The organism is Pseudomonas sp. MWU12-2020 (assembly GCF_023100605.1).
In the GTDB taxonomy this organism is placed as follows: domain Bacteria; phylum Pseudomonadota; class Gammaproteobacteria; order Pseudomonadales; family Pseudomonadaceae; genus Aquipseudomonas; species Aquipseudomonas fluorescens_H.
Genome location: NZ_JALMEX010000007.1, coordinates 285,056 through 342,726, shown reverse-complemented (window position 1 = coordinate 342,726; position 57,671 = coordinate 285,056). Strand labels below are relative to the sequence as shown.

Genomic DNA, 57,671 nt, shown 5'->3' with positions numbered 1-57,671 from the left:
ATATGTTCCTGCCGTCCTACAACACCTACAGCGCGCCGCTGGAAACCCTGTTTGCCCGGGAAACCCCCGAGGACATCGCCGCCGCTGTACAGCGCCACAGCGAAGATCTGCTGGTGGCGACCGTCACCCATCATCTGGCGCAGCGCGGTAGCGCCAACCTGTGCCTGGCCGGCGGCGTGTTTGGCAACGTCAAACTCAACCAGCGCCTGCGCGAGATTCCGGGCGTGAAAGACGTCTACGTGCTGCCGTGCATGGGCGATGGCGGCCTGGCACTGGCTGCGGCAGTCGGTGTCGCGTACCTGGAAAACGGCACCCGCTTCAAGAATCCGTCGATGATGCTTGGCCCGGAATCGCGCAACGTTTCGCAGAACATCAACCTGATCAATCGCGACTACCCTGAGCTCGGTTATCACACGCCGTCGAACATCATCGACGTGCTGATCGAGGCCCTGACGGAAAATCAGGTGCTGGGCATGTTCAAGGGCAAGATGGAGTTCGGCCCGCGTTCGCTGTGCAATCGCAGCATCGTCTATCACGCCCAGGATGCCGAGGTGAACGACTGGCTCAACAAACGCATGCATCGCACCGAGTTCATGCCCTTCGGCCCGGTCACCGCCATCGAGCAGGCGCCGGCCTGCTACGTCGGTTGGGACGAGGAGCAAGTGGCCGCCGACACCATGACCATGACCTACGACTGTCATCCGCAATTCAGCGAGGCGAGTCCGGCGGTGGTGCACATCGATGGCACCGCGCGCCCGCAGATCATTCGCCCGCAGAGCGACCCGTTCATGCATCGCCTGCTGACGGCCTGGCACCAGAAAACCGGTCAGGCAGCCTTGATCAACACCTCGTTCAATCGTCACGAAGAACCGATCGTGTGCTCTTCCCAGGACGCACTGGATGCGCTGAAGGAAGGCATGGTCGATCTGGTGGTCATGAGTGAATCGCTGATCGTCTGGCGCAAGGGCAAAAACAGCTTCACCCAGCAACGCTTCGAATAATGGATGGTATTCAGGGCTCCCCGGGGAGCCCTGTTTCTGGAGTGTCAGGCGCATGGTTGACGAATGTATTTAATCTTTTTCGGGTTCTTTGCGGCGGAAGGGATCATCTATCCGTTCTGGCCGACCTGGCTGGATTCCCTGGGCTTCAGTGCCAGTGAAATCGGCTTGCTGATCGCCGCGGCGTATTGGCCGCAGGTGGTGACCGGGGTGCTGATCACCTATGTGGCCGACTGGCGCGTGGATCAGTTGCGGCTCGCCGCTGTGCTGAGCGTTACCGCCGCGATGTGTACGTTGCTGTTCTACTTCATCCCGGCGCACCTGTGGATGTTCGTGTGCCTGAGTGTGCTGTTTGGCGGGCTGTGGATGGTGGTCTTGCCGTTGTCCGAGTCTTACCTGCTCAAGCGCGACAAACTGGCCCTGCAGAATTACGGCTGGGTGCGGGCGGTAGGCTCTTCGGCGTTTATCCTGACCTCGACCCTCGGCGGCTTTCTGTTTGCGCAGTACAGCCAGTCGTGGGTACCGCTGGTGATCGCGGCGAGCATGTTGCTCACCGCCGTGGCGTGTCTGCGCCTGAAGCGCCAGGTGTCGCGGGCGCATCTGGCGCCGCCCGGCCCGGCGCGCAAACGGCCGGACTGGAAAGCGCTGTTGGCACACAAGAGCCTGCTGATCGCGATTGCTGCCGCCAGCTTCATTCAGCTCAGCCACACCCTGTACTTTTCCACGGCTTCGATCGGTTGGGGGGTGAAGGGCTTCTCTTCCTCGGCGATTGGCATGTTCTGGGCGGTGGCCGTGATTGCGGAAATCACCTGGTTCGCGCTCTCCAACAAGGTCCTGGCGTTTTGCGCACCATTGTCCCTGGTGATGTTTTCCAGTGTCTGTGCGGCGCTGCGCTGGGCGCTGTTTTCCAACAGCGACGCGGTGTCGCTGATCCTGCTGGGGCAGTGCCTGCACGCGCTGAGCTTTGCCGCCTACCACGCGGCGATCATGCGCTTTATTCGCGACCAGGCACCGCAGGATATTCAGGTCTTTACTCAAGGGGTTTATTACTCCCTGGCGGTGGCGTTGCCCATGGGCCTGGCCACACCTTTCGCCGGCTACCTGTACCAGACCCGGCCGCAGTGGTCCTACTACGTGATGGCGCTGTTCGCGTTGGTCGGAACGGTGCTGGCGTTCATTGCTCATCAGAAAATGCGAAGTGCAACTCATGGCTCAACAAACGTTTACAGCCGTCTGCTTTGATATGGACGGCGTGCTCATTCAGTCGCGCGAGGTGATTGAACACGCCTGGACCACCGTGGCGCGCGAGTACGGGATCAGCGTCGATCAAGCGTTCATTGACGAGCACATCCACGGCCGTCCCGGTGGTTACACCCTCAAGACCTTGTTTGCCGAGTTCGACGAAGCACAGCGGGTGGCGATCAAGCGTGAAGTCGACGCCATCGAGCAGGTGACGAATTGTGCGCTGGTGCCGGGCGTCGCGACGTTGATCGCCCGACTCCGGGAGCACGGCGTGCCCCTGGCGCTGGTCACCAGCAGTTGGCGGGCGCGGGTCGAGCACGTGTTGCAGCAACACGACCTGACTTCGGCGTTCGACAGCATCATCTGCCGCGACGACGTGCGCAGCGGCAAACCGGCGCCCGATCCCTATCGCCTGGCCGCAGCACAACTGAGCCGGCAAAGTGATGAGTGCCTAGTGTTCGAAGACTCTGTCAGCGGTGTGCAGTCGGCGATCAGCAGCGGTGCGCTGTGTATCGGCATTGGCGACGACCCGACGCTGACCGCGCATGGCGCTGCAGGCGTGTATGCCGATTTCACCCGGCTTGCGCTTAGGCTGAACGGTGTGGGCGCGCACGGTTATGCCGATGGAGCGCTGTCCATCAACGCGCACCCGACCCGGAGGTTTGCCCGCTCATGACATTGACGTTGCAGCACGCCAGCGTGCTCTGGAAATTCCTCGGTGCGGGGCGCCAACACAGCGCCAGTGAATTGATCGTAGTCTGCGGCTCCTACGACCTGCGGGTCTGCGATTACGCCTGCCAACTCCTGAAAGACGGCGTGGCCCCCCACCTGTTGTTCACCGGCAATACCGGCAACTGGACCCGACATTTGTGGGAACGCACCGAAGCCGATATTTTTGCCCAACACGCCCTGGCGCAAGGGGTGAGGGCAGAGCAGTTCACCCTGGAGACCCGCGCGACCAATTTTGCCGAAAACATTGCGTTTGCCCGGGCGATGTTTCCCGACGTGCGTCGCGCGACCTTTCTGACCAAGCCCAATTCGATCCGGCGCGTGGCGTTGACTCTGCCCGTGCAATGGCCCGGCCTGGAAGCCTTTGTGGATGCGCCGTCGTTCCGATTTCCCGATGACGTCAGCAATCTGATCGGGGTCTTGGGCCTGATCGACGAAATGGTCGGCGATGTGCACCGCATCATGGTTTACCCTTCGTTGGGTTTTCAGGTCGAGCAGGTCATCCCCGAAGAGGTTCAGGTAGCCTGGCGGTATCTGGTGGAGCAAGGCTTCGATCACCATTTGATCAAGGGCAGGAGTTGACGCTGACTCCCGCCGGGAGACAGACATGCAATACGACACGCTGATCCGCAACGCCACCGTCATCGATGGCAGCAACACGCCCGGCTACCGCGCCGATGTGGCGATTCTCAACGGGCGCATCGAACGTATCGGCGACTTGCACGATGCTCGCGCCACGGAAGAAATCGACGCCGCCGGCCGCGTGCTCGCCCCGGGTTTCATCGACGTGCACACCCACGACGACACCGTGGTCATCCGCCAGCCGCAGATGCTGCCCAAGCTCAGCCAGGGCGTGACCACGGTGATCGTCGGCAACTGCGGGATCAGCGCCTCGCCGGTCAGTTTGAAAGGCAATCCGCCGGACCCGATGAACCTGCTCGGCAGCGCAGCGGCGTTCGTCTATCCGCACTTCAGCGATTACCGCGCCGCCGTCGAAGCGGCGAACACCACGCTGAACGTCGCTGCACTGGTCGGCCACACGGCACTGCGCAGCAATCACCTCGAAGACTTGTTCCGTACCGCCACGCCAGATGAAATCGCCGCGATGCGCGAGCAATTGCGTGAAAGCCTTGAAGCCGGCGCGCTCGGTTTATCCACAGGCCTGGCCTACGCCAGTGCCTACAACGCCTCCACTGACGAAGTGAAACAACTGACCGAAGAGCTGACGGCATTCGGCGCGGTGTACACCACCCATTTGCGCAGTGAATTCGAACCGGTGCTGGAGGCGATGGAAGAAGCGTTCAGCATTGGCCGTCACTCGCGGTCACCGGTGATCATCTCCCACCTCAAATGCGCCGGTGTCGGTAATTGGGGGCGCAGTCCGCAGTTGCTCGCGGCGTTGGAGGAAGCAGCGAAAACCCAGCACGTGGGCTGCGATTGTTATCCCTACGCGGCGAGCTCTTCGACGCTGGATCTGAAGCAAGTCACCGACGCCCACCGCATCACCATCACCTGGTCGACGCCGCACCCCGAAGTCAGCGGTCGCGACCTGATCGACATCGCCGCCGAATGGAAGGTGCCACTGCTCGACGCTGCCAAACGCCTGCAACCGGCGGGCGCGGTGTACTACGGCATGGACGAGGCCGATGTACGAAAAATCCTCGCGCATCCACTGTCGATGGTCGGGTCTGACGGACTGCCGGAAGACCCGTTTCCGCATCCACGCCTGTGGGGCGCTTTCCCACGGGTACTCGGACATTTCAGTCGCGATGTCGGGCTGTTTCCGCTGCACACCGCCGTGCACAAGATGACCGGCCTGTCGGCGGCGCGGTTTGGCTTGAAAGAGCGCGGCGAGATTCGTGAAGGGCACTGGGCGGATCTGGTGTTGTTTGATCCGGCGACCGTGCGGGATGTGGCGGACTTCGCTGATCCGCAGCGAGCGGCGCAGGGAATTGATGGGGTGTGGGTCAATGGGGTGTTGAGTTATCGCGATGGGCAGGCGAATGGGCAAAGAGCAGGACGGTTTTTGGCGAGAGTGGATGATTTTCGAAAGTTTGCCACAGCGGCATATTAAGAGGCAGCGTTGTGGGCGCCAGCTTGATGAGTCAAAACACTTGATGAAACTTTAGCGTTGGGAGTTTTAAAGTTGTAATCAAGCGAAGTTTGAAAACGGCTGAACACAGGTTGTCGAGCAAGGCTTAATTGTCCGTGCTCCGAGTCTCCTGCGGTTAGCCGTTATTTTATTCGCAAGGCAGTGGACTAAAGTTTTCTGAATGAAATTTTAGTCGGTACCGCCGAGCCCTCGAACTTCATGGTCTGGATGTTACGGTGTATGAGATAAATTGTGATTGCCGGGGCGGAACTTCGAGGTCCTTCAGGTATACCGCACGAGCTGGCCCTTTAAGACCAAGAAAGTCCTCTACAGGCAGCGCAATCACTACATCGCGGTCATCTCCTGTGTGAGTGAACGCATAAGCGCGGCCTGTGTTGCCAGCACCTATCAGCTGAAAGTGGATGTGACCCGCCATGTTTTCAAATTTTGGGATTTTGAAATGTAACCCTTTTTCGAGTGCTTCCCACGGGATGACGTGTTTGACAGCCTCTAGTATTTCAGGGTCGGGTAGAAAGTCTTGAGTGACTTTGATGTCGTTTTCTTTTATTTCAGGCGTTGACTCTATTTTCATTTGTCTACAAATACATTCCGCTTGCAATGCTTCTGAGTGTGGTCGCGAATGTTTCGCTTTCACAGTATAGAACTGCAAACTTTCAGTATTTCTCCTTGATTGGTTTGTATGGATTTCATGGAGGCTTACAGGTGATTCTTTCCTGATTGCAGCACTCAATGAGTGCTTAAGCCCATTTGGAACCCTTTGCACAAATTGCGCACCTGTCAGATCTGACAGGTGCCGACGAACGGCATCTTTGTGGGACGTCAAAAACATCACAACCAGCGGCACATGCGCGAGGATATTTCTTGGTCTGCCCTTGGTGATGGCACATTGCAATTAAAGAAAGCCATCGCCAAGCCGAATTGCTGACATCCAGCCCAGCTAAACTCTTGGGCCAACCAGTCAGGGAGCACCCCATGAGCTTCGGCAAAACCACTCCGATCCTGCGGATCTTCGATGAAGCCAAGGCGTTGGAATTCTACGTCGACTTCCTCGGTTTCAAGATCGATTGGCAGCATCGCTTCGAAGCGAACTTCCCGTTGTATCTGCAGGTGTCCCGTGGCGAGTGCGTGCTGCATCTGTCCGAGCATCATGGCGATGCGACGCCGGGTTCGGCGCTGCGCATCGAGACCGATGAGCTGGAGGCGTTCCAGCAGCAACTGGTGGCCAAGGACTACAAGTTTTCGCACCCACAGATTCAGGCGATGCCGTGGGGCAGTCAGGACATGACGATTGCTGATCCGTTTGGTAATCGGTTGGTGTTTACCAACGCGATCAGTGTTTGAGCTGAGAAGAGCCCCTCACCCTAACCCTCTCCCGGAGGGAGAGGGGACTGACCCTGGGATATTCGAGTAATACGCCGACCTGAACCTCCTTTACCGAATCCATAATCGACTCGGTCATTCAGGTCGATGTACGACGCCAGACACCTCGATCGGCCCCCTCTCCCTCCGGGAGAGGGTTGGGGTGAGGGAAAAAGATTCACGCCATACAAAAAAGCCCGCTGCCAAACCACTAAGGTTTTGCCGCGGGCTTTTTCGTTACTCGGTTGGCACTAACTGATCCAGCACGCGATTGACGGCGATTTCCGCCACCATCACCACTTGTGCGATGCCTTGCAGGGTCTTGCGGTGCGAGCCTTCAAGCAGGCCGGCAAAGTCGTTGAGCATCACGGTGGCCGAGCCCAGGGTTTCGCTGGCGTCGGCCAGCAACGGTTCGGTGCCGCTGGCCGGGTTGGCCATGTAGAGACGATTGGGCTGGTACGGGGTGGCCATGATGGCGGGCGTCGGTGGGCCGAGGTAATGGTCGAGGGCGCGCTCGGCGGCTTCGTGGAATTTCTTTGATTCGGGGGATTCGTAGGGGGAGGCCGGACCGGTGTCCGGTGGGTTTGGCGTAACTTTGAACATGATTTTGGGTCCTGAAGTAGGAGCCATCACCGCTTCTCTACTAATAAGAAGAGGTGGCAGCTGTGCGCAGGTTAGTAGACCGGGGACCCAGGGAACCGGCGCGCTCGAAAGCGCCCTGCGCACAGCCACCATAGAGCGCAGGCGGAAAATACCTGACTGTTTGATGTGCAATGCACCCTGGAAGAACCTCGGGCTACTAAACCCGATCACTGGAAATCAGTGACGGACTCAAGTTACCGACGGGCTCCAAGGCGCACAAGCCAGCGGATTCTGGCGTAGCCGTAGGCAGCGGCGCAAGGATTTGTAGGCAGTAGGGCGTAACACTGAGTGTCTTTAAACACAGGGGCTGCAGTGGGTTTATCGGACGGCTGAAATTGAGGAATTGTCTGTCGGGTTTTTGGTGTGGCCACTGGCGCCATCGCTGGCAAGCCAGCTCCCACAGGGTTATGTGCGAGCCGCAGATTTTGTTTACGACCCGGTCACTGTGGGAGCTGGCTTGCCAGCGATGAGGCCAGAATAATCACCCCCGATGCATCTGCCGAAACTCCCCCGGCGGCATCCCGCGCCGGCTCTTGAACGTACGATGAAACGACCTCGGCTCGGTAAACCCCAGATACTGCGCAATGTCCTGAATTGGCAACGTGCTGTTGAGCAAATAATGCTCAGCCAGCTCCTGACGCAAATCATCCAGAATCTGCTGATACGACGTCCCCGCCTGATGCAACTGGCGTTGCAACGTGCGTACCGACACCGCGAGCTGCTCGGCCACCTGTTCCTTGCGCGGCAAGCCTTCCTTGAGCAACTGACGCAGGATGCTTTTGACCCGCTGCTCCAGCGATGCATCCTCCAGCGTCGCCATCAAGCCCATCGCGTGTTCTTCCAGCGTACGCAGCAATTGCGCATCGGCCTGGCGCAGCGGTAATTGCAGATACGCCAGCGGCACGATCAGCGCCGAATACGCCTGTTCGAACAGCACCGGGCAATCGAAGAATGCTTCGTACTGCGCCTGGGTGGCGTCTGGCGGGCACGGATGTTCCAGCCACACGGCGGCGGGCGACATCTGCGTGTCGGCGATCCAGCGTGCATATTGCAGCCAGGAGCCGAGGACGTTTTCCACCAGATGCCGGCGAATCCGCGGACGCTCGTAGCGGCAAGTCCAGATCAGGTGTACATGACCGTCCTGCACTTCGGCGCGGCTGACGCCCATGTCGCCCACCAGTTTTTCGAACGGCATGATCCGGCTCATGGCATCGCCCAGAGTCGCGCAGTTCATGGTGATGTAACCGAGCACGCTCCAGGAATTGGGCAGGACGAAATTGGCCGCGTTGAGACCAAACAGCGGATCGCCCGAGTGCTCGCAGAAATAATCGAGCAGGCGCTCATGGGTTTCGCCCGGCAGGCGCAGGCTGTTGTCGCTCAGTTGCTGTGCCTGCAATCCGGCTGCCGCCAACGCCGGCTCGATGGCCATGCCCAGTTGCTCGGCATGGCGCACGTATTTGAGCAGCGGCGGAACCGAGGTGAAGCCGAGCGATTGCATGATCCGAATTCCTTGATCAAGGCCTGCGTGAGCGAATGAATGCCTGAAAGGTAATTTGAAACCCCGACTAAAGTAAATGGCTGGCACTTGCGCGACGTTTGACTCAATTGGCTACTCGAACTGGCCGGATGCGACCGTGACACTTTTTGGTCGCTGACTAGTATGGAGGCCTGCCACATCACTGATCAGACTGCATAAGAAGGACACACGCATGCGACGCTGGAACGGCTGGGGAGAGGCAACAACGGTGGTCGAACTGCCGGCCCAGGGCGCGAGTTTTCTCCATGAACGACTGGGAGCCGGGCGCGCGTTGCCCGATGCCACGCTGGAGTCGGCATTGGCGCGGGTGCCGCTCTCACGATTGGCGGCGCACACCTTGTACAGCGTCGATGCCCATGACCGTCTGCTGCACGCCCGGGGCCAGAGCCTGCCGGACTGGCTGGCGCTGCGCGAGGGTGCGCTGGGCAACTATCCGGATGCGGTGGCGTTCCCGGAAACCGCCGAGCAGATCCGTCAATTGCTGGCGCTCGCCCATGAGCAGGACCTGTGCCTGATTCCCTACGGCGGCGGCACCTCGGTGGCCGGGCACATCAATCCGCCGGATTCGACGCGGCCGGTGGTGACCGTGTCGCTGGCACGGATGAATCGCCTGATCGACCTCGACGAGCAGAGCCAGTTGGCAACGTTCGGCCCCGGTGCCAGTGGCCCGCAGGTGGAAAGTCAGCTGCGCGCTCGCGGCTACACGCTGGGACATTTCCCGCAGTCGTGGGAGTTGTCGACGCTGGGCGGTTGGGTCGCCAGTCGCTCCAGCGGTCAGCAGTCGTTGCGCTATGGGCGTATCGAGCAATTGTTCGCCGGCGGCACCCTGGAAACTTTTGCCGGGCCTTTGGAAATTCCGACCTTTCCAGCCTCGGCAGCGGGGCCTGATCTGCGCGAAGTGGTGCTCGGGTGCGAGGGCCGTTTCGGGATCATCTCCGAAGTCAAAGTGCGGGTCAGTCCGCTGCCTGTCGATGAGCGTTTTTACGGGGTGTTCCTGCCCAGTTGGAGCAAGGCGCTGCAAGCGATCCGCCAATTGGCGCAGGCGCGGGTGCCGTTGTCGATGCTGCGCTTGTCGAACGCGGTGGAGACCGAAACCCAACTGGCGCTGGCCGGGCATCCGCAGCAGATCGCCTGGCTGGAGAAGTACCTGAACCTGCGCGGTGCCGGTGAAGGCAAATGCCTGCTGACCTTCGGCGTGACCGGCAACCGTCGGCAAAACGCGCTGTCGCTGAGCCAGGCGAGGCAGCATCTGAAAGCCTTCGGTGGCGTGTTCACCGGCACCTTGCTCGGCAAGAAGTGGGCGCAGAACCGCTTCCGTTTCCCCTACCTGCGCGAGAACCTGTGGAACGCCGGTTACGTGGTCGACACCCTGGAAACCGCCACCGACTGGAGCAACGTCGACCACCTGCTCAACCTGATCGAAAACAGCCTGCGCGATGCCTTGGCAGCGCAAGGCGAGCGGGTGCATGTGTTCACCCATCTGTCCCACGTCTACGGCGAAGGCTCGAGCATCTACACCACTTACGTGTTTCGCCCGGCGGCGGATTATCCGGCGACGCTGGCGCGCTGGCAGGCACTCAAGCACGCGGCCAGCCAGACCATCGTGGACAACCACGGCACCATCAGCCACCAGCACGGCGTCGGCAAGGATCACGCGCCGTATCTGCCGCGCGAGAAAGGCGCACTGGCGATGGACACCTTGCAGGCGCTGAGCAAGCACTTCGATCCGGCCGGGCGCCTCAACCCCGGCACGCTGTTGCAGGAGTGACGATCATGCACCCGGACTGGAACGCCGCGTGGCGCCAGCAAACCTTGCCGACATTGGCCGACGAAATCTGGGATCTGATCGTCATCGGCGGCGGCATCAGCGGTGCCGGCATCCTGCGCGCGGCGGCGCGGCGGGGCTGGCGTTGTCTGCTGCTGGAGCAACGGGATTTTGCCTGGGGCACCTCCAGCCGATCGTCGAAAATGGTCCACGGCGGTTTGCGTTACATCGCCAAGGGCCAGTGGCGCCTGACCCGCGATTCAGTGCGCGAGCGCCAGCGTCTGCTCGACGAAGCGCCGGGGCTGGTGGAGCCGATGAGTTTCATGATGCCGCACTATCGCGGCGGCTTTCCCGGGCCGCGTGTGTTCGGTGGCTTGTTGTCGGTGTACGACGCGTTGGCGGGACGCCGCAGCCATCGTTTTCATGACGCGCAGCAACTGCGTTTTCTGGCGCCGGGGGTGAAGCAAAACCACCTGCTCGGTGGTACCTGTTTTGTCGATGCGCTGACCGATGACGCGCGGCTGGTGATGCGCGTGTTGCGCGAAGCGCGGGCCGATGGTGCGGCGGTGTTCAACGGGGTGCGCGTCGAACATTTGCTGCGCGAAAACGGTCGGGTGTGCGGGGTTCAGGTCGAAGATTGCGAAGCGGGCGGGTCGCTGCAATTGCGTTGCGGCGTGCTGGCGGTGGCGACCGGGGCGTGGGCTGAGCGCCTGCGTTTGCCCGAGGCTCCGCGACAGTTGCGGCCATTGCGCGGCAGCCATCTGCTGCTGCCGGGCTGGCGCTTGCCAGTGGCGCAGGCCTTCACTTTTTTGCATGCGCGCGACCGTCGGCCAGTGTTCGTTTTTCCGTGGGAAGGGGCGACGGTGGTCGGCACCACCGACCTCGATCATCGCGAGAATCTGGACCAGAGCGCGAGCATCAGCGCCGACGAACTCGACTATCTGCTGGCGGCCTGCACGCAACAATTTCCAGGTGCCGAAGTGACGGCGAGCGATGTGCTGTCGACCTGGTCCGGCGTGCGTCCGGTGGTCGGCAGCGCGGCGGGTGAACAGCAAGGCAAGCCGTCGAATGAAACCCGTGAACATGTGCTGTGGCAGGAGCCGGGTTGCGTCACCCTGGCCGGCGGCAAACTGACGACGTTTCGCCCGCAAGCCATCGAAGTGCTCAAGGCCTGCGCCGACATGCTTGGCCGCGATTTCGAAGATGATGCCGCGCCGGTGTTCGCAGCGGTGCCGCCACTGCCGATCCCCGGACTCACCCCGCAACAGTGGCGACGTCTGGCCGGACGCCACGGTCGTGACCTGCCGCGACTGGCGCAGCTGATCACCGAGTTGGGCCACGAAACGGTCGGCAACACCGACACCTTGTGGGCAGAGCTGGCCTTTGCCTGCGAGGCGGAAATGGTGCTGCACCTCGATGATCTGTTGCTGCGCCGCACCCGACTGGGCCTGTTGCTGGCGCGCGGTGGCGAAGAACATTTCGCTGCCATCCGCCAACTCTGCCAGCCACGCCTGGGCTGGGACGATGCACACTGGCAGCAAGAGCTGCAACGTTACCGGGCGTTGTGGCAACGCCATCACGGTCTGCCGGATGCCACGCCTTGAGGCCCCTTGAAGAGAGCGCCATGGATAACCACCCGAACACGCGTTACCTGCTGGCGATCGACAACGGCACCCAGAGCGTGCGCGCATTGCTCTTCGATTTGCAGGGCAATCTGCTCGGTAAAGGCAAGGTCGAGTTGCAGGCGTATTACTCGACGCAACCGGGCTGGGCCGAGCAGGACCCGGAATATTATTGGGCAAAACTCGGCGAGGCCTGTCAGCAGGTATGGACGCAAACCGGGATTGATCGCTCGCAGATTGCCGGGGTGTCGCTGACCACTCAGCGCGGCACGGTGATCAATGTCGATGCTCAGGGCAAGCCGCTGCGCCCGGCCATTCTGTGGCTCGATCAGCGCCAGAGCGAAGTCGAGGGCGGGATCAAGGGGCCGTGGGGCTGGCTGTTCAAACTGGTCGGCGCGCAGGCCACCGTGGATTATTTTCGCGCTCAGGCCGAGGCCAACTGGATCGCCCGACATCAACCGGAAATCTGGGCGGCGACCGACAAGTTTTTGCTGCTCTCCGGGTTTCTCACTCATCGTTTGTGTGGGCGCTTTGTCGACTCGGTGGGTTGTTGCGTCGGCTATTTGCCGTTCGACTTCAAACGCCTGAAATGGGCCGCACCCAGCGACTGGAAATGGCAGGCGCTGGCGGTGCGTCCGGAGCAATTGCCGACCTTGCACAAACCCGGCGAAACCCTTGGCTACATCAGCGCCGAAGCGAGCCGCCACACGGGGATTCCGGAGGGCTTGCCGCTGATTGCTGCGGGCGCTGACAAGGCCTGCGAAGTGCTCGGTTCCGGCGTGGTCGATGCGAGCACGGTGTGCCTGTCCTACGGCACCACGGCGACGATCACCAGCACTCGCTCGCGCTACCTGGAAATCGTTCCGCTGATCCCGCCGTACCCCTCGGCGGTGCCGGATCAGTACAACTGCGAGGTGATGATTTATCGCGGTTACTGGATGGTCAGCTGGTTCAAGAACGAGTTCGGCCTGCGCGAGATGCAGCAGGCGCAAGAGCAGGGCATTGAACCCGAGCAACTGTTCGATGCGCTGGTGAATGCGGTGCCGCCGGGATCGATGGGGCTGATGCTGCAACCCTACTGGTCGCCGGGGATTCGAGAGCCGGGTGTCGAAGCCAAAGGCGCGATGATCGGCTTCGGCGACGTGCACACCCGCGCGCACATTTACCGGGCGATTCTGGAAGGGCTGGCGTATGCGCTGCGCCAGGGGCTGGAGAACATCGAGAAGCGCTCGAAGGTGTCGATCAAGCGCCTGCGAGTGGCCGGTGGCGGTTCGCAGAGTGATGCGGCGATGCAGCTGACGGCGAATATTTTTGGTCTGCCGGCGGAGCGTCCGCATGTGTATGAAGCGTCCGGGCTGGGCGCGGCGATCTGCTGTGCGGTGGGGTTGGGCTTGTATGCGGATTTCCCCACGGCAATCGCCGCGATGACGCGGGTGGGCGCGGTGTTCACACCGCAGCCCGAGGCGCAGCAGGTCTATGAGCGTTTGTACAAAGAGGTGTACCTGCGCATGTACCGCCAGCTCAAACCGTTGTACCAGAGCATCCGCAAAATCACCGGTTACCCCGCTTAGCTGACCACCACCGTCCCCTGTGGGAGCGAGCTTGCTCGCGAATGCGGAGTGTCAGTCACTATTGTCTTGTCTGACCCACCGCTTTCGCGAGCAAGCTCGCTCCCACAAGGTTATGCGGTGGAATCGGAACCTCTTATGTGGCGCTATCGGAGACTTTTTCTGGTGAGATCGGACAGTGTCAGCGCCGGGGGCGGTTGTTAGGCTCAACCCCCACGGCACCTCCAATAAGAATTAAAAGCAATGAAGCTGACATTTCTCCTGTTGCTGCTTTGTGCAATGGCCCCGACGGCGTGGGGCTGGTCGAACCACACGGTGGGCAGCTATCTGGCGTTGCAGGAATTGCCAACGCTGCGCGATGCGCCGCCGGTTGAGGTCGAGCCGCTGGAGCGTTTTCTCGCCGAGCAATATCCGGCCGTGGTCGCGCTGCTGGAGCAACAGGAAAACTTCGCCCGTGAACACTTCACCCAATACCCGCCGCGCCCCGACAATCTGAAGCTGCCCGCGGTGCCGGGCGACAATCTGCGCCACGATTTTCTCACTGCGTTGCGGCTCAATCCGCGCATTCATCTGGCGATGGTCATTCAGCCGCTGCCGGGCCAAGACCTGCCCGAACGCGAACACCTCAGTGCCGATCAGGTGATGGTCGAGCAGACGCTTTCGCCATGGAATCGTCAGCGTTTCATTCGCGTGGCGGACGGCGAGAAAGTCGCGGCGCTGGCGGTATTGGCGACCGCTGCTGATGAGCCGGATTACGGTCACGACATCAATCTGTTCAGCGATAACCCCAGCGAGGTCGGCGCGCTGTATGGCTTCGGCCCGCAGCCGTTCGGCGATGCGCGTTTTCAGTACAGCTCGCAGGCGCCTTTCCACATGGGCTTCTTTCATGAAAGCCCGGTGGTGTATGCCGCTGCCGGATTTCTTCAGCGCAGTTGGCCGGACTGGCGCGCCTATCAGTACCTGGGGCTGGCGCGTTTGGCGTTCGCCACTGGCCATTCTTACTGGGGCTACCGCTTTCTCGGATGGGGCGCGCACCACGTGCAGGACCTGACCCAGCCGTATCACGCCAAGCCGTTGCCCGGGGTCGAACTGCCGAGTCTGTTGCTGCTGGAAGGCAAGGCGCTGGCCGGTTTTGCCGATGATAAAAAAGCCTCGATCGAGCGCGTCGCCACCCGCCATATGGAAATCGAAAAGTATCAATCGACCTGGCTGCGCCGTGTGCTACGCGCCGGTCAGGCGCATCCGATGCTCGCGGCCTACGCCGATGTCGCTCAAGACCAACAGTATCCGCCGTACTCGGTGGACTACTTGCGCGAAGTGGTCAGCGCCGAGTCGGTCGAGGACTCGGCGGCGTTCGATGAAGCCATCGGCCAGTGGTTGGAAACGGCGCCGGTGACCAGTGATTTCAGCAGCGGCAATCAGTTGCAGCGCGAGACATTCGAGCATCCGGCACTCAATCAGCAGCTGTTCAAACTGCTCGGGCATTTCGGCGCGCACAGCCGGATTTATGTCCGTGCGGGACTGGCACCGTAGCCATCGCGGCCACGTAAAAAAACAATAAGAACAAGGAAGGAGGAACCCATGATCAACACTCGATTGCGCCTCACCGGCATGGCACTTCCCGGTGTCGGCCTGGCAGGGCTGCTGCAACTCTGCGCGGTGGATGCGCTGCAGGCTGCCGAGTTCAGCGTGCTGGACAATCAAGTCACCGGCTCGATCGACACGACCCTGTCCTATGGGCGTTTGTGGCGGGTGCAGGGCCGCGACAAGAATAACGATGACGTCAATACCAACGACGGCAATCGCAACTTCGACACCGGACTGGTTTCCGAGGTGTACAAGATCACTTCGGAGCTGGAGGCCAACTACCAGAACTACGGGATGTTCCTGCGCGGCACGGCGTTCTACGACACCCAGTTGATGGACAAGCGCAACGATTACTACCGCAACAACAACCCGGCGCAGCCGAGTCAGAGCTACCCGCAGGACGACCGCTTCACCAGCCAGACCCGCGACATCGCCGGCAGCCGGATCGAGATGCTCGACGCCTATGTCTACGGCAACTGGGACGTGGCGCAGATGCCGGTCACCGCGCGGGTCGGTCGTCAGGTGTTCAACTGGGGCGAGGGGATTTTCTATCGCGGCGGGATCAACACCACCAACCCGGTGGACGCGGCGAAATACCGTTTGCCGGGGGCCGAGGTCAAGGAAGTGCTGATGCCGGTGGAGGCCGTGAGCTTCAACATCGGCCTCAGCGATTCGCTGACCCTGGAGAGCTTCTACCAGACCAACTGGAAGGAAACCCGCATCGACCCGGTCGGCACTTTCTACTCGCAGACCGACCTGTTCGCCGATGGCGGCAACACCGGTTACAACAACTTCAGCGGCACCGCGCTCGATACCCCGGTGCCGGGCTTCGGCAACGTCATCGGTCTGTACAGCGCACTGGGCAACAACCCGTTGCTCGGCCCGGCGCTGAAAAGCACCGGCCTGTACGCCAACGGTGTGACCCCGGCCTACGGCAACACGCTGAAAGTGGCGTCGATCGGCAAGGACTACAACGCGCGCAACGACGGCCAGTTCGGCTTCGCCTTCCGCTACATCGCCGAGGAGCTCAACAGCACTGAGTTCGGCCTGTACCTGGTCAATTACCACGCCAAGGAGCCGACCATCGCCGCTGATCTGGGGGGCTACAAGGGCATCGACATGAATGCCCTGACCAACATGCTGTCCAGCGTGGCCGGCAGTCAGGCCGGGGCACTGGCCAACGGTCTGGCGACGGCTGATGTGATGGGTAACATCCAGGCGCATCGGCGTTATGCCGAAGACATCCGCATGTATGGTTTCAGCTTCAACACCACTTTGGGCCAGGCCTCGGTGTTCGGTGAGATTGCCTACCGGCCGAACCTGCCGATCGGCATCGCCGCGACTAACGACTTGATCGGCGATCTGGCCAACGGTGCCGCTGTGGCGGTGACCGGCAAGGCGATCAACGTCGGCGGGCAGATGGTCACCCTCGACAGCGAGATCAACAACGCCGAGCGCGTGGAGGCGTTCAATACCTCGCTGGGCAGCATCTACAACTTCGGCCCGACGCTGTCGTTCGACTCGATGTTCGGCATCTTCGAACTGGCCTCTGAACACCTGCGCGGCAGCAGCCTGCAGTACACCGCCTACGACGGCAGCACGCGTTATTACGCCGGTACCGGCAACACCTCTTATGTATCCGGCGGTGATCGTGACGATCAGGTCAACCGCAACTCCTACAGCTACACGGTGATGTTCAACGGCACCTGGAACGATGTGTACGCCGGGGTCAACGTCTCGCCTTACGTCGTCTACAAGGACGACTTCAAGGGCAACAGCTATCAGGCCGGCAACACCATCGACGGGCGCAAGGCCTACACCCTGGGGATCAAGGCCAACTACCAGAACAAGCTCGAAGCCGAGGTGCAATACACCAACTTCTGGGGCGGCGGACAGAACAACGGGATTCGCGACCGCGACAACGTCGGGTTCAACCTCAAGTATTTCCTTTAAGGACTAGACGCAGATCCATTGTGGGAGCGGGCTTGCTCGCGAATACGGTGTGTCATTGAAGTGGTTGGTGACTGACACACCGCCTTCGCGAGCAAGCCCGCTCCCACAGGGGAACTGCGGTGTCCTGCAGACCTCACACGGAGATCGATCATGTTTTACACATCACGATTCAGCAAAACCACGCTGGCGCTGGTTCTGGGCCTCACCGCCGGCAGCGTCCTCGCCGCCATTACCCCGCAACAAGCCGAACAACTGAAAACCACCCTCACGCCCATGGGCGCCGAGCGCGCCGGCAACGCCGCCGGCACCATTCCGGCCTGGACCGGTGGCATCACCCAGGCGCCCGCCGGCTACAAACCGGGCCAACATCACCCGGACCCATATGCGGCGGACAAGCCGTTGTTCACCATTACCAAGGCCAATCTCGACCAGTACAAGGCCCACCTCAGCCCCGGTCAGATTGCGCTGTTCAACAGCTACCCGGACACGTTCCAGATGCCGGTCTACCCGTCGCGTCGCTCGGGTTCGGCGCCGCAGTGGCTGTATGACAACACCCTGAAGAATGCGACCTCAGCCAAGCTGCTGGAGGGCGGCAGCGGATTCGCCGATGCCTACGGTGGTGTACCGTTCCCGGTGCCCAAGGACGGCATCGAAGTGCTGTGGAACCACATCACCCGTTATCGCGGGATTTACGTGGTGCGTCGCGCGTCCGAAGCCCCGGTGCAGCGCAACGGCAGCTTTGCGCTGGTGACTTCGCAGCAGGAAGCGCTGTTCAATTTTTACCGTCCGGGCGGGCAGTACGCCGACCTGAAAAACATCCTGTTCTACTACCTCGCCTTCGTGAAAAGTCCGGCGCGGCTGGCCGGTGGTGCGGCGTTGGTGCACGAGATGCTCGATCAGCTCAAGGACCCGCGCCAGGCCTGGGTCTACGACGCCGGCCAACGCCGCGTGCGCCGCGCGCCGAACCTGGCATATGACACGCCGATCGCCTCGTCCGATGGCCTGCGCACGGCGGACGATACCGACCTGTTCAACGGCTCGCCGGATCGCTACGACTGGAAGCTCAAGGGCAAGCAGGAAATCTACATTCCCTACAACAACTACAAGGTCGGCAGCCCCGACGTGAAGTACGCACAACTGCTGACCCCGGGCCACCTCAACCCGCAATTCACCCGCTATGAGCTGCACCGTGTGTGGGTGGTCGAAGGCAACCTCAAGCCGGGCGCGCGGCATATCTATTCCAAGCGCGTGCTGTTTCTCGACGAGGACAGCTGGGGCGCGGCGCTGGTTGATCAATACGATGGGCGAGGGGAGTTGTGGCGGGTGTCGATGGCCTACCTGAAAAACTTCTACGACCTGCCGACCACCTGGAGTGCACTGGACGTGTTCCACGACCTGCAGGCCCGGCGTTACTACGTGCAGAACCTCGACAACGAAGAAGCCTCCACCGTGGACTTCTCGCAACCGGTGCCGGAAGACGCGTATTTCATGCCGTCGGCGTTGCGCCAGCGCGGGACGCGCTAAGGGGCACCGGACTGCTGATCGAACGCAATCCCTGTAGATACCGTCTTGACCCTTACCGGGCAAGTGCCAATTTCGGGTCAAATGGCTGACCATCTGCTGCAGCTGGAGCCCAGGCGTGCCAGTTGAAGAGAGAATGGCCGTTCGGAAGATTGCGAGGTTTCAGCAAGAAAGGATGTGCTAGCCTGCAATCAATGATTTCATTGATTGCAGGAGGCGTCATGGCCAGCATCACCATTCGAAACCTTGACGAGAAGCTCAAGGAACAGTTGCGTATCACCGCTGCTCATAACGGACATTCCATGGAAGAAGAGGCCCGCCTGATTCTTGGTCGAGCCTTGGCAACGGTGGATCGTGCCGGTGGACTTGGAAGCCGGATACGCAACAGATTCAGTGCTCTCGGCGGAGCAGAACTTGATCTGCCAGCGCGCTCAGAGAAAGCCACCGGGGTGGATTTCTCTGAATGATAGTGCTCGATACCAACGTGCTTTCAGAGTTTATGCGTATCGAACCTGAAGCCAGAGTGCTGGCCTGGGTTGATGCGCAGCCCGCCATGGATCTGGCCATCAGTGCGATAACGGTGGCAGAGATACTCCACGGCATCGCCCGACTTCCCTCAGGCAAGCGCAAACAGAATCTCCAAGCCCATGCGATGGCAATGTTCGAGGAGGACTTCGCTGGACGCATTTTGCCATTCGATGCGCATGCCGCCGTCGAGTACGCGTCACTCGTAACAGATTGCGAGGCAAAGGGGCGAGCGGCGTCAATGGCTGATGCTCAGATAGCCGCAATCTGCCGGGCTCATGGTGCGGCAATCGCCACGCGTAACGTGAAGGACTTTCAGTTCTCAGGAGTGGAAGTGATTAATCCGTGGGAGGTGTGAGCGTTGGGGCAGTGAGCATGGGCTGACTGGACTGACGCCATCGCGGGCAAGCCCGCTCCCACAGGTTTTTCGGTCGTTCACACATTTTGTGTTCGACGCCTTACCTGTAGGAGCGAGCCTGCTCGCGAATCGATCTTTCGTTCAGCGCAGAGGTGAAGATCAGACGCGGAAGTGGCTGACCATCTGCTGCAACTGACCCCCCAGGCGCGCCAGTTCAACGCTGGACGCTGCGGTTTCATCGCTGGCCGCGGCGGTCTGTTCCGATACGTCGCGCACGTTGATGATGCTGCGGCTGATCTCTTCGGCCACGGCGCTTTGCTGTTCGGCAGCGGCAGCGATCTGCTGGTTCATCGACTGGATGTTCGACACCGTGCGGGTGATGTTTTCCAGGGAGTCGCCAGCCTTGCGGGTCAGGGCCACGCTGCTGTCGGTCAGGGCGCGGCTGTTGTTCATCACGGCAGCGACTTGCTGGGTGCCGTTCTGCAGACCGGCGACCAGGCCTTCGATCTCTTCGGTGGATTTCTGCGTACGCTGGGCGAGGCCACGGACTTCGTCGGCGACCACGGCAAACCCACGCCCGGCTTCACCGGCACGCGCCGCTTCGATCGCGGCGTTGAGCGCCAGCAGGTTGGTCTGTTCGGCCACGGCCTTGATCACGTCCATGACGCTACCGATCTTGTCGCTTTCCTGTTGCAGCACGCTCATGGCTTCGGTGGAACGCACCACTTCGCTGGCCAGACGTTCGATCTGCGCGATGGCTTCATTCACCACTTTGTCGCCTTCACGGGCTTCGCCGTCAGCGGCGGCAGCGGCTTGCGAGGCTTCTTCGGCGTTGCGCGCCACTTCCTGCACGGTGGCGGTCATCTCGTGCATGGCGGTGGCCACCTGGTCGGTCTCGACCTTCTGGCTGTTCACACCGGCGCTGGTCTGCTCGGTCACGGCCGAGAGTTCTTCGGCGGCGCTGGCGATCTGAGTGACGCCGTCGCGGATGCCGCTGATCAGGTCGCGCAGGGTCACGCCCATGCGCGCGATGCCTTGTTGCAGAACGCCGAGTTCGTCGCGGCGGGTGACGGTGACGTTCTGAGTCAGGTCGCCGCTGGCAATGCGCTCGACCACGGCCAGGGTTTCTTGCAGCGGACGGGTGATCTGACGGGTGATGATCACTGCGGCAATCACACCGACCAGCAGCGCCAGCAGGGTGCTGATCAACTGGAAAGTACGAGCCTGGGCGCTTTCGATGTCGCGACGGTCGAGCTGGATCTGGTACAGCTGCTCGCTGGTGTTGACGATCGCGGTGCCCTGATCGGTCATCTCTTTACGCGCCTGCACCGCTTCGGTGTTGGCGTTCTTGTACGCCTGCAACGCGCTGCGGTAATTGGTCAGGGCGGTTTCCAGCTGACGGAGCGTGTCTTGCTGGGTACCCGAGAAGTGCGTGTTCAACTGCTTGAGGCTGTCGATGGCCACGTTCAGTTGGGCGACGGCTTTCTGCTCGGTTTCGGCATTGGTGGTGGCGGTGTAGCCGCGCACTTCATAGCGCGCGAGGATGAACGCTTCCTTGGCTTCGGTGATGGCCTGGAACTGCGCGAAGCGCTCGTCGCTCAGGGGCAACTGCTGAACGCGGTTGCTGATCGACTCGATCAGGTTGTAAGCGGTGTCAGCGTTGGTGCCCATCACGTCGCGGGCACTGTTACCGGTGCGGTAGGCGTTACGCATTTTGTTCAGCGAGGTCTGGTATTCGGCGATGGTCGCGGCCTGTTCTTTGAGCAGCTTGACGTTTTCCGGGCTCTTGAACTTGTTGATCAGCGCCTGTTGTTGCGCGGCGAAGCTTTCGAGGGTGGTTTGTACATTCTGCGCGGCGGTTTCGTCGCCGTTGGTCAGCATGTATTGCAGGCGCACCACACGCAGCTTGGTCAGACCCGCATTGAGCTGGGTGATGTCGCTCATCCAGTTGCTGCGGTCAATCAGGCCGCCGAGGCTTGTCCAGCCAGTCAGGGCGAGGACGCAGGTCAGGGCCAGGACCAGGCCGAAGCCCAGGCCCAATTTCATGTTCACGCTGATGTTGCCGAACCAGCTATTCATCACAATTCCTCCAGGAACGTAGAGCTACTTGATCGTCGGTCAGGCTGGAAGATTGTTGTTTTTTTGAGCCAGCAAGGGTGTTAGCAGGTTTGTATCGGCCGCAAAAACGAGAGCTGAAAGGATTTTGTCCTACGGAATTTGTAACAAGGGCACTTCAAGACTTTTTTCACATACGTTTCACCGGCCACTTACGCACGCCTCTTTACCCTTGCCGCATCGAATTGACTGTGATGCATGCCGACGAGGCGGCCCGATGTGGAATTGAGACTGAGTCTGTTCGGCGTCAAACGCTCGATCTCCCTGAGCGGACTGGCCCGTTACCGCAATACCTGGGTGGTGCTCGCCACGTCGCTGCTGGTGATTCCGCTGACCCTGTGGCTGCTCGCCCCGGCGGCGGTGCCGGACCTGGCGCATGGCAATGTGTCCGGCGCCCGCGCGCTGGCGGCCGGGTGGGCCAAGGGCGACATGATCGTGCTGGTGCGTCACGTCGAGCGCTGCGATCACTCCCCGGCGCCGTGCCTGAGCGGCGATGATGGCATCACCGACCGCTCGCGCAGTGTCGCCGTCGGTGTCGGCGCACAGTTCGAGCATCTGGGCCTGAACCGCGTCGATATCTATAACAGCCCGATGCTGCGCACCGTGCAGACCGCCGGCTACATGTTCAACCGCGCGGCCAGCGAAGACTGGCTGATCAGTTGCAAGGGGCGCATCTTGCAGGAAGCGCTGGCGCACAAGATCCCGGGACGCAATCTGATTCTGGTGACCCACAGTGAATGCATGGCGGAGCTGGAAAAGGATCTGGATGTACCGGTGTCTGACCCTGGATACGGCTCTTCGCTGTTCGTTTCCGCCGCGAACAAGGCCGCCCCGCGCATGCTTGGCTTTATCGAGGCCTCCGACTGGCACTCAGTGACCACCCGATGAACTAAGGTGCACAAAGCGTCAGCCCAAACAAAACCCGCCAGTCCGGCGGGTTTTTTATTGTCTGGCGCGAGGGGCGTCAGTAGCCGACGAAGTAATACGCCTGACGCCCGACCATCATGGTCTTGAGCACTTTGAGCGGTGCGGCGGGTTCGCGGTCTGCCGAGATCACCGCGACGTTCGAGGGTGACGCGCTGAGGAAATCATGCAGTTGCGCGTCGGTGTCCAGCCCCTTGAGCACGCTTTGGGTGTAGAACACGCTGGCGCCGCCGACCCGTTCATTGGCCTGGAACAGCGCGACCTGATGACCGTTGGCCTGCAGGCTCTGAATGTGTTCGGTCAACGGCAGGAACGACAACTCCTTGTCGGCGTTGGGCAGTGCCCACTGGGCCGCGCCGAGGTAGCTGGCGATCACCACCGTAAGCAGTCCTGCGGCAATCGCCTGACGATGACGGGCGACTTTTCCGATGAAGCGGTCGGTGGTTTCGCGCGCCTGCAAGCGCTCGAACAACACGCGCGCGTACTCCGCGGCGATCACCGCAGCCGCCGGGGTCATCGACATCAGGTACACCGTGCGCTTGCTCGAGGCCAGGGTCAGCATGATGAACTGCGCAACGATCCACAGGCTGAAAAACAGCAGGTAACGGTTGGCCTTCAGCTCCTTGCGGAAATGCCACAGGCCCAGGTACACCAGAATGTTCCACGGCAGGAACGCTTCCGGCAGTTTGGCCAAATAGTAATAGAACGGCTCGTAATGCCCGGCTTCGACGAACGAGCCGCTGAAGCGCCCGACGCTGTTGGTCAGCAGCACTTCAGCGACGGCGTGCGAACCACCGCGCTGATAGAGCACGGCGAGCCAGATCAGCAACGGAATCAGCCCCACGGCCGTGAGCAGGCCGGGACGCAGCCAGGCGCCGATCTTCAAGCGTTTGTCGATCAGGTTATCAGCCAGCAGGTAGGCGAAAATCACCACCCCCGGCATCGCCAGACCGAGCACACCCTTGCTCAAAGTAGCGATAGCGATCCCGACGATAAACAGCAGCGAGCTACCGGCGCTCGGTGCGCGTTGTGCCTGAAAGAACGCCAGCAGCGCCGTGGCCACGCCGAGCGCCAGCAGCGCATCCTCGCCGACCCCGCGCACGTTGCTCCAGTAACTGGCCATGGTCGCCAGCAGAATCCCCGCCGTCCAGGCGACCGCTTTCGGGCGCCCGAAACGGCGCAGCATGCCGTACAGCAGCATCACGCTGAGCAACCCCGCTACCGCCGACGCCAGCCGCACCGCCCACGGCGAAACGCCGAACACGCGCATGGCGCCGGCGTCCAGCCACAGGCTCAGCGGTGGTTTTTCCAGAAACGGCTCGCCAAACAGGCGCGGCGTCACCCAGTCATCGTCCAGATGCATCTCCATGGCGATCCCTGCGACCCGGGCTTCGGTGGAGCCTTGCAACTGGTGGTTACCCAGAGCGAAAAAAAACAGCAGGGCGGCGAGTAGAAATAGTGAAGTGGCGGCACGCGGCATGGATTTCAGGCAACCGGAAAGGGCAGGAGCCTTGAGCATACTTCGCCAATGCTTAACAAATTGTGAAACTCACGCTAATTGTCGCGACCAGCGCTGTTCCGGTGCTTCGAACAACGGATTGACCAGCGCCGTCAGCACATGATCCTGCCAACGTCCGGCGATATTCAGATAAGCCTTGGCATAGCCCTCGCGCTCGAAACCCAGGCGCTCCAGCAGCCGCGCACTGCGCTCGTTACCGGGCATGTAGTTGGCCATGATCCGATGCAGGTTCTGCGTGTCGAACATGTAGCCGATGCCGGCCTCCAGACCCTCCTGCATCAAGCCCTGGCCCTGATGCGCATGGTCGATGTGATAACCCAGATAACAGGCCTGAAACGCTCCGCGAATGATCCCGCTGAAATTGCACGCGCCGATCATCTGCTGGCCATCCGGCGTCAACAGAGCGAAATGCATCGCCAGCCCGGCCTCGAAAGCACTGGCCTGGACTTCAAGGCGTCGGCGAATCTGTTCGCTGGAAAAGTATTCGGTGGTGCGAATCGGCGACCAAGGGGCGAGGTGGCGCTGGTTGCGTGCATAGAAATCACTTTCCAGCTCGGCCTGTTCCGGGGCGAGGATGGCAAGCGTCAGGCGTTGGCAGGGCAGGCTCAGCAGTGACATCGGCGGCTCCGGTTGGCAGGGTCGAGGGACAGGATTGATCACGGGATGGAAAAAAACAAACCGCGCTGGCGCCCTGTAAATTTCTTTGGTTGAGTGCACAGGGTTATCGACTGCGGAATTTTCGGGATTGGAGGAACAAGCAATGGAATTTGCATTGACGGTAGATGGGTTGGCACTGCGTGTTCGGGCGCCGGACCCAGCGCTGGTCGCTCCGGTGCGGGAGGCGCTGAACGCCAGTTACCGCGAGCATGCGCCTTTTCTCGAGTGGGCGATCGAACATACCAGTGAGGAGCGAGCGCTGTCGTCCATGCTGCAAGCGCGGGATGACTTCGCCAGCGAGACCGGTGAGCGGCGCTTATTCATCGTGACTGAAGACGGACAAGCCGTCGTTGGCTGCATCGGTCTGGTGCCGCGTCGACGCAAGCGCTACGTCGTCGGTTATTGGGCCAACAGCGCGTTTGCCGGCAAGGGCTACATGCGCGAAGTGCTCCAGCAATTAGTCAGGCGCCTGTCTGAGTTCACCTTTTACCTGACCACATCGTCGGCCAACACCCGCAGTCAGCGTCTGGCTGAAGCGGCGGGGTTTGCGCTGATCAGGGTTCACCCACAGGCGCGGCAATCGCATCAGCACGGCGTGCAGGACACTTGGGTGTATCGCTCCGGCAGCAAACGCCAGGCAAAAAAAAGCCCGCGGGAGAGCGCGGGCGAACCGTAGTTTCTTGAATGAGCGAGCGGACTGTACCGTGTTGATCGCACCGGAGCAGTGAAGAAAAATTCATCTCGGTGGCGGCGGCTCTGCAACGCTTCAGGGCAGATGATCCGCGGCGAAATCGGCTTCCGAACGTGCGCGTAACCGGCCCTTGCGGCAGGCCTGCTGAAAGCGTTCGAAGTCACGCTCGTTCTGCGCGGTGTAACTGCGTGCGTATTTGAACAGTGCGTCCGCCAAGGCATCGCCCTTGCCGATATATCCACTGATCAGCGCCGCATTGCCTGAGGCTTTGGCGTGCGCTCGGGCCAGCGCGCGACCACAGACCCGGGCATAGGCGGCGAAGGTTTCGGCGTCGAAGTTTTCCAGCTCGGCGGAGATTTTCATGTCGCGCAATTGCCGGACATAGAAAAACCGCCCGGTAGGGCCGGTGGTCCAGCCAAGAAACAGGTCGCTGGCCGATTGCATCAGGCGCTGACCCTCGACCACTCGCTGACCTTCATGGCGCGTCCGGCATTTGGCTTTCACGTAATCGGCCAGCACCGAGCGCCGCGCTTCCTTGAATTGCAGGAACAGCGGCGATTCCCGTTCGTCAGTCAGCAGCGCCACGAGACAGCGGGTGCCAACACTGCCCACGCCGACCACTTTGAACGCCAGATCCTGCACCTGAAACCGCGAGAGCAATTCCCGACGGTCGGCCTGCAGCGTGGTTCGATAATCGCGCATGAACGCTTCGGACAGCGGACGCCAGTCTGACAGCCGCAGCCAGTCATCATCGGCGTCGAGCAGCGTGGTGTTGTTGTGCAGGTGAAAGATTTCCGGCAAGTCGTCGCGAATAACCAGCCGCCCGTTGGCGTCGCGCTCGCTGATCTTCGGCAGCAACTCGGCGTGGGTGCGCCGTTCGGCTTTATCGACGGCACGCTGTACATGCTCCAGCGCACTCTTGCGCGCCTGATCGAGCAAGTCTTCGTACTTGATCGAGTCGTACCAGGTTTCCAGCGCACTCTGCTCGGCGCACTCAAGCATGGTCGCCTGATAGGCACCCACCATCTGCCGGCACACCTCTTCCTGAACCGAATCACCATGGCGCAAATCACGGGTGGCGATCACAAAACTGGCCGCCAGACGCTTCAGATCCCACTCCCACGGCCCTGGGTGAGCCTCGTCGAAATCGTTGACGCTGAACAACAGATTGCGCTCCGGCGTGGCAAATCCGCCGAAATTCATCAAATGCGCGTCACCGCAGATTGGCCCGACCAGCCCCATGTTCTCTGTGTCCGACAGATCGTGTGCCTGCACCAACGCATTGCCGCGAAAGAAGGCGAACGGCGACACCAGCATCCGTCCGTAACGCAACTCCACCAGTGAGGCGACACGGCCCTGACTCGAGGCCTTGATCAGTGGGATCGGATCTCGGCTCATTTTGCCGGTGGTGGCGTGGGCGCTGCGCGAGCAATTCTTGCGGGCGTCCTTGCCTTGCTTCATGCGGTCTTGGAGGGTGGTCATAGGGGCCTTTTTTTGGCTTTGCAACGTTGTCCCGGCCATCCCTTGAAGCCTGAAAAGCCCCGGGAAAGGCCAGCGCTCATCGGGTGGCAAATTGATATTGCGTCAGGTAGCATTCAAATGCCATCACCCCCCTGGCATTGAGTAAAGCACTATTCAGGCCCGTCGGAGTGTGTGTAACGCCTTCCACACAGGGTAGCCGGGGCGGGATAGGCGGCATCACGTGATGCTGCTCCAAGGCTGAGCTTCACATTCACAAAATGAAAGTTATCGGGCCCTTCTCGGATCGTTATGGGCCCTCGCTTGCGTTCACTTTGATCGCATCGTTCTTGTTCCAGGGATTAGGCACACGATATGGCTTTACTCTTTCCTTCTCGATCCGCTTGCCAGTTTGATACTCCGGGTGAGCGGCGTTTGGCAGAACGTCTGGAGAAAAAACTTACGGACGATTGGCTTTCCTGGTTCGATGTACCCATCGGTCTCAAGGCCCGACGACCTGACTTTGTCATCATGCACCCGAAGAAAGGAATCCTGGTGCTGGAGGTCAAGGACTGGAAGATCGATATCATCAAAAGCATGAGCGTGACCCAGTTCAGCATACTTGTCGAAGGTGAGCTGAAAAGTGTTGCCAACCCGCTAGAGCAGGCGCGCATCAATACCTTTGAGGCCGTGAATCTACTTCAGAAAGACCCTGCCTTGAAACAACCGCCCGGATCTATCCGCGAGGGCAATTTATTGATGCCCTACAGTTGGGGCGTGGTGTTGCCCGAGATCACCCGAAAGCAATTTCAAAGTGAGGGGCTGGCGCAGGTAATGAGCGCTGATCGGGTCATCTGCCGCGACGAAATGACCGAAACGGTGGATAACCAAGAGTTTGAAAAGCGTCTGACTGACATGTTTGTCCAGCGGTTTCCTTGCCATCTCACCGATGCTCAAATTGATCGCGTGCGCTATCACCTGTTTCCGGAAGTGCGGGTGAATGTATCACCCGGTCAGTTCGGACTGTTCAGTGCGCATGACGCACCGGTACCAAGCTTCATCAAGGTCATGGACTTGCAGCAGGAGCAACTGGCTCGTTCCATGGGTGAAGGTCACCGGGTCATTCACGGCGTCGCAGGTAGCGGCAAGACGATGATCCTGGGATATCGTTGCGTATACCTGGCGCAAACGTCGAGCAAACCTGTTTTGGTCCTGTGCTACAACAAATCCCTGGCTGGACGGTTAAAGCAAGTACTGACAGCTCACGGGTTAAGCAACAAAGTGTCGGTGCGCAACTTTCATGGTTGGTGCTGGGATCTGTTGAAAGCAGCGGGTGCTGATTTGCCGGGTAAAGATTTGACCCCCGAGGAGGCCATGGCGTTTCTTGAGCACCATGTATTCGAGGGTGTCGCCAGCGGACTCATTGCCAAAGGGCAATATGGCGGCATATTGGTCGATGAAGGGCACGACTTCCAACCTGAATGGTTTGAACTGGTCGTCAAAATGCTCGATCCGCAGATCAACTCTCTATTGGTGCTCTACGACGATGCACAAGCCATCTATCGTGGTAAGGCTGGCAAGGGCGGTATGGAGTTCAGCTTCGCCAGCGTCGGCATCCAGGCGCCAGGGCGAACCACCATTCTGCGCCTCAACTATCGAAATACCCTGGAGGTGCTGTCGGTGGCCCGAGCGTTCTCCCTGGACCTCCTGAATGCGCGTGATGCTCAGGAAGACAATGTTCCGATCGTCGCGCCTCAAAGCGCTGGACGACGCGGCCCGATCCCCGAACTGCTCCATTGCTCGACGTGGTGGCAGGAACGCGACTGCATCGTTGAGCGGATTCGCGATGAACAAAACAAAGGGCGCAGTCTGGAAGATATGGCCGTGGTTTATCGCACTTCCTCCCAGGCACTTCAGATCGAAAAGAATTTGGCGTATGCAGGAATTCCTTTTGTCTCCGGTCGTTTCGCCAAAGGCCGCGGCGAACTTTACAGCGGTGCAGATGCGGTCAAAGTCGTCAGCATGCACTCTAGCAAGGGGCTGGAATTTGGTCTGGTGATCATCCCCGCATTGCATGAAATGCCCAAAACGGGCGAAGAAGAGGCGGACGAAGCCCGTTTGCTCTATGTCGCCATGACGCGAACAATCGAACGTCTGGTGATGGTTCACCGTGAGCATTCGATTTTTACGACCAGAATACGTGAGGCAATTGATGCGGTGAGGGCGCATCTGGCGGGTGATGATGCGATAGAGGTGGCGGGCTAAGTTGCCATGCCAATCAGGGAGTGATTTCTTTGTTCAGATGAGTCCGGCTCTTTGAACGTTTATTCCCGAGGGATCAAGTGATAGCGCCATTGCCTGGAGAGTGGCCGTGGTTTTAACGGTCGATGGGGGGCGAACGATAGGGGGATGGATTTCAGGAACAAACAAAGACGTCCTTGGACGCATTTGTGATCATTTGGTGAGCCGGGTTAATTTGAAACAGCCCCATATTCATATGATTTTTTTAGTTTTTTAGCGGCTAGGTTTTACTTGTGGAATACCGAAAGGAATACCAATGTTCTCATTTGGTGCAGTGAGAGCGATGTTGCTCAGAGGTTCATCTCCGAGTCTTAAAAAGATTTGTGACCGGCGCTCGACCTCCATACCCATAAAGTTGCTACCCAGGTGAGCGATGCTCGCCAGCATAATCTTCTTGCCAAGGTTGGCGGTGAAGGCTTCTGTCGTCAGTCTCTTGCTGGTATTTGGTGGGCCATGAAGTTCAGGGTCGTTGCCTACCAATGGTGTCCAATACGGCAAAGCCTCACTCGATGTATATGGTCTGATAATGCTCGATGTTGGCGACCGCTTCTGCCAGTTGTTGCTAAAGCGCGCACGACATCTGTATTGGCAGGATGCAGAGTTGTTTTGTTGGGGAGAGTGGGTCGTTAATACGGTGGCAGCGGGCTGGTTGATGAGGTGCTGGGCTCATATATGATCGAGATCGGATATTGCTAGGGTCATGCGGGCTAAAGTCGAAGCGTTATCGAGCTTTTTCATGACCTCGGTTGCGCCTGTTTGACACTCAAAAAACTGGAGTACGTCTGTGAGTGATGTGCAAGGAAGGCTGTTCAAAGTCTGGTTGACCGATACCGGAAAAACACCGAATACCGCCAGTAGCTACCGTTCTGGCCTCAATACCATCAGCAACCACTTGGGGCGCCAAGTGCTTCTGATTACGGATGTGGATGAGCTGACGACTCTCTACGGGCAATACGGCCCAGGTGGTGAATTTGCGCAGATTGGTGCGAGCAACAGCAACAACGTGCAGAACGGACTAAAGCAGTGGCTTGAGTACCAGCGGCAGATCGCGCGAGGTGCAATTGAGGGCTATGCAGATCAGCGTGTGATTCAACTTCTGGACAAAGGTACCGCTGAGGAGCAGGCGTGGGTCTGGAGGCTGCTCAAGTGCTTCCGTGAACACTATCCTCAGGCCGACCACTGGACAGTGAATATTACCCCTGCGGATATTCGAATTGGTGTGCGTGAGCAAAACAGTTTGAAAGGGAAGCCCGCATTCACTCTTTACTGGTACGGGGGTGAAATTTGCTGTTCAGTTCGCGGAGTCGCAGATCATCGGGCGCTGATGGACGCGCAGGAGGAAGGCTGGGAAATCAGTGCGCAACGCTGTCCCACTCAAGCCGATGTAGAGGCTTGGATCAGCACCGTCGACAAGGTACTTGAGAACCGGCAATTACCATTGAAGGGGAGTGGGTTGGTACCTAGTGATTATGGCCAGGCTGAACCAGAAGGTCCGGAGGCTGCTATCGACTTGTCGGCAACCAAGCCCCCGCTCAATCAAATATTGTTCGGCCCGCCCGGTACCGGCAAAACGTACGCCACCATCAACCAGGCATTGGCAATTCTCGCGCCCGAGTTCCTGGCGCAGAACACCGGCAATTCTCCTGAAGCTCGCCAGCGGTTGAAAGCCGAGTTCGAGCGCTTTGCTTCTGCGGGGCGCGTGCGATTCGTGACCTTCCATCAGAGCTTCAGCTATGAAGATTTCGTCGAGGGCATCCGCGCGGACTCAGACAGTGAAACGGGACAGTTGCGCTACCCCATAGAGGCGGGTGTATTCAAGCGTATCTGTGACGATGCCAAGACGCAGCCGGTTGCAGACTTGGGGGTTCGCTCCAATGCCGCTATCTGGAAAATTTCTATCGATGGCTCGGGCATGTCACCCAGCAAAAACTATTGCCTGATGCATGGCGAGGCCCGCATTGGATGGGGCCACTGCGGGGACTTGAGAGAAAACTACGAAGCCAATGACTATTACCAGGGCCTAGGCTCAGGTGATAAAGGCACGCTCCACTACTTCGCTGAGCAAATGGCAGTGGGGGATATTCTGTTATGTATCCAGTCGGCTGAGAAGGTCGGCGCCATTGGCGTAGTAACCAGCGAGTATCGGTATGAAGCCGATGTGCCTGCTGGGGTGAACCCTCACTATCAGCATGTGCGTTCAGTGCGTTGGCTTTATCGGGGCATCAACCTGTCCATTCTGCCCATCAACGATGGCCGTCAGTTCACGTTGAAAACCGTCTATGCAATGAACCGCTTCACCTGGGCAGACTTGCTGACCTATCTGCAGCACGAGGGTATTAAAGCCGTCGAACCCTCAGTACCCTCCTCGCCAGCGGACACGCCTTATGTGCTCATCATCGACGAGATCAACCGGGGCAATGTGTCGCGTATCTTCGGCGAGCTGATCACACTGATAGAGCCTTCCAAGCGCGATGGTGCGGATGAAGCGCTCAGCCTACAACTACCCTATTCGAAAAAGCCGTTCACCGTGCCTCAGAACGTGCACCTCATCGGCACCATGAATACCGCAGACCGTTCGCTGGCCGGGCTCGACATCGCGTTGCGTCGGCGCTTTGTATTCAGAGAAATGTTGCCAGAGCCGCATTTACTGGATGGTGCTACGGTCGAGGGGGTGAACATTGGCCAATTGTTGAGGGTGATGAACCAACGTATCGAAGTGCTGCTTGATCGCGAGCACTGCCTGGGGCACGCCTACTTTATGCCGTTGCTGAACGGTGGCACGCTGGCGCAGTTGGAGCTGATTTTCCGCAACCAGGTACTGCCGCTGTTGCAGGAATACTTCTTCGAAGATTGGCAACGCATCCAATGGGTATTGAACGACCACCGTAAACCCGCCACTGATTGTTTCGTGCTGCGCGAAACGCAGAATTTGCTGGCGCTATTTGGCGACAAAGTACCTGCGCAAGACCAGGTGTGGCGTATCAACCCGTTGGCTTTCAGTCGGCCCACGGCCTATGCCGGAGTGATCAGTGCCCTTGTCAGCACTCAGGATGCCATTAATCCGGAGGAGCAAACGGCGTGAGTACGAACGTTATCGTTCGGGAGTACGCCAGGCTAACCACGGCGCCGGTGCCGCCGGGCAACCTGGATTGTGCGCATATCTCGGGAACGGCGTTCGACTGGCTGTGCGACCTCAGTGCGAACTTCAACCGCGCTGGCGCGACGCTGTTGCAGGTCGAGGGCCGGCAGTCGCTAAAATGGGACAGCTATGTGGGAGTTATTGAAACTCCCTGCGGCACACGTCTTGAAATACTGCCCAAGCATTTTGAACAAGGTGACTGTGTGCTCAAGAGCCGCACGCTGTTACGAAAGTTGATTCAAGCGGCGCTGTTTTTAAAGCCACGACAGGTATCAGTTACGGCGCTGGAATTGTTCGATGCACCGCTCACTGAATGGGTGATGGGACAGTATCTGAATGAGCTGGATGCCTTAGTAAAACGCGGTATTCGATTCGACTACACACGCGTTGAGGAGGAGCGACCCTTTTTGCGTGGCCAGCTCAATGTAGTGGCCCAGCTCCGCCAGCCCCCGGGCCGGCAGCACCAGTTTCAAGTGCGTCATGATGTCTACCTGCTGGACCGTGCGGAAAACCGGTTGCTGAAACTCGCGCTGGAACAGGTCGCCAAAGTAACCCAACTGCCTGCCAACTGGCGTCTCGCCAATGAGCTGCGCGCCTTGTTAGCAGAGATACCTGCCAGCCGGCACGTCGCACAGGATTTCCGCCTGTGGAGCCGTGATCGCCTGATGGCACATTACGGCGCCATCAGGCCCTGGTGCGAGCTGGTATTGAACCAGCAGATGCCGGTTGCGGTGCAGGGTGCTTGGCAAGGGGTAAGCTTGCTTTTCCCGATGGAGCGGTTGTTCGAGAACTATGTGCAGCAGTCACTTGGCAAGCAGTTAATGCCGGGTGTTGAGCTCACAGCTCAGACCTCGCAAGCGGACCTCTGCCGCCATGGCAACAGAGGAATATTCCGGTTGAAGCCGGACTTGCTAATGGATACTGCCGAGCAACGCTGGGTGTTGGACGCTAAGTGGAAACGCATTGACCAACGCAACGCTGGGCAGAACTACAACCTGAGCCAGAGTGATTTTTATCAGCTGTTCGCGTATGGCCATAAATACCGTAACGGCGGAGGTGTACCTAGGCTGGTGCTGATTTACCCATACTGGGCTGGTTTGCAGCGGGCGTTGCCAGTGTTTGATTATGGGGAAGGGATGCAGTTATGGGTGCTGCCGTTTGATTTGGAGGCAGGGTGCTTGGTTGATGCGGAGGTAGCGAGTGTGCCGCTGTTGGGGAGAGCGCTTGGCGCGGTCAGGGGATAGCGTTGTTGGTTGCATTTGCACGGGTGAATTTGATACAGCGATGTAGTCCCGCCGATTCACCTGCAGTGTCGCCTGTCGCGGCGAAATCGGCTTCCGAATCCGCCGCTATGAGCCAGGTCATTTCAGAATTCCGTGACCTTGTCCTCACGCAAAATCCACGCAGCTTCACTTGCCACCAACGTGTACTGAACCTGACGCATCTTCCCCGTACGCCCGGCGCCAGCGTCGGCACTGTCATACACCGGGAAGTGTTGTACCAATGAGTTTTCCATCACGGCAAACGAGTCCTCGCCCTGATAACCCTCGGCGGTTTTGGGGTTTTCGGGTTGTCGCTGACGGGAGGCAGGTAGATTGCGCTCAGAGATTTCTTGTTGTTGGCTGAGTAGGCGATCAGTTCGCCCGGCATGCCGCGCCCGGGCGAGCGGGTAAAAAACGTAGAGTTCTGAGGAGCCGTCGTTATTGATATCAGCGACTTCGGCGCGCACCACATCACCCGTTAGTGCCCGGCTGATGACCGTGTTGTCGATCTCCAGCCCCTAGGGAGCGATGCGCAGCGTCGGTTTGCCATCGACCTGCTCGGTGCTGACGTGAAAAGCGATGCCCTGCCATTCCAGTGTCTGATCGAATGGCTTCTGCACGGTGGCATCGCCGTTGACCAGCCTCAGCGACAAATCGTAGTTGGCCACTTCATTACGCCTGGCGGCGTTGCGCATGAGGTAGATCTGAATCGTGTATTCGCCATCGCTGGGCAATGTGCCGAGGAAGTGATTGCCCATGATCGAGCCGTTGAACAGGGCGTAATCGGCACTCTTGGCGAGGATGTTGAAGTAAGCGGAGGTGTTGGACGGTTTGAAGTCGACGGTCAGTATCTGGCCGGCCTTGGCGTTGAATGTGTACTGCGCCGTCTGGTCAGCCTTGATCGACTGTTTGCGCTGGACGCTGTCAGCGCTGGTTGTGAAAGCGATCGGTTCGACGCGTACAGCGTCGGCGTCGGCCGCATGGGCGGACAGGGAAATCAGTGCGGCCAGCGCTGCGGCAATCCAGCTCTTCAACTTTAACTCCATTGCATCTATCTCGATGTTCGCAGCATAGAGCCTGCGTCGAGCGACCGCCCAGAGATTGCTCGGATTAAATGTTGCTGGATTTGAGCACGGGCCAGAGGGGGTATTTCCTGACACGAATCAGCTGATAGCTGGGTTGAGGGCAAAATGGGCTCTGTTTGCTAAGGCCGAAGTATCCGTTTGGCGATCAGTTTTGGTCGAAAAGCGCCCGCTGCTTTGCGCAGCGAGCGTCTGCAGCAGATCAGTTCAACTTTTTGAACTCTGCGTCGATGGTTTCAGCTTCATTGCGCCATGCCTGGAAACGCTGCTGACGCACTCGGCTTTCATCCACATTGCTCTGCAGTTCTTGACGACGTGTGTTGAGTAGCAGGTAGTCGGGGAAGAAGTCTTCTTTGAAACGCTCGGAATTTACGAGGGCAAGGAAGTCCTGACGCTGCTGTTCAAAGTTGTTGACCATGTCCGCGACAGCCTTCTTGAATGCCTCTTCGCGCTTGTACTGTTCCCAGCTGTCCCAAGCTTCAAGTGCCACACCCAAGAACGCCAGTGCGCCGTTGGCGCCTTTGGCGAAATTTACGGCGCCCCATGGTTTGAACTTCAGGTACTTGCCGATATCCATGCCCACGGTCTTGGCTATCGTGGTGAGGCCATCCCGTGTGGCCAGTACCGTAGTGTTGTTGATCAGGTTGCCTTTGAGCACGTGGTTGATGCCTTGCTTGCCTAGTGCCTTGACGGTGGTGTTGAAGTGGTTGACCTCGCTGTCGAAGCCGACTTGCATCTTTTCGACTTCGAAAGTAATCGACTGTGTCTGGCGACTGAATTCATTTTGCAAGCGAGTGGACACAATAATGCCTTCAGTGCCGACCTCACGCTCGAAAAAGTCACCGAAGGTTTCCAGGCTGGACCCTTTGGCTTGCAGGATTAGGTCAGAGAAATAGCGCGTGGCAAAGTTTCGCAGGTTGATGCGTGCATCTTCGATTTGCTGGCCGGTCACCGCCAGTTGTTTGACCAGGCGAGTGTTGAGCTCGTCAAGCCTCCCCACCTCCATGGCCACCTTCTCATCGTTCTCGATAGCAACAGGCAACTGGTTGTTGAGCACGTCACGGATTACGCTGGCTCGCATTTCGTTGGCCAGCGCAGTGCCGCCGCCATTCTGCTGGATCTTGCCAATAGTGGCCGTCTGCAGGGTTACGATATGAGACAGCGCCTTGAATTGTTCTAGATTGGCTAACCAGTGCTCCACGCCCATGTCGAAGGGGTTGGCGGCTATCGCTACGATGGACAAACTGGCCGCTTCCTGATCAGTCAGCCCGATCTGTTCGCGTAAGCGACCCTCCACGTTGTGGCGTTTGATCTGCAAGTTGGACAGGTAGTCCTGCTCGTCTTCTACATCGGCCACTTCATCAAAGCGGCTGAGGACGAAAATGGTGCGGGGTAGAAGATCCAAGGTACGGAACAACCAGGTCAAATCATCCTTGTGGCTTTCCTTGATGGGGTTAGTAGAGTTCATTACGTACAGCACCAAATGAGACTCGCTGACGTACTTTTTGGTGATGTCCTTGTACTTCTCGACGGTGTGAGTTTCGATATTTTCCTGTTGTTTGAAACCGAAAAGTCCGGGGGTGTCGATCAGTACGAAGTCTTCGCCGACCTCGTAGACTTTCACCTCGTTGGAAGACTCCTGGTGGCTGATCTTCATGCTGGACCTGTCCAGCTTCTCCATCCAGGCGGCCGCAATGGAAGTCTTGCCTTCAGAGAAACCACCAATCAGTGCGACTTTGAGTTTTTCCCCAGACACACTGTTGATGACAGTTTGCAGCTTGCCAATCAACGCAGGGTCGATCGGTATTCCGGCCTGTACGCCTTGCTCGAGAAAATCCTGCAACCTGTCGAGCAACGTCAGGGCGCTTGTCTGTTGGGCCTTGAATGTCTTGAGGGTGTTTTCCATTACAGATTTCCTGCGATTTCGATTTGTCGGGAGAGGATTTTCAAACGGTTGGTCGAACGAGATAGGGTGTTCACCTGGTTGGCCGCCTGTTTTGCAGGAGCCTCTAGCGCAAGGTCGAGCTGCTCGATGGTCCCTTGCATATCGCTCAATGCGGCGCCCAGGCTTTCATGCAGCGTGTCGTTCAATTGCACAGCTGCGCTGCGCAGATTTTTATCGAGGGCCTCACGTTGTTGGGACTTTCTGTAGTCTGAGCTGAACGCGCTGTAAATGGCTTTACCGACCGAGACCAATGCGGCAAGTACTGAGGCGCCGACGATCCACAGACTGGCACCGCCTGTGAATGGTGCTGCGGCGATTCCCACCAAGCTGCCCAACAGCCCGGCGACCTTGATGCCGTTGTCGATCTTTATGTTGAGATTAAACTGCTCGTTGAATCGCATGCTGCCGAGCTTTGCATAACTTGCGGTCAGTTCCTGAGCATGTTGTTCGAAGCGGCCGAGAATATCCTCTGCCGCTTTCTGGAATGTGCCGACCTCTGCGTTCACAGCCTCGGGCAGTTGCTTGCCAAGCAGTTTCTGCTGGGTTTCAAGCTGCTCGGTCAAGGCAGCCTTGAAAGCGTCGTTGCTGATGTCCTTTTCAATGCTCGCATAGACGTTGTTACGCACCTTGCTGGCGAAGTTGTCGATCAAGGTTGAACCGCAGGACTCCAAACGTTTTTTCAGTGCCTGAAAGCTGCTGCTCAACTGACTTTTGGCGCTTTGCTCTTCCTGAGAGAGTTTTTTCGACAGTGCATCCAGAGTTTGCTGAATGCCTGACAGTGTCGTGGTGCTCTGGTTGAGCGCATCATTGGCCTTGTTGAAGTTGGCCCGGATGATCTTGCTATTGCAGTTAAGGATCAACCGTTCACCAAGCAGTTGCAGGAAGGCGCGCAGCCGGGATTTCTCCAGCATTTCGTCAGCGCCGAAGTCCTCCAGCATTTTGGTGCGCCGTTTGGCATTCTGCGAGCCCGGAGCGAGGTGGTCGGTCGAGGCGAGGAATGCCGGTAGTGCGCTCAGTGGGAACACCCCTTGATAGTGTTTGCCAAGCTGCTCGCTCATCTTCTCGTCAAGCCCGGCAAGGCTGATACTTTCGTCCTCGGAGATCAGCGCTCGGTTAGCCAATGAGTGCTTCGGGCTGGTGATCTTCTTGTTGAAAATGGTCCAGACCTCGGTTTGCGCCGCCAGGTGCTGCTTGATCTTCTCCAGTGTGCCTTTGTGCTGCTCGTCGCCTGTTTGTGGTGGTGTAGGCTGGTTGGTGACGTAAAACACTGCGTGCGCGGTCTGCACGGCACGTTCTATCTGATCAAGTACCAAGCCTTCCTTACCCTCGATACCTGGTACGTCCAGAAGTGCAAACGGCTGGCCGTCCAGCTCGAACTCATAGCGCTTCGTCTCTCGGGTGTAGTCGGCCTGCCCGTCACCTATGATTTCTCCATCGGCATGAACTTGAAGCTGCGCCAACAGATCCGACAGCTGGTTTTCGTTTTCCAGGTGCTGCTGAACGAGCGCTTGCTGATGCTGTGTTGTCTGTATTTGTTGTGCAGTCAGTGCTGCACAGGCGTGATCGCGCGCTGTTGTTATCTCGCCCAACTGCCGTTCCAGAGCAACGCGCTCATGGCTCGACTTCTGCAATTCGGTGTTCAAGGTCGCGGCAGCGCTATCGCGTGCCTGAGTGGTTTTGGTCAATGAAGCGGTGGCGTTGTTCAACTCGATTTCTTCGGGCATTTTTCTGAACAGGCTCAGAAGGTTCTGCCAGAGAGAGGCGATACTTTTGCGTGTGGCGAGAAGAGTATGCAGGCGCGTGACGGACGCAAGGGCGTGTTTGTGCGCTTGCTCGTGCTGTTCCAGTGCCGTGCCAAGCCGTTGGGTCAGCTCACTGGATTGAGCGTTGGCTTGATTGAGGGCACTTTGGGCTTGGCTGAAGGGCTGTTCGAACTGCTGCATTGTGGCACTGAGCTGCTGCGTCAGTTCGCCAAGACGCAGTTCGGCCAGCTCAATGTTCTGCTGCAGCCGCTGCAGGTTTTCTTCTGTGATCCCGTACTGCTCGCGCAGCTTGCGGAATGCCTGCTGGCTGGCCCGTTTTCCGGGTTCTTGCAGCAGGATGCGCAAGGTCTCGATGAGGGTGGACTTGCCCGCGCCCGTTTCGCCATAGAAAGCAATGGTGAATGTATTCCACTCGGCATTCTTCTCCAGTTCGGCGAGCCGCTCATATAAGGCTGTACGATGCTCGCTAAGCCGCTGGAGAGCCTCTGCGCGAGCTTGATCCAGTGATGGGTCCACCGACGGCTGCCTCAGTTCAGCAATGATCAGTGATAGTTCGTCGTTGATTTGCTGGTAAACATCACGTGGGCTGTTCAGTTCAAGTTTCATGTTTTGAGCTTTGACGGGTTGCGCAGGCGCGCGGGTTGGCAGGATTGCTTCAGCGGGGGCTTGAGCAGGCTCTGGCGAAGGGGGCGTGTGGACCTTGAAGCGAGTCTCGGTCAACACCTCGGGAAGCCGCTCCCAGTAATCGGTGTGGCCGAACTCGTTCATTTCGATGCTCTCGAAGTGTTCGACCTCATTACGTCCCAAGCAGGTTTCACCCATGTTCAGCAGCAGGGTCTTGTCTGCCTTTGAATAGGCATTGATCAACCGACCTTGAAGCAGGCCCCGCATTTTGCGTGCTTCGATGGCCGTTACCTCAACCGCTGCCGCCATCAGCAGCACATCTTTGATCGCCAGTTGCTGCCGGTTTGAAAGGGTTTTCAGGCTGCTGATGACCAGTCTGCCGCCGAGCGAGTGACCAATCAGGTTGATGGTCTTGATTTGGGGGTGATGGCTGTTCAAGTACTTCTGGAGATGGTCGAGCAATACCGTGCCCATACTCTCAGCTCGTGCGCGGGCTTGAGTGAAATTATTCACCCGATCCTCGGCGAGCTTTCCCACAAGTCCTAAAGGTCCCAGAGGGGTACCTGTGAACGCTGAGCCGACATTCAGACCTGCCGCGCCTAGTTTCCAGAGTGAGGATTTGTCGAAACGCAGGTAGTGGTTCGAAGGCCAGAACGCGAATATGTTGGTGTAGTGCTTGAGCTGCTCGGGGATCTTGTCGAGCAGAAGCTGCTTGTCCCCATCACTATGGCCGGCGCTGTGGATGAAGATATTTGCTTCTGTGGAATTGGCGCCGGCAGACTGGGCGCTATGGAAGCGAAATGCTAAGGACATGAGTACTACTCCTTATCCACGGTCATGCTGCTTCGTGTAGCGTCGGTGGACAGAAGTGGTGCGGGTGCTTTGTCCCGGGTACAGTCGGGGCGGGTCTTTTAGGAGAAATTCCCTGAAGGTGGGCATCGCTACTTCCTTGTTGTTGGGCAGGGTGACGTTTTTTGACGTCATCAATGCAGCGAATTTACCCTGTTTTGATGGCGATTTGCCATTTTTTGCGGATGGGAAGAGTTTAGGTCTAGGGGTTGAAGGTGCGGCAGAAGGAGGGACTGTAGCCGGCCCGAACTGATCTGAAAAACTCTGTAGCTATCTGTTTTATTAATGGTAAATGACCAGATTAATTGCCTGGAATACCAACTGGAATACTGTGATGCCTATTCCCAGCCTGCCAACTAACAACAGTGACGGCTGTAAGCCGACCTCCTCCGCAATAGCGGCCAACCTGGTCGAAGCGTCAGCCAGCTGCGACTGACCTGTGCGAGCCCTGCTCCGATAGTGGGCTTCGGCCCGGCGTCTACGCGGCGCATCGAACTGACGAAAAAGTCAATCATCAGCCTGTGCTGCACTTGCTAGAGCTTTTCACCACAATCAGATGCGCTTTGGGGGCAGTTCTCCAGGCTATGCGGGTTAAATGTCGAAAACCGCTTCGCTTAAGGACGCTGATTTTAGGGGTTGAGCTTTCAGCTTTACGACAGTTACGGCTCAGGCTAAGGTGCTGGCATAAGGACATGTTTCTCCAGCATTTGTCCATTGAAGGTTCTTGGTGCACGTATTGCACCTTCTCACTCCGAGTCTGTGGCATACCCGAAAACGCGCGCTTGGCAAGGTGCTGTCATTGACTTAACTGGATATGTCATTGGTGCGTCAGTGCTGGTAATCCAGTCCTGCTGAACATCAAAAGTGCTTAATTAAAGGCGGAAGGTATGGATTTTTCGACGTTGTTGCACCTATGGGGGGCAGCAAGCTCTGAGCAGCTGATCGCACCCAAAATGGTTGTTGGTCTCGTTTTCATTCTTTGCGCTTGGTATTTTGTCCGATACTTCTGTAGGTCATTCAAACTTAGTGCCCAGCTGAAACGTTTGACTGTTAGCTTGCAGAGTGTGAAAACTCTCGCTCCACCTCTTCGGCGCGCTGAACTTGAACGTCTGTTGAGTGGCGGCAGACTGGATCATTCTTGGCGCGAGTATGCGGAAACGCTGCACGATCAGTTCGAGCTCAAGGATGGCGAACAGGTACTTGTCCGATCGCGAGCCACCGCCGGAGCTGCGCACTTCTTCTCGCCCCAAAGCGTGGTTGATACCCCGTTGGGTACCGAATTCTATAAACATCTGCCGGGTATCTTGACCGGTATCGGTATAGTCGGAACCTTCTTCGGCTTGATGCTAGGTCTTCAGCACTTTGACCCGAGCACGCCTGAACAGGTTAACGCCAGCGTCGACAAACTATTGAAAGACGTGCTGTTCGCTTTCATCGGCTCCTTCATTTCAATCATGGCCTCCATCGCCGTCACGCTCACTGAAAAGTGGCGCCTGGGGCAATGCTACAAACTGCTTGAGGCACTCAACGAAACAATCGACGGGCTTTTTGACAGCGGTGTCGGTGAGGAATACCTGGCTGAGCTGGTGCGCTCCAGTGCTGAAAGCTCGGTGCAAACCCGTCAGCTGAAGGACAGCCTGGTTACTGATCTGAGGGAAATGTTACAGAACCTTGTTGATACCCAGGTCCGTGAAAGCCTCAAATTGGCAGATACCTTGTCGACGACGTACCGGGATTCTGGGCAGCTGCTGGCCGACCAGGTGAGCGGTGCAATCGAGAACAGCCTCAAGTCGCCGCTTGAAGCCATCGCGGGTGCAGTACAGGCCGCCAGTGGCGAACAGTCCGGGCAGGTACAGAACCTGCTTCAGGATGTTCTGGTGGCTTTCATGACCAAGCTGGAAGGTACGTTCGGCCAGCAGTTCAATGGCCTGCACGAGTTGATGGGCCAGTCGGTTGCCGCCATGCAGTCGATGCAGCAGGGCTTCTCGACGCTGATCCAGGACATGCGTTCGGCTAGCGAGTCCTCGAATCAAAGCAGTTCGACCATGATTGCCCAGCTACTGGCCGATATGCAGGCCGGGCAAAACGCCATGCAAGCGGGGATGAACGAGATGCTCGCCAATCTTCAGGCTTCGGTTTCCCGTATCGGCAACGAAGGGGAGGGGGCTGGCGTTCGAATGGCCGAGCAACTGGAGAAGCTGTTCGCTCAAAGTGAGGCTCGCCAACAGGCAATGGCCGAGAATCTCCAGGCTTTTGTCGAGTCGATCAAGCAGAGCATCGGCCAAGGCCAACAGGAAACCATGGCCAAGATTGCAGGCTCCGTCGAGGTGCTGGGTGCACAGCTCTCGGCCGTCTTCAAGCAACTGGAACAGGGTCAGCAGCAGATGGATCAATCCACCCGTGCCGCCCAAGCTGACCTGCACCAAGGTACCCGCGACCTGGTGGGCGGCCTCGACGAGCAAGTCAAGGCTTTGCTGCAGACGGTTTCCGAGCAACAGAAATCTGCCCAGGACACCGTCAATGCATTGAGCGCCCAGACAGAGCAGCATCTGCACAGTATGCAGCTGGGTGCGGACAAGATGCGGGCGGCGGCTGAGCGATTTGAAACTGCCGGACAAAGCGTTGCGCGAGCCAGTGAGTCGACGGCGGGGTTGATGGGTACAGTCCAGGGCGCAGGGGCTGAGCTTGCACAGGCGTCGCGTGAGCTGAATACCGTTGTCGCGGATTACCGGAACAATCGTGAAGCGTTAGCGAAAACGCTCGCGGTCATCGAAGGGGTGGTTGCCAGCGCCCAAGGGGAGGCCAGCGGTCGCAGCCAATATCTTCAGGACCTGAAGGTTCAGAGCGAGCGGATGCAAGCGCTTAATCGTGAAGTGTATGAATACCTCGAAAACATCAGTGGTGTGCTGGGTAACGGCTTTAAGGAATTCGGTGATGGCATGGATCGGGTATTGAGACAAACCTTGGGTAGCCTTGATACCGAGCTCGATAAAGCAGTCAAGAGTCTTGCTGGCGGAGTGGAAGGGGTCAAGGAAAGTCTGGAAGACTTCGGCGACATCATGGAACGCATCAAGCGGTAAGGGAGGCTAGTCGATGTTTGGTAAGCAAATGCCTTCAGCTGCCCGTTCAAAAGACGAGGGAGAGAAACCTTTCTGGATCTCCTTCGCCGATTTGATGACTGCAATGATGATTCTGTTTCTCGTGGTCATGGTGGCGGCGTTGAGTTCTGTGACGCAGCGTATCAACCAGGCGGAACAGGGGGAGAAGCAGCGTAGCAAGGATATCAGTCAGATTTGCGAGCACCTTAGCCTCAAGGCGAAGACTGCCAGCAAGACCATCATCGTGGACTGCAAAGACAACCGGATCAGTTTTGGCGATGCTGGCCGCTTTGGGCATAACCAGTATGCGCTGAGCAATGATGGCCAATCGGCACTGCAGGAGGTCGTGCCGATGATTCTGGATGCAGCTAACAGTGAAGAGGGACGTAAGTGGTTCAAACAGGTTGTGATCGAGGGATCGACCGACACCGACGGTTCCTACCTTTACAACTTGCACCTTTCATTGCAGCGTTCGGAGTGGGTGATGTGCAGCCTTCTCGATAGTCGCAGCCCGCTCCAGGTAGGATTGTCGCCGGAGCACCAGCAGCAAATCAGATCGATGTTTCTGGCGGGTGGAGTCTCCTTCAACAATGCAAAGGATACCAAGGAAGAAAGCCGGCGAGTTGAGTTGCGTATGCAGTTCTTTGGCTTAAAGGAGAAGGAAGGCAACCTCAAGCCAGATGTGCCGGTCTTCTCTAACACTGATCTGGAAAAATGTCAGTTGGCGATGAATCGATGACCAGCTCAATCGCGAGGCTTTCCGCCGCAATTAGCCACAGTCTGTCAGCACATCGCACGGGGCAGGCCCCTGAACTGTTGGAGCGATTCCCCCGGCTGGCAGCTGCGGGAGTCGATCTTTACGAGCGATTCGAGCGTGCTGAAAAGGCTTTGCCGCCTCCCGAAGAAAAGCGTCGTGCTGCGATAAGCAAGTTTCGCAATGTACTGCCACTTAACGCCTCGGAATGGCGCTTGGTGTTCGCCGGCCTTTCAGACAAGAGTGAGCGAGTCGGGCCAATACTGGACGATGAGCAGCTTTACGCCCGGGTGCACGAAGAAGTGCATCAGCGTATCGAAAAGCGAAGGCTGAGCCGCCGGGATTGGTTGGCGCTGTGCTTCAGCTACTTTGGCTATGACGCCGTTATGCCCTCGCAGAATGCTAATTGGTGCTTATTGCGTGAAGACGTTCAGCTCGGATTCGAATGCGTCAGGGACCAGCAGAAGCGCGAGAAGGAGTGGGTGCAGATCGTTCAGCAACATCAGGAGCTTTTCTCCGAGCAGGCAGGCGCCGTGCTGGGTGAACAGATGTTCAAGGGCGAGATCAGCGACCTTTCGGCATTGCAGACGATTGCGCAGATCCCTGACAACAGTTGGCTATGGCGCAGGATCTTCAGCGTACTGATTTCTCGTATTTTCATTCTGGATGATGCCGAGTTTTCTGAGCGCTTGGCCGACCTGGTCGACATCGGCCGGCAGCATCCGCGGTACATGAATGACATTCTGAGTGCATGCCTGTCGCGTTACCACTTGGCAGTTTATCGGGAGAAACCATCGTCGCTGCTCAAGCAGCTCGCGCTCGACAATTGGGGCAGTCCACAGATCCGTTCCAGACAAAACAGCTGGCTGCAGTATGTCGATAAAGATGTCTGTGCGATGGTGGTGGCGTGGTTTGCGAAGGAGGATCTGGAGCACTTCTTCAACCTGCTGAAGGGCGATGATGACGTCGATCAGTCACGCCTTTTCTACTGGCTGCGGTTTGCAAACCAGATGAGCTACACCCGAATCGTCCTGGGTTCGGATGCATGGAATAACAACGGTCGAGACTTTGTCCATTTCCGCGAGAAGAACAAAGGACGCCTAGGCCGGCTGATAGGCGCAGCTGGTCATAACAATGCTGTAGTCATGCAGATCGGCAACTACTTTTTCGTTGAGTTTTCGGGAATGGGGGCCTGCTATGTGTATCAGGCAGACAAATCACCCTTTGATCCAGACAAGTCCCATCTTGAGCTCGCTACCGAAATTAAGCAGCGCGATCGTGTGGTGGAGTGGATGCGTCACTTCCCGGCACCGAGCCGCCCTGATCGCGTTGAGGGCTGGCTGAGTAAGTTCGATGACACTCTGGAGCGACTGGGCATTCATATTCAAAGCCAAGACTTAGAGCCTGCCACGCCGAGACTACTGTCGTTTGACTATCAGGTTCGTGAATCCATGAAGTCAGTAAAACATACGCTACATGATCGGCGCGCACAGGGCGGCGCAATCCATATTCAGCTGGAGGAAAACGATCAGGCTGCCATCATCGCTCTACGGCGATTGGGCTTTAAGGCGGAGAATCACCAGCCACTTCGGTTCTGGAGAGAGTAATGTTTAAGCGCTTTCTGAAAGGCATTGGCCTGCAATCGAACCCGGCAGAAGAACATACTGAGCCGGTTTTTTCCGTTGAGGAGCAGGGCATCTGTTATCCCCTGAGCTTCGCGGAGAATACGGAGTCCTGGTCGCTGGCGAGTTATCTTGATCAGCTGGAAGAAGAGGAGTTCGTCTCCCAGCTGAGCGATCGCTGGCTGCTGACGTGGGATGAGCTCTACCGGCTGCTGGATGAGCCCGAGCACGTAACGAGCCTGCCGCTATTGGGGTTGCCGTCGCAGACAGCCCTCATTCCTCAATTGAGCAGCCAGGGCAGCCTTGCCTCCGACGATTTCAAAGTCTCCATCAGTGGTTGGCGTGATCCGCAGTCCAATGCCAATGTGCAGGTGCAGCGAACGGGGGCCATTGTTCAGTATCAGGGAGCCACAGAAATGTTGCCGGAAGCGTCCTGGAAACTGACTGGTGCGGTACGACAGCTTTATCTGGCACAACAAAATGAGCCTGGTGAAGTAACCAACCAGATCGGCTGGGCCAGCATCAGAAAGCTGGCGCGCAAGGCTGGAGCTGGTATGGATGGCTTCCTGGACAAGACCGTGGTTATCAAACCCGAGAAGCTGCGGCTCAACCCACGAAAGTCGACGCTAGGCGACACACCGGTTATCGAGTTGCAACCAAGCTTCGAAGGCCAGCCGGCCAACTGGCTTGAGAGCTTTGACGGTGCCAAGCAGGTTCAGGATCGATACCGGGTAACGGGTGACGATGGATCGTTAACTCATGTTCTGATTGAGCCTGAAGTCAAATCGGTGCTGGACTATGTGCGCTCGTTGCCCGGGCGTCGGGTTGCTGGTGACGATGCCCTTTCATTCGTCCGTAACCCTTACAGCACACTCGGCGGAAGTGCTGCGCAAGTGCTGGATGCCGAGGCCTATGAAGACGAGCTCGCCGAGGCAGGCATTTTCTTTCATCGCTTCCATCTTGAACCCAAACTGAATGAAGCGGGCCAGCGTATCGAGCAGGTAACACTGACGCTCGAACCAATTTCTCCAACCCCGCAAGTGTCCATAGAAATTGAGTTCAAAGCGGCCCATGAATTCGCGCCGCTCGTGCATGAACTGCAACTGAAATTGGCCGCCGGCATGCCTGCGGGCTTCTGGCAGGGCTATGAGCTGGAGCTTAGCGATTTTGATTTGCGCCAGATGTCGGGCCTTAATGACCTGCTTAAACGGTGGCAAAGCGAAGCGGCCGGTATCGAGTTTGACTCGGTCTTGGACCTGTCCCTCTACGGCGACCGTGTGACGGGTATTGGGGAAGCGGAAAGAATCACTTCGCCTTTCCTGGTAAAAGAGGCGACCGAGAACTGGTTGCCTAAGGATGTAGCGGCGCTTGGCATCGACGCAGAAATCCTTGGGCGTTGGGATCCCTCCGACCGCACTCAATTTGAAGCGTTTGAGCAAAGGCTGGACGAAGCTCGCGCGGCCGGTGATGAAACGGTCTTTTTGCCAGAGTCCGAGACGCCACTCTCGATTGCCGCTGCCGAGCAACTGTTTGATGCTTGGTCGAAGAAGATCGCACCTGTCGAGAGCGGCCAGGGCGAGCAACTGGGAAAGGTTGGGCGCGCCGTACTGCAAATCGGCCACAACATTGATGAGCCGACCTACGTTCAAGTGCGTCAAGCAGCGTTACGCGCTGCTTTGGATGCAACACCAGAGTTGCCTGTCTTGCTCAAGCCTGAGGTTGTCCTGCGCGAGCATCAGCTTCAAGGCGTGGCGTGGTTGCAGCATTTGTTCCGCTTGTCTCCCACTGACGTGTCGGGTTGCTTGCTCGCTGATGACATGGGGCTTGGGAAAACGATCCAACTGCTCACCTTTCTGGTCTGGTACCTGGAGCAGTACCCACAGGATCAGCCAACACTGATCGTCGCTCCGGTCTCATTGCTCGATAACTGGGAGCGTGAGCTTCACCGGTTCTTCTTCGCTGACGCAATGCCAGTGCTGAAGCTGTATGGCTCGGCCTTGAGTGCAGTGAAGTTCAAGAAAGAAGAAATCCCTGCGGACTTGAAAGCCAAAGGCATCAAGAACTTGCTGCGTCCGGGTTGGATGGGCGACGCCCGAATTGTCCTGACGACTTACGAGACACTGCGTGATCAGGAGTTCTCCCTGGCGCGCCAGCAATGGTCCATCGTCGTGTGTGACGAAGCTCAGAAGCTGAAGAACCCTGCTGCACTGGTGACTCAGGCGATCAAAGCCATTCCGGCGAGATTTCGAGTGGCGTGCACCGGTACGCCTGTTGAGAACACCCTGATCGATCTCTGGTGTCTGTTTGACTTCATTCAGCCAGGATTCCTGGGCGGGTTGAACCAGTTCGGTCGCGAATATCAGCGCCCAATCGAAGCTGCGCTGGAGCGAGACACGGTTGCCCTGGATCGCCTGCGTGGGCTTATCGATCCACAGACTTTGCGCCGAACCAAGCAAGATATTGCCAAGGACCTGCCGGCCAAAATCGAAGACACAGCCTGTCGTTCACTTGGCATGCATGCTTTGCAACGCAATCTGTACCTGTCCGAAATATCGGCATACAGCCAGAAGCAGCAGATCGAAGAACAGCTCGATCAAAAGACCTCCGGCATGCTTGGGTTGCTGCACAAGCTCAAGCTGATTTGTGCCCATCCTTACAGCGTTCAACCAGATACGCGGTTGCGTGACAACTCGCCGAAGCTTCAGTGGCTGATGCAGACGCTCGAGTCCATCAAAAGGGCCGGCAACGGCGACAAGGTCATCGTATTTACCGAGCTGCGTGATATTCAGCGTGAATTGCAGCACGCGATTCAGCAGCATTTCGGATTGCGGGCGACGGTCATCAATGGCGACACCAGTACCAGCAGTCAGAGTGCCAATAGCAGGCAGAGGCTGATCGACCAATTCCAGGAGCTGCCAGGTTTCGCCGTCATCATCCTGTCCACTATCGCCGTCGGGTTCGGGGTGAACGTGCAAGCGGCCAACCACGTAATTCACTTCACTCGTTGCTGGAACCCGGCCAAGGAAGATCAAGCGACGGATCGGGCTTATCGGATTGGGCAGGAGAAGGATGTGTATGTGTACTACCCGACGGTTCGCGATGCGGCGATGCCGACGTTTGAGGCGACGCTGGATGAGCTGCTGAGTAAGCGACGCGCGTTGGCGCGAGATATGTTGAGCGGCGCTTCGGAGCTTCAGGCTTCGGACTTTGAGGCTGTGCTGAACGCGCAGTGATGTCCGATTTGCCAAGTGTCACCGCTCGTCGATATGCCAATTATTGGTACAGATGCACTCATCTCCGAACGTGCTAATTCGCAAGAACCTGCGAACTAGGGCGGGCGCGCCAGTGGTAATTGAGTGGATTGTTTACCTGTTCGCACATCCAGTGTTGGCACTGGGCGCTCCGCGGCTTAATGTGCGCGGCATCCAGGGCGCCGATGAGCCCCAGGCCGTAACATTAGGTCGGCCCGCAAAGTTAAACTCCCCTTTTTGCCTGTACTCCAAGGAATCTTTGAGTGAACACGGAAAACCATTCTCAGACGGCCGCTTTTCTCTGGTCGATTGCCGACCTGCTGCGCGGTGACTTCAAACAGTCCCAATACGGCCGCATCATCCTGCCATTCACCCTGTTACGGCGCATGGAGTGCGTACTCGCACCGACCAAGGATGAAGTAATCAAGCAGACATTTGCCCAAGAAGGCCGCCCGGATACCGTGCGCGAAATGATTCTGCTGCGCGCTGCCGGTCAGCAGTTCTTCAACGCCTCGCCGCTGACCCTTGGCACGCTGTCCGACACTCAGACCGCCGCCGACTTGATGAGCTACGTGCAGGCGTTCAGCAAGGATGCCCGTGAGATCTTCGAGCACTTCCACTTTGAAGACTTCGTCCAGCAACTGGAAACCGCCAATCTGCTGTATCAGGTGGTGCAGCGCTTCGCCGCCACTGACCTGAGTCCCGAGTTCATCAGCAACTTCGGCATGGGCATCATCTTTGAAGAGCTGATCCGCAAATTCGCGGAAAGCTCCAACGAAACGGCCGGGGAGCACTTCACTCCGCGCGATATCGTGCACCTCACCACCTCGCTGGTGATCACCGATCAGGACCACAAGCTCGCGCCCAACAGCATTGTCACCATCTATGACCCAACCGCTGGCACCGGCGGCTTTCTGTCTGAGGGTGATGAGTACATCCAGTCCATCAGCGAGAAGGTCAGCGTGTCGCTGCACGGCCAGGAGCTTAACCCCGAGTCCTATGCCATCTGCAAGGCGGACATGCTGATCAAGGGCCAGGACGTGGCCAGCATCAAACTCGGCAACACCCTGTCCAACGACCAGTTGGCCGGCAAGCGCTTCGATTTTATGCTCAGCAACCCACCGTTCGGTGTGGAATGGAAGAAGGTGCAGAAGCAGATCATCGACGAGCACACGGTTAAGGGCTTTGATGGCCGCTTTGGCCCCGGCCTGCCACGGGTGTCCGACGGTTCGCTGTTGTTTCTCCTGCACTTGGTCAGCAAGATGCGCGACCCGCGCGACGGCGGTTCGCGCATCGGTATCATCCTCAACGGTTCGCCGCTGTTTACCGGCGGCGCGGGTTCGGGAGAGTCGGAGATTCGCCGCTACCTGCTGCAAAACGATCTGGTCGAAGCCATTGTCGCGCTGCCCACCGACATGTTCTACAACACCGGCATCGCCACCTATGTGTGGATTCTCTCCAACCACAAGGCCGCTGCGCGTCAGGGCAAGGTGCAGTTGATCGACGGCAGCCAGCACTACGCCAAAATGCGCAAGTCGTTGGGCAGCAAGCGCCAGTACATTACCGAGGATCAAATCAGCGAGCTGGTGCGCCTTTATGGCAGCTTCGAGCAAACAGCCCAGAGCAAAATCTTCCCCATCGACGCCTTCGGATACCGTCGCATCACCGTTGAACGACCGCTGCGCCTGAACTTCCAAACCAGCGCCGAACGCATCGCTAAAGTGCTGGAAGAAAAAGCCCTGCAGAAACTCGACAGCGACGCTCAGCAGCACCTGCTGGCTGCCCTGCAAGCGATGGACGCCAGCGTGCTGCATCGCAACCGCGAGCAGTTCAGCAAGCTGCTAAAAAAATCCCTCGCCGCGCACAGCGTCAGCCTTAGCACGCCGGAACTCAAAGCCCTGATGAGCGCCCTGAGTGAGCGCGACCCCGAGGCGGATATCTGCATGACCAAAGGCCAACCGGAAGCGGACGCCGGCCTGCGCGACAACGAGAACGTGCCGCTGGGCGAGTCGGTGTACGACTACTTCCAGCGCGAAGTCATCCCCCATGTGCCGGATGCCTGGATCGACGCAAGCAAAACCGATGCACAGGACGGCGAGGTCGGCATTGTTGGTTTCGAGATTCCATTTAACCGCCACTTTTATGTATTCCAGCCACCTCGCCCGCTGGCCGAGATCGACCGCGATCTAAAAGCCTGCACCGATCGCATCAAGCAGATGATTGAGGGGCTGTCGGCATGAGCTTCCCTGCCTATCCGGGGTACAAGCACTCCGGTGTTGAACTGCTTGGTGAGCTTCCTGAACACTGGACGTTAAAGCGGTTCAAGAATGTTTTTGAGGAAAGGGCTGAGCGAAGCGCAGATGGATTAGAAGAGCTTTTGTCGGTTTCCGCATATTTCGGGATAAAACCAAGATCTGAATCGCGCGATGAAGGTGATCATCTATCCCGCGCGGAGTCTCTTGAAGGGTACAAAGTGTGCCATCCAGGTGACCTCGTTATTAACATCATGCTTGCGTGGAATCGAGGGCTTGGCTTTTCTTGGCAGAGCGGAATCGTTAGCCCTGCGTACTGTGTTTTCCATGTCACAGACGGGTCTTCCCCTAAGTTTCTTGATTACTTGGTTCGCTCAGATGAGTGCATCAGGTATTTTAAAACTCACTCCGCCGGCATTATGGACTCTCGTTTAAGGCTTTACCCTGAGTCTTTTGGCCGCCTCTTCACTGCAATTCCACCTACCTGCGAACAAACCCAAATCGCTCGTTTCCTCGACCACGAAACCGCGCGCATCGACGCGCTGATCGAAAAGCAGCAACGCTTGATCGAACTGCTCAAGGAAAAGCGTCAGGCCGTGATTTCCCACGCCGTCACCAAAGGCCTCGACCCCATGGTGCCGATGAAAGACTCCGGCGTGGAGTGGCTAGGTGAGGTGCCGGCGCATTGGGATGTGGCCAGGGTAAAAAATGTAGCGAAGCTTGAAAGCGGGCATACTCCAAGTAAAGATTTTCCAGAATATTGGGAGGGAGGAGATATACCTTGGGTATCGCTCAATGACAGCAAGAAACTGAAAATTGTCGACTACATTGAAGAAACTCAGTTCATGATTACTGAGTTGGGGGTCAGCAATTCTTCAGCAAGGCTTTTGCCAGCTAGAGCCGTTGTGTTCACGAGGGATGCATCGATTGGCTTGGCAGCGATCACTACGAAGAAAATGTGTGTGTCGCAGCACTTGATTGCTTGGATATGTAACGAAAGCCTTGTACTCCCTGAATACCTGCTTCTTGTTTTCTACGCAATGGAACAAGAACTTGATCGGTTTACGTTTGGGGCCACTATCAAGACGATAGGGATGCCTGATATTCGAAAGCTCTTAACAACAGTTCCTCCACTAGTCGAGCAGACTCAAATTGTGGCGGATTTGAATGTTAAGCGCGAACTCATCGAACGACTGATACAAGAGTCAAATACTGCACTGACGCTGCATTCAGAGCGCCGCTCCGCCCTAATCTCCGCCGCCGTCACCGGCAAAATTGACGTGCGCGGTTGGCAGCCACCGGCCAGCGCGCCAATTCCTGAATTAGCACAAGAGGCCGTGTAATGGCGGACAGCAAGGAAGCTCAGTTTCAGCAAGACATCATCAACGCCTTGGCCGCCCAAGGCTGGCTGGTCGGCACCGCCAGCGGTTACGACCGCCGCACGGCGTTGTATACCGAAGATGTGCTGGGCTACTTCAAGGAGGCCTGGCCGGAGCGTTGGGACAAGTTCGCCAAGGCCAACCCGAATAACCCGGATGATGTGCTGGTGCAAAAGCTGGTACGTGAGCTGGAGCAAAGCGGCACCCTGGATGTGCTGCGCCATGGTTTCAAGCTGCCGGCGGTGAAGGTGGAGCTGTGCAGCTTCCAGCCCGACCACGGCATGAACCCGGACACCCTCAAGCGCTACCAATGCAACCGCCTGCGCGTAGTGCCGGAGGTGTCCTACTCGCCCCATGCCCGTGATGCGGCTAACGGCGGACAGAGCTACAACCCACGGCTGGATCTGGTGCTGTTTGTCAACGGGATCCCCACCGCCACGCTGGAGCTGAAAAGCGAGTTCAAGCAGTCGGTGGAAAACGCCAAGCGCCAGTTCCGCCAAGACCGCCCGGTCAGAGACCCACTCACGCGCAAGCCCGAGCCGCTGCTGACCTTCAAACGCGGCGCGCTGGTGCACTTTGCCGTAGGCCAGAACGAGGTGGCGATGACCACCAAGCTGGCGGGTAAAGACACCTTCTTCCTACCCTTTAATCTCGGCAGCGAGGAAGGCGGCGCGGGCAATCCGATACCTGAGGACGACAGCCAATACTCCACTAGCTACTTATGGCAACGTTTGCTGCAGCCGGATACGTGGCTCAAAGTGCTGGGTCGCTTTCTGCACTTGGACAAGAAAACCAATGAAAGCTTCGATGGAACGCTGGTGACCAGGGAGACGATGATCTTCCCGCGTTACCACCAATGGGAAGTGGTTAATAAGCTAATCGATACCACCCGCACCGAAGGGCCGGGCAAGCGCTATTTGATCCAGCACAGCGCCGGCTCGGGCAAGTCCAACTCCATCGCCTGGACGGCGCATCAACTGGCCTCGCTGTACGACGATGCCGGCCAACGGTTGTTCAACTCGGTGATCGTGATTACCGACCGTACCGTGTTGGATAAACAGCTGCAGGACACCATCTACCAGTTCGAGCATGCCCAAGGCGTGGTCAAGCAGATCAACCTTGAAACTAGCAGCCAGAGCAAGTCCGAGCAGTTGGCCGAAGCACTGGCCGAGCAGACGCGCATTATCATCGTCACCATCCAGACCTTTCCGGCGCTGTTCGATGCCCTGGACAAGTACCCCAAGCTCGCCAGCGGGCGCTATGCGGTGATCGCCGACGAGGCGCATTCCTCGCAAACCGGCTCATCGGCCAGCAAGCTGAAACAGATACTCGGTAGTGATGCGTTGGATGCGGAAGAAGTCAGCGCCGAAGAGTTGCTCGACGCCGCCGTGCAGGCGCGCCAACCGAATGAGCGCATCAGCTACTACGCCTTTACCGCCACGCCCAAGGCCAAGACCCTGGAGCTGTTCGGTCGCCCGGCTGACCCGACGCTGCCGGCCAGTTCCAGCAACAAGTCGGAGGCGTTTCACCTGTATTCCATGCGCCAGGCTATCGAGGAGGGTTTTATCCTCGACGTGCTACGCAACTACACCACCTACAGCACCGCCTGGAAGATCGCCCACCCGGATGGCGAAGACGATGAGGTGGACAGCAAGAAAGCGCGCATCAAGCTGGCCCGTTGGGTGCGTCTGCACCCGTACAATATCAGCCAGAAGGTCGAGGTGATCGTAGAGCACTTCCGCGCCAATATCCGTGGCCTGCTTGGGGGGCAGGCCAAGGCGATGGTGGTGACCAGCAGCCGCCAGGAAGCCGTGCGCTACCAGTTGGCGATGAAGGCTTATGTGCAGCAGATGGGTTACAGCGATGTGCACCCGCTGGTGGCGTTCTCCGGTAGCGTGTTGCCAGATGAGGTAATCCCCGAAGAAGTGACGGAAAACAGTAACCTACTCAACGTTGGCCTGAATGGCCGCGATCTGGCGGACGCCTTCGACAGCCAAGACTTCAACGTGATGATCGCGGCCAACAAGTATCAGACTGGCTTCGATCAGCCCAAACTGTGCGCCATGTACGTGGATAAGAAGCTGCAAGGCGTGGACTGCGTGCAGACCTTGTCTCGATTAAACCGCACTTTTGGTGACAGCAAGGAAACCTTCATCCTCGACTTTTTCAACGAGCCGCAGGACATTCTCGACGCCTTCTTGCCGTACTACACCAAGGCCGAGCTGACCGATGTAACTGATCCACAGATCATCTACGACTTGCAGAAGAAGCTGGATGCCGAGGGCATTTATCACTGGCAGGAGGTTGAAGCATTTGCCTTGGCTTTCTTCGACCCCAAGGCGCAAGCCAGCAAGCTCAGTTATTACTGTGCGCCGGCCAAGGAACGTTTTGCCAAGCGTTATGCCTTCTCGCTGGAGTCACGCCAGCAAGCGTTGGATTACAAACGAATCGCCGAAACCACTGGGGATAGCGTCGGCTTGAAAAAAGCCGAGCACGCGCTGAAAGAAGCCGGTGAGCAGGTTGATCAGCTCGACCTTTTCCGCAAGAACCTGCAGGGCTTTGTGCGTCTGTACGAGTTTCTTTCGCAGATCGTGCCTTACGAGGATCGTGAGCTGGAGCAGTTGTGTGTGTACGCAAAGCACCTGCATCCGCTCTTGCGCGTAGATCGCCTGCTACAAGACGACGTCGATGTGGGCGAGTTGCAGTTGAGCCACTACCGCCTGAGTAAGCGCGCCGAACACCAGCTTCGCCTGCATGAGGAAACTGGCGAGTACGCTCTCAAACCTGGCAGTGATGTGGGTAGCGGGAAGCCCCATGACCCAGAGAAGAAGCGCTTGTCGGAAATCATTGATGCATTGAACGATATTTTCGGTGCTGAAGTTAGCGATGACGATCAACTGCAATTTCTCACTGGCATCGCCCAGCGCATCAGTCGTCAGGAAGATGTGATGGCCCAGGTGAACAACCATTCGGTTGATCAGGTGATGCACGGTTTGTTTCCCAAGCGGGTGCTGGACACCGTGCTGGATGCTATGACCGACCATGAGAAGCTCTCGCTGGAAGTGCTGGATAACGAAACGAAGAGCCGGGCGTTTGCACTGGTGATTTTGAAGATGCTGAAGACAGCCGCAGCCCTCGATGACAGCGGCGTACGCGGTGACTAGAAAGCTGCGAGCAGGGATAGGGAGTAACTGTGGCAATTCCGGATTTTCAAAGCGTGATGCGTCCAGTGCTGAGAACCGTTCAAAACGGTGAGTCGCTGCCGCTCAATGAGTTGCGTGAGCGGGTGGCGGATCAGTTTCAACTGACCGAGGACGAACGTAAGGAACGCCTGCCTTCCGGCCATCAGACGGTGATTAATAATCGCGTAGGCTGGGCTCGCACTTATTTGAACAAGGCGGGGCTGCTCTGCATTCCAGCCAAGGGCATGGTGCAGATCACCCAGCGCGGTCTCGATGCTTTGGCCAAGGGGCCGCAGCGAATCACGGTGAGCTGGTTAAAGCAGTTTCCCGAGTTTGCGGATTTCCATACGGCCAAGCCTCAATCTGTTGACGCACCCGCCATGCTGAATGTTGATATGGCCGAAATTACACCAGACGAGCAGTTGGCCGATGCGCATCAGGCGTTAATGCAATCCCTCGTAGAGGAGCTGCTGGCGCAAGTTCGGGCGGCCACCCCCAGCTTCTTCGAACAGTTGGTAGTCGATCTGATGATCTCTATGGGTTACGGCGGTTCGCGCAAAGAGGCCGGAAATGCGACCCATGCGACCAATGATGACGGCATCGACGGCATCATCAAAGAAGACAAGCTTGGCCTCGATGTGATCTACCTGCAGGCCAAACGCTGGGCCAACACGGTGCATCGTCCGGAGATCGACAAATTTATTGGTGCACTGACCCGGCAACGTGCGCGCAAGGGCGTGTTTATTACCACCTCGGAGTTTTCTGATGGCGCTCGCACTGCCGCGCTTGGATTGGATATCAAGGTTGTGCTGATTGATGGTGTTGAGCTGGCGCGACTGATGGTAGAGAACAATCTAGGTGTGAGCGTTAAGCAGGTCTACGAGGTGAAGCAGCTGGACAGTGATTACTTCGCGGGAGAGTAAATAGATTGCTGTGACAGCGGTAAATGAAGTCTGACATAGCTGCAAAGGCGGTGATAACACTAGCAATTTATCTACCTGAAACGGCTCTGGCAGGCACAAAAAAGGCACTTGCGATAAACGCTAAGTGCCAGATTTGTAACGCTTATTTGGTGGAGCCGGGGGGATTTGAACCCCCGTCCGCCAGTGCTCCGCTGTCGGTACTACATGCGTAGCCGTGTCTATTAAGTTAACCCTCAGCGACCCGACGGGCAGGGTGCTTTGGGCGAGTTGTGTAAGTTTTAGCCGCTTCGTCCACAACGTACTGCACGGCGATTCTGTTCTATATGACAATCATTTCGGGTTTACAGACATCCCCTGATGATTGCTGGGCCCGAAGGCACCAGGAGTGCATGTCAGCTGCAATTAAGCAGCGAGAGCAGCACCGTATTGGTCGTCATTGGCAACTATAAGAAGTTGCAACAGTGGATTTACGACTTCTGTTACCAAGTCGGCATGCACCTAAAGTTTCGTCACCGGCGTCGAATCCTAATCGGCCCCGAACTCATTGCCTCGTACATCAGGTGAGGCAATAAGCCTGCGCAGTGTACGCCAATCGGCCCCCGAGGCCAACCCGAAGGTTGGCCGGGGCGTGAATCAGTTGTTGGTGCCGGTGGATTTACGCAGTTCCACGATGGTTTGCGAGGTTTCCGCAATGCAGTCGTCGATTTTACCTTGGGCCTTGAGCGCTTTGGCTTTGGCAACACTGGTTTCAGCGCGCTGAGTCAGTTCTGGATTCGTAGACAGCTGCCCTTTGGCATTGTCGATGGTCTGGATGTTGGCATCGCACAGGTCGGCAGGCTTGTCGGCGGCGAACGAGGTGGAGGCCAGCATCGAGGCAGTAACGAACAGACCTAACAGTACAGAACGTTTCATGTGTATCTCCTTGAACTGAGGGATCCAGACTTCGCTGGCCGTCAGGACGGGCAACCGAGTGGAAGAAAAGCCCCGATTTTCGGGGTCTGTTCTGTGGACTACGGTCGCGCGCAAGGGTTCTATTTTTTCTTCAGCAGGCCTTGGCGCGGGTCACCCGGTCCACCAGATAGACCAGTCCGTGATAGTCGATGCCACCATGTTGCGTCAGGCCGATCTCACAGGTGCGGCTGGTGGAAATCCCCTCGCTGCAGTGCTGCACCGCGTCCTTAAGTGTGCGCAGCGAATGGCTGTTCAGCTCCGGTGTGGTGAAGCCCTTGTCGCCGGCAAACCCGCAACAATGAATGCCTTCCGGGATCACTACGGTCTTGCTGCATTTGCGCGCGAGATCGATCAACGCCTGGCTTTCGCCCAGATGCTGTGTGCTGCAGGTCACGTGAACCGCAATCGGTG

The 57,671-nt window shown here is 58.0% G+C and carries 41 protein-coding genes and 1 other RNA gene (2 of these 42 running past the window's edge); 27 read left to right on the top strand and 15 right to left on the bottom strand.

What is annotated here, in order from left to right:
• From M0814_RS18445 to M0814_RS18425, 5 genes are all read left to right on the top strand, one after another.
• Positions 1–1,001, top strand: partial view of a carbamoyltransferase C-terminal domain-containing protein gene (locus tag M0814_RS18445; protein ID WP_103485485.1) — the 3' portion only. The gene continues 721 nt to the left of window position 1, outside the view; only the last 1,001 of its 1,722 coding nucleotides appear in the window; its start codon lies off the left edge, out of view; the stop codon is at positions 999–1,001.
• A gap of 63 nt (positions 1,002–1,064) precedes the next feature.
• Positions 1,065–2,240 carry an MFS transporter gene (locus M0814_RS18440; RefSeq protein ID WP_103485484.1) on the top strand — a complete coding sequence of 392 codons (1,176 nt, stop codon included), beginning with the start codon at positions 1,065–1,067 and terminating at the stop codon, positions 2,238–2,240.
• Positions 2,206–2,916, top strand: coding sequence for an HAD family phosphatase (locus M0814_RS18435; RefSeq protein ID WP_103485483.1), 711 nt, complete (start codon positions 2,206–2,208; stop codon positions 2,914–2,916). Before M0814_RS18440 ends, M0814_RS18435 begins: the two co-directional genes overlap by 35 nt.
• Positions 2,913–3,551 carry a YdcF family protein gene (locus M0814_RS18430; RefSeq protein ID WP_103485482.1) on the top strand — a complete coding sequence of 213 codons (639 nt, stop codon included), beginning with the start codon at positions 2,913–2,915 and terminating at the stop codon, positions 3,549–3,551. The genes M0814_RS18435 and M0814_RS18430 overlap by 4 nt, the downstream gene beginning before the upstream one ends.
• 25 nt (positions 3,552–3,576) lie before the next feature.
• A complete protein-coding gene (locus M0814_RS18425; RefSeq protein ID WP_103485481.1) occupies positions 3,577–5,043 on the top strand; it encodes a D-aminoacylase in 1,467 nt (488 codons plus the stop codon).
• 235 nt (positions 5,044–5,278) lie between these two features.
• On the opposite strand, the gene M0814_RS18420 is transcribed toward M0814_RS18425, so the two are convergent.
• Positions 5,279–5,974: a hypothetical protein gene (locus M0814_RS18420; protein WP_146774705.1), complete on the bottom strand. Its 696-nt coding sequence runs from the start codon at positions 5,972–5,974 to the stop codon at positions 5,279–5,281.
• 80 nt (positions 5,975–6,054) lie between these two features.
• On the opposite strand from M0814_RS18420, the gene M0814_RS18415 reads away from it, so the two are divergent.
• Entirely contained in the window at positions 6,055–6,423 is a 369-nt protein-coding gene (locus tag M0814_RS18415) for a glyoxalase superfamily protein (protein WP_007962133.1), read from the top strand.
• A gap of 255 nt (positions 6,424–6,678) precedes the next feature.
• On the opposite strand, the gene M0814_RS18410 is transcribed toward M0814_RS18415, so the two are convergent.
• Both M0814_RS18410 and M0814_RS18405 read right to left on the bottom strand, forming a co-directional pair.
• Positions 6,679–7,044 (bottom strand): hypothetical protein, encoded by a 366-nt coding sequence (locus tag M0814_RS18410; RefSeq protein ID WP_003221460.1) that lies wholly within the window; start codon positions 7,042–7,044, stop codon positions 6,679–6,681.
• 520 nt (positions 7,045–7,564) lie between these two features.
• Positions 7,565–8,581, bottom strand: coding sequence for an AraC family transcriptional regulator (locus M0814_RS18405; protein WP_027614133.1), 1,017 nt, complete (start codon positions 8,579–8,581; stop codon positions 7,565–7,567).
• Positions 8,582–8,792: 211 nt separating this feature from the next.
• Here M0814_RS18405 and M0814_RS18400 point away from each other — a divergent pair, with 211 nt between their 5' ends.
• The 8 genes from M0814_RS18400 to M0814_RS18365 all read left to right on the top strand — a co-directional run bounded on the left by M0814_RS18400 (position 8,793) and on the right by M0814_RS18365 (position 19,519).
• Entirely contained in the window at positions 8,793–10,388 is a 1,596-nt protein-coding gene (locus M0814_RS18400; RefSeq protein ID WP_103485479.1) for an FAD-binding oxidoreductase, read from the top strand.
• Positions 10,389–10,393: 5 nt separating this feature from the next.
• Positions 10,394–11,989: a glycerol-3-phosphate dehydrogenase/oxidase gene (locus tag M0814_RS18395; protein ID WP_103485478.1), complete on the top strand. Its 1,596-nt coding sequence runs from the start codon at positions 10,394–10,396 to the stop codon at positions 11,987–11,989.
• Positions 11,990–12,009: 20 nt separating this feature from the next.
• Positions 12,010–13,578 carry an FGGY-family carbohydrate kinase gene (locus M0814_RS18390; RefSeq protein WP_103485477.1) on the top strand — a complete coding sequence of 523 codons (1,569 nt, stop codon included), beginning with the start codon at positions 12,010–12,012 and terminating at the stop codon, positions 13,576–13,578.
• 240 nt (positions 13,579–13,818) lie between these two features.
• Positions 13,819–15,108 (top strand): phospholipase, encoded by a 1,290-nt coding sequence (locus M0814_RS18385; RefSeq protein ID WP_103485476.1) that lies wholly within the window; start codon positions 13,819–13,821, stop codon positions 15,106–15,108.
• Positions 15,109–15,186: 78 nt separating this feature from the next.
• Positions 15,187–17,115 (top strand): DUF1302 domain-containing protein, encoded by a 1,929-nt coding sequence (locus M0814_RS18380; RefSeq protein ID WP_247868516.1) that lies wholly within the window; start codon positions 15,187–15,189, stop codon positions 17,113–17,115.
• A 150-nt stretch (positions 17,116–17,265) separates the two neighbouring features.
• Entirely contained in the window at positions 17,266–18,639 is a 1,374-nt protein-coding gene (locus M0814_RS18375) for a DUF1329 domain-containing protein (protein WP_103485474.1), read from the top strand.
• A gap of 218 nt (positions 18,640–18,857) precedes the next feature.
• Entirely contained in the window at positions 18,858–19,103 is a 246-nt protein-coding gene (locus tag M0814_RS18370; RefSeq protein ID WP_003221476.1) for a hypothetical protein, read from the top strand.
• The gene (locus M0814_RS18365; RefSeq protein ID WP_003221478.1) at positions 19,100–19,519 is read left to right on the top strand and encodes a type II toxin-antitoxin system VapC family toxin; all 420 of its coding nucleotides are present in this window, start codon (positions 19,100–19,102) and stop codon (positions 19,517–19,519) included. The genes M0814_RS18370 and M0814_RS18365 overlap by 4 nt, the downstream gene beginning before the upstream one ends.
• 159 nt (positions 19,520–19,678) lie before the next feature.
• Here the strand turns inward: M0814_RS18365 and M0814_RS18360 are convergent, their stop codons facing one another.
• Positions 19,679–21,598 carry a methyl-accepting chemotaxis protein gene (locus M0814_RS18360; RefSeq protein WP_103520275.1) on the bottom strand — a complete coding sequence of 640 codons (1,920 nt, stop codon included), beginning with the start codon at positions 21,596–21,598 and terminating at the stop codon, positions 19,679–19,681.
• A 255-nt stretch (positions 21,599–21,853) separates the two neighbouring features.
• On the opposite strand from M0814_RS18360, the gene M0814_RS18355 reads away from it, so the two are divergent.
• The gene (locus M0814_RS18355) at positions 21,854–22,522 is read left to right on the top strand and encodes a histidine phosphatase family protein (protein WP_103484357.1); all 669 of its coding nucleotides are present in this window, start codon (positions 21,854–21,856) and stop codon (positions 22,520–22,522) included.
• 76 nt (positions 22,523–22,598) lie between these two features.
• Here M0814_RS18355 and M0814_RS18350 read toward each other — a convergent pair whose 3' ends face one another.
• Positions 22,599–24,077, bottom strand: coding sequence for a glycosyltransferase family 39 protein (locus M0814_RS18350; RefSeq protein ID WP_103484356.1), 1,479 nt, complete (start codon positions 24,075–24,077; stop codon positions 22,599–22,601).
• Positions 24,078–24,107: 30 nt separating this feature from the next.
• On the bottom strand, positions 24,108–24,695 hold the full coding sequence (gene rimJ / locus M0814_RS18345) for a ribosomal protein S5-alanine N-acetyltransferase (RefSeq protein ID WP_103484355.1): 588 nt from the start codon (positions 24,693–24,695) through the stop codon (positions 24,108–24,110).
• A 142-nt stretch (positions 24,696–24,837) separates the two neighbouring features.
• Here rimJ and M0814_RS18340 point away from each other — a divergent pair, with 142 nt between their 5' ends.
• Entirely contained in the window at positions 24,838–25,410 is a 573-nt protein-coding gene (locus M0814_RS18340; RefSeq protein ID WP_103484354.1) for a GNAT family N-acetyltransferase, read from the top strand.
• A gap of 90 nt (positions 25,411–25,500) precedes the next feature.
• On the opposite strand, the gene M0814_RS18335 is transcribed toward M0814_RS18340, so the two are convergent.
• The gene (locus M0814_RS18335) at positions 25,501–26,907 is read right to left on the bottom strand and encodes a DUF2252 domain-containing protein (protein ID WP_103484353.1); all 1,407 of its coding nucleotides are present in this window, start codon (positions 26,905–26,907) and stop codon (positions 25,501–25,503) included.
• 351 nt (positions 26,908–27,258) lie between these two features.
• Here M0814_RS18335 and M0814_RS18330 point away from each other — a divergent pair, with 351 nt between their 5' ends.
• Positions 27,259–29,148, top strand: a complete 1,890-nt coding sequence (locus M0814_RS18330; RefSeq protein WP_103484352.1) for a 3'-5' exonuclease — start codon at positions 27,259–27,261, stop codon at positions 29,146–29,148.
• A gap of 249 nt (positions 29,149–29,397) precedes the next feature.
• Here the strand turns inward: M0814_RS18330 and M0814_RS18325 are convergent, their stop codons facing one another.
• On the bottom strand, positions 29,398–29,682 hold the full coding sequence (locus M0814_RS18325; protein ID WP_146774704.1) for a hypothetical protein: 285 nt from the start codon (positions 29,680–29,682) through the stop codon (positions 29,398–29,400).
• A gap of 286 nt (positions 29,683–29,968) precedes the next feature.
• Here M0814_RS18325 and M0814_RS18320 point away from each other — a divergent pair, with 286 nt between their 5' ends.
• Positions 29,969–32,266 carry an AAA family ATPase gene (locus M0814_RS18320; RefSeq protein ID WP_247868514.1) on the top strand — a complete coding sequence of 766 codons (2,298 nt, stop codon included), beginning with the start codon at positions 29,969–29,971 and terminating at the stop codon, positions 32,264–32,266.
• The gene (locus tag M0814_RS18315) at positions 32,263–33,567 is read left to right on the top strand and encodes an McrC family protein (RefSeq protein ID WP_103484351.1); all 1,305 of its coding nucleotides are present in this window, start codon (positions 32,263–32,265) and stop codon (positions 33,565–33,567) included. The genes M0814_RS18320 and M0814_RS18315 overlap by 4 nt, the downstream gene beginning before the upstream one ends.
• 122 nt (positions 33,568–33,689) lie before the next feature.
• Here the strand turns inward: M0814_RS18315 and M0814_RS18310 are convergent, their stop codons facing one another.
• From M0814_RS18310 to M0814_RS18295, 4 genes are all read right to left on the bottom strand, one after another.
• Complete coding sequence (locus M0814_RS18310) at positions 33,690–34,052, bottom strand: hypothetical protein (RefSeq protein WP_247868513.1); 363 nt, start codon at positions 34,050–34,052, stop codon at positions 33,690–33,692.
• Between the two features lie 51 nt (positions 34,053–34,103).
• A complete protein-coding gene (locus M0814_RS18305; RefSeq protein ID WP_247868512.1) occupies positions 34,104–34,619 on the bottom strand; it encodes a hypothetical protein in 516 nt (171 codons plus the stop codon).
• A gap of 250 nt (positions 34,620–34,869) precedes the next feature.
• Positions 34,870–36,573, bottom strand: coding sequence for a LeoA/HP0731 family dynamin-like GTPase (locus tag M0814_RS18300; RefSeq protein ID WP_103484350.1), 1,704 nt, complete (start codon positions 36,571–36,573; stop codon positions 34,870–34,872).
• Positions 36,573–39,812 (bottom strand): DUF726 domain-containing protein, encoded by a 3,240-nt coding sequence (locus M0814_RS18295; RefSeq protein ID WP_103484349.1) that lies wholly within the window; start codon positions 39,810–39,812, stop codon positions 36,573–36,575. The genes M0814_RS18300 and M0814_RS18295 overlap by 1 nt, the downstream gene beginning before the upstream one ends.
• Before the next feature lie 923 nt (positions 39,813–40,735).
• On the opposite strand from M0814_RS18295, the gene zorA1 reads away from it, so the two are divergent.
• The 8 genes from zorA1 (at position 40,736) to M0814_RS18255 (ending at position 56,309) form a co-directional block, all read left to right on the top strand.
• Complete coding sequence (gene zorA1 / locus M0814_RS18290; RefSeq protein WP_103484348.1) at positions 40,736–42,928, top strand: type I Zorya anti-phage system protein ZorA1; 2,193 nt, start codon at positions 40,736–40,738, stop codon at positions 42,926–42,928.
• Positions 42,929–42,941: 13 nt separating this feature from the next.
• Positions 42,942–43,685, top strand: a complete 744-nt coding sequence (gene zorB1 / locus M0814_RS18285; RefSeq protein WP_103484347.1) for a type I Zorya anti-phage system protein ZorB1 — start codon at positions 42,942–42,944, stop codon at positions 43,683–43,685.
• On the top strand, positions 43,682–45,307 hold the full coding sequence (gene zorC, locus M0814_RS18280; RefSeq protein ID WP_103484346.1) for a type I Zorya anti-phage system protein ZorC: 1,626 nt from the start codon (positions 43,682–43,684) through the stop codon (positions 45,305–45,307). The genes zorB1 and zorC overlap by 4 nt, the downstream gene beginning before the upstream one ends.
• Positions 45,307–48,555, top strand: a complete 3,249-nt coding sequence (gene zorD / locus M0814_RS18275; protein WP_103484345.1) for a type I Zorya anti-phage system protein ZorD — start codon at positions 45,307–45,309, stop codon at positions 48,553–48,555. The genes zorC and zorD overlap by 1 nt, the downstream gene beginning before the upstream one ends.
• Before the next feature lie 281 nt (positions 48,556–48,836).
• Positions 48,837–50,813, top strand: a complete 1,977-nt coding sequence (locus tag M0814_RS18270) for a class I SAM-dependent DNA methyltransferase (RefSeq protein WP_103484344.1) — start codon at positions 48,837–48,839, stop codon at positions 50,811–50,813.
• Positions 50,810–52,168, top strand: a complete 1,359-nt coding sequence (locus tag M0814_RS18265; RefSeq protein WP_103484343.1) for a restriction endonuclease subunit S — start codon at positions 50,810–50,812, stop codon at positions 52,166–52,168. Before M0814_RS18270 ends, M0814_RS18265 begins: the two co-directional genes overlap by 4 nt.
• Complete coding sequence (locus M0814_RS18260) at positions 52,168–55,368, top strand: DEAD/DEAH box helicase family protein (RefSeq protein WP_103484342.1); 3,201 nt, start codon at positions 52,168–52,170, stop codon at positions 55,366–55,368. The genes M0814_RS18265 and M0814_RS18260 overlap by 1 nt, the downstream gene beginning before the upstream one ends.
• A gap of 29 nt (positions 55,369–55,397) precedes the next feature.
• Positions 55,398–56,309 (top strand): restriction endonuclease, encoded by a 912-nt coding sequence (locus M0814_RS18255; RefSeq protein WP_103484341.1) that lies wholly within the window; start codon positions 55,398–55,400, stop codon positions 56,307–56,309.
• 147 nt (positions 56,310–56,456) lie between these two features.
• On the opposite strand, the gene ssrA is transcribed toward M0814_RS18255, so the two are convergent.
• From ssrA to M0814_RS18240, 3 genes are all read right to left on the bottom strand, one after another.
• Positions 56,457–56,846, bottom strand: a transfer-messenger RNA (tmRNA) gene (gene ssrA / locus M0814_RS18250).
• Positions 56,847–56,942: 96 nt separating this feature from the next.
• Complete coding sequence (locus tag M0814_RS18245) at positions 56,943–57,221, bottom strand: hypothetical protein (protein WP_103484340.1); 279 nt, start codon at positions 57,219–57,221, stop codon at positions 56,943–56,945.
• Between the two features lie 130 nt (positions 57,222–57,351).
• On the bottom strand, positions 57,352–57,671 hold the 3' portion of the coding sequence (locus M0814_RS18240; protein WP_103484339.1) for an FAD-binding and (Fe-S)-binding domain-containing protein. 2,491 nt of this gene lie beyond the right edge of the window; 320 of the gene's 2,811 nt are visible here — the last part of the coding sequence; the start codon falls outside the window, past its right edge; its stop codon occupies positions 57,352–57,354.

Coding starts and splice junctions, on each gene's coding strand:
- M0814_RS18425 (WP_103485481.1), top strand. CDS start 3,577: ATGCAATACGACACGCTGATCCGCAACGCCACCGTCATCGATGGCAGC.
- M0814_RS18330 (WP_103484352.1), top strand. CDS start 27,259: ATGGCTTTACTCTTTCCTTCTCGATCCGCTTGCCAGTTTGATACTCCG.
- M0814_RS18360 (WP_103520275.1), bottom strand. CDS start 21,598: ATGAATAGCTGGTTCGGCAACATCAGCGTGAACATGAAATTGGGCCTG.
- M0814_RS18440 (WP_103485484.1), top strand. CDS start 1,065: ATGTATTTAATCTTTTTCGGGTTCTTTGCGGCGGAAGGGATCATCTAT.
- M0814_RS18415 (WP_007962133.1), top strand. CDS start 6,055: ATGAGCTTCGGCAAAACCACTCCGATCCTGCGGATCTTCGATGAAGCC.
- M0814_RS18335 (WP_103484353.1), bottom strand. CDS start 26,907: ATGACCACCCTCCAAGACCGCATGAAGCAAGGCAAGGACGCCCGCAAG.
- M0814_RS18265 (WP_103484343.1), top strand. CDS start 50,810: ATGAGCTTCCCTGCCTATCCGGGGTACAAGCACTCCGGTGTTGAACTG.
- M0814_RS18350 (WP_103484356.1), bottom strand. CDS start 24,077: ATGCTCAAGGCTCCTGCCCTTTCCGGTTGCCTGAAATCCATGCCGCGT.
- M0814_RS18295 (WP_103484349.1), bottom strand. CDS start 39,812: ATGTCCTTAGCATTTCGCTTCCATAGCGCCCAGTCTGCCGGCGCCAAT.
- M0814_RS18370 (WP_003221476.1), top strand. CDS start 18,858: ATGGCCAGCATCACCATTCGAAACCTTGACGAGAAGCTCAAGGAACAG.
- zorD (WP_103484345.1), top strand. CDS start 45,307: ATGTTTAAGCGCTTTCTGAAAGGCATTGGCCTGCAATCGAACCCGGCA.
- M0814_RS18395 (WP_103485478.1), top strand. CDS start 10,394: ATGCACCCGGACTGGAACGCCGCGTGGCGCCAGCAAACCTTGCCGACA.
- M0814_RS18260 (WP_103484342.1), top strand. CDS start 52,168: ATGGCGGACAGCAAGGAAGCTCAGTTTCAGCAAGACATCATCAACGCC.
- zorA1 (WP_103484348.1), top strand. CDS start 40,736: ATGGATTTTTCGACGTTGTTGCACCTATGGGGGGCAGCAAGCTCTGAG.
- M0814_RS18380 (WP_247868516.1), top strand. CDS start 15,187: ATGGCACTTCCCGGTGTCGGCCTGGCAGGGCTGCTGCAACTCTGCGCG.
- zorC (WP_103484346.1), top strand. CDS start 43,682: ATGACCAGCTCAATCGCGAGGCTTTCCGCCGCAATTAGCCACAGTCTG.
- M0814_RS18435 (WP_103485483.1), top strand. CDS start 2,206: ATGGCTCAACAAACGTTTACAGCCGTCTGCTTTGATATGGACGGCGTG.
- zorB1 (WP_103484347.1), top strand. CDS start 42,942: ATGTTTGGTAAGCAAATGCCTTCAGCTGCCCGTTCAAAAGACGAGGGA.
- M0814_RS18300 (WP_103484350.1), bottom strand. CDS start 36,573: ATGGAAAACACCCTCAAGACATTCAAGGCCCAACAGACAAGCGCCCTG.
- M0814_RS18405 (WP_027614133.1), bottom strand. CDS start 8,581: ATGCAATCGCTCGGCTTCACCTCGGTTCCGCCGCTGCTCAAATACGTG.
- M0814_RS18390 (WP_103485477.1), top strand. CDS start 12,010: ATGGATAACCACCCGAACACGCGTTACCTGCTGGCGATCGACAACGGC.
- rimJ (WP_103484355.1), bottom strand. CDS start 24,695: ATGTCACTGCTGAGCCTGCCCTGCCAACGCCTGACGCTTGCCATCCTC.
- M0814_RS18365 (WP_003221478.1), top strand. CDS start 19,100: ATGATAGTGCTCGATACCAACGTGCTTTCAGAGTTTATGCGTATCGAA.
- M0814_RS18375 (WP_103485474.1), top strand. CDS start 17,266: ATGTTTTACACATCACGATTCAGCAAAACCACGCTGGCGCTGGTTCTG.
- M0814_RS18245 (WP_103484340.1), bottom strand. CDS start 57,221: ATGAAACGTTCTGTACTGTTAGGTCTGTTCGTTACTGCCTCGATGCTG.
- M0814_RS18430 (WP_103485482.1), top strand. CDS start 2,913: ATGACATTGACGTTGCAGCACGCCAGCGTGCTCTGGAAATTCCTCGGT.
- M0814_RS18400 (WP_103485479.1), top strand. CDS start 8,793: ATGCGACGCTGGAACGGCTGGGGAGAGGCAACAACGGTGGTCGAACTG.
- M0814_RS18385 (WP_103485476.1), top strand. CDS start 13,819: ATGAAGCTGACATTTCTCCTGTTGCTGCTTTGTGCAATGGCCCCGACG.
- M0814_RS18410 (WP_003221460.1), bottom strand. CDS start 7,044: ATGTTCAAAGTTACGCCAAACCCACCGGACACCGGTCCGGCCTCCCCC.
- M0814_RS18340 (WP_103484354.1), top strand. CDS start 24,838: ATGGAATTTGCATTGACGGTAGATGGGTTGGCACTGCGTGTTCGGGCG.